The following is a 57,671-nucleotide window of genomic DNA, read 5'->3' on the forward strand; positions in this document are numbered from 1 at the left end:
TTCAAAAAGTTCGCGTACGCATCGACGGAAAAGTTCAACGTGTTTACGTTTCTGCTAGAGCATTAAAATCTGGCAAAATCGAACGTGTTTAATAATAAAAAAAAGAGCCGCTAGGCTCTTTTTTTACTATGACAATAGAAAAAGCACCGGTAATAGGTGCTTTTTTTAATCTTTTTTGAAGGTATTTAACATGGCACGAACAATTCCACCAAGAAATTTAGGTAACTTAATTGTATAAAATCTCATGGTTTCCCTCCTAATCCCCATTACTCCACTTGTTCACTATATGATGTAAGGAGCAAAATTGTTTCTTTAATCAGTGCTTCTTATCACCATTAATATGCCAGAAGTAAATGAAAAAGTACCTTTTTCCTCAACGAGTTCATTACTAATACAAAGTGTTGATCCCCACTCTATTGTTTTATTAGTTAGAGGATACTTAAAACCAAGTAATGTAATCCCTTCCACTATTTCAGTAACTGGCACAAAAGATACATAAGGGAAATTTTTATTGTCTTCAATTATATGTGTACCCACTTTTTTCACGCTTATTTCATTTTTATTGTCTACAATACACATTTCTATCCCTACTTCTAGCCCTCTTAAAAGCATCTGTATATTTGCTAAACCGTGATCCAGCCTTCCACCAGTAGCACCAAAAATACGAATCAATGTCGGATTTTGTTCTAACGCCCAGTTAATCGCAATTTCTAAATCTGTTTGGTCTTTTTCACGAGGCACAATATGTAAGTCATTTGTTTGCTGACCCATCCATACTAATTCCTCTTCAGTAACTGAATCATAATCTCCAAACGCAACAGCTGGAGTAATCCCTCCTTTTAATAAACGATATACACCTCTATCAACTGCCGCCCACACTACTTTCTCATTTTCATATCGAGAAAAATCTGCACAATATTCCGCAGGTCCGCCCGCTAAAATATGAATAATCATGTTTCCTTCCCCTTCTATTGTAAAAAGGCAATCTGCCATTCGGTAGATTGCCTTTTTACATATTTTTTCTCTACCCTTTATAAATAGTGAAAACTTACTACACTAGAAGTTTCACTAGGATAAAGACTCGTTCATTCATTATCCACGAATGACACGAATTGCTTCACCGCGGTCTTTTTGATTGTATACTGCTGATCCAGCTACAAGTACATTTGCTCCTGCTTCAACACAAAGCCTTGCTGTTTCAGCGTTCACACCACCATCAACTTCAATTTCTACTTCTAGATTACGCTCTTTAACCATCTCTGCAACTTGTTTAATTTTCGGTAATACAGAATGGATAAATTTCTGTCCACCAAATCCTGGGTTTACTGTCATAAGTAATACCATATCTATATCTTCTAATACATGCTCAATCGTTGAAACTGGCGTATGCGGATTTAATACAACTCCCGCTTTAATGCCATGAGATTTAATTAACTGAATTGTACGATGCAGATGAGGGCACGTCTCTACATGAACAGTAATGATATCCGCTCCCGCTTTTGCGAAAGTCGGGATATAGTTATCAGGATTTTCAATCATTAAATGTACATCTAATGGTAACGATGTGATCGGACGGATAGCTTCTACAATTAATGGTCCAATCGTAATATTTGGTACGAAATGTCCATCCATTACATCGACGTGAATGTAATCCGCTCCGCCTTTTTCTACATCTTTAATCTCTTCCCCTAATTTTGAAAAATCTGCTGATAAGATTGATGGTGCAATTTTAATCATAACTAATACCTCGGCTTTCTCTCTCTAATTTCTTCTACGAATTGTTTGTAATTCTTATAACGATATTCTGTAATTTTTCCTTCTTCAACCGCAGTCTTCACGGCACATTTCGGTTCAGAAAGATGTGTACACCCTCTAAATTTACAGTATTGGCTCGCTTCTTTCAACTCTGGAAAACAATATGTAAGATCTTCTACCTCTATATCTATGAAATCAAGTGAACTAAAACCAGGTGTATCTGCAACTAGTCCGCTTCCAACCGCAATTAATTCCACGTGTCTTGTCGTATGTTTCCCGCGTCCTAAATGCGAGGAAATATCATTCGTTTTCAGTTCTAAATCCGGGCGTAAAACGTTAAGCATAGAAGATTTCCCAACACCAGATTGCCCTGCAACAACAGAAACACAACCTTCTAAGAATGGTTTTAAAATATCAATACTTTCCGATGTGTTTATAGAAGTAAATAATACATCATATCCCATCTCACGATAGTCATTCGCATAAGATTCAACAGTCTCTCTCATTTTTTCATCCACTAAATCCATCTTACTAATGCAAATAATTGGCTTAATGTTATGATATTCAATCAGCACTAAAAATCGATCTAACAGTCCCGGATTAAAATCTGGTTCTACTGCAGAGAAAACGAGAATTGCTTGATCCACATTAGCAATAGGAGGCCTAACAAGTTCATTTTTCCGATCAAATACTTCAAGCACGTATCCTTCACTTGGATTATCTGCTTGAAAAACAACTTGGTCTCCTACTAGTGGTGTAATTTTATTTTTTCTGAACACACCACGCCCGCGGCATTGTGTAATCCCTTCTTCATGCTGCACATAATAAAACCCACTTAGAGCCTTTACAATTTTACCTTCTGGCATATAATTCTCCTTTATTTTGTATAAAGTGAAACTGTAATTAATATTGAATGATTTAAAATTCTTTACATACTTATTTCAAAACCCGTCATATATACAAGTTAATATATTTAATCTACCATCAAATTTAATATATTATTTATCACAGTATCACTTTTATAGCTTTTTGAATCATATATTTTTGCCTGTTATACAGTCCACTATATGTAGACAGCATAACAGGCAAGAGTAATACATTCCATCCCCTCTAGAAAGAAAATAGAAGTCATTATTATTGAGTTGGGTATGGTACTTCTTTGTCGATAATGGTTACACCATCTCGTACAATTTTATAATGTCCTTTTGTACCTTCTTGAATTACAAATTCTAAAGAAATAGTTGCCGACTCTGAAATTGTTCTAGTTTCAATTGGTCTATCCATTTTTTGTTGCATGTCTTCTTTATAAATTTCAATTGTTTGCGGTTTTTTCTCACCTATTATAGAAGGCTCATACGGAATAGAAATATTATCCACTTTCACTGTTTTCGTTACTTTCGGCTTAGGACCCTCTGAGATAACAATCGTCACTTTATCTCCTTCTTTTAACGGCGTTCCTGGTTTTGGAGATTGCGAAATTACAAGTCCTTTATCAACAGTATCGGAATACTCTCGTTTTATATCTGGAGTTAGTTTTCTCTCATTCAAATAACCATTTACGCTATTTTCAGTCCATCCTGAAAAATCACCTGGTCTAATTTGATACGGACCTTTACTTACCCAAACTTTCAGTTCTTGTTCCGCCTCTACTACCATTTGATCCGGCGTAGGAATTTGCTCTACGATTTCACCTTTTGGCCTATCATTTTCAATATAATTTATTGTAACTTGTTTATATTTTTCTTCTAATTCAGCCCTTATACTCTCAAAATCTTTTCCTGTAAGATCACTCATCTTACTTTTCTTTTTTCCACCTGATTGATAGATAGTAATTTTAGAGTTTTCCTTCACGACTCTTCCTGCCATTGGCTCTGTTTTTATCACATCACCGGTTTCAACATCATCTGTATATACAATATTAGGTTCCGTAACCTCAAAACCCTTTTCAACCAATGTATTTACTGCTGTCGTATATTTCATACCAGCTACATCAGGGACTTTTACATCTTTTGGAATAAAAAACCCTGGAATAACAGTAAGCGCTAACGTTATTCCAATCGCTAAAAGTAAAAATGTCGTAATTAAAACTTTGAGCCATTTATTACTTCGTTTTTTCTTCTTATTTAATTCCGTTTCTTCTTTTCTTGTCTGTTCATCCACTTTACTTCCTTTTAAAACAATTGTTTCATCAGTTACATTTCCGAATAATTGCTCTTGTTGAATAATGGGAATCGCTTTTGTCGCTTCCATATCTTCCGGTATGTAAAATGGCTGCTCATTTATCCTCTCTGGATATAACGCAGTTTCAATATCTCGTTTCATCGCATTGGCAGATTGATATCGATGAAACGGATCTTTCGCAGTTGCCTTTAATATAATATTTTCGACACTTTGCGGAATATTTTCATTCCATCTTTTGGGAGACGGAATTTCACTTTGTAAATGTTTTAAAGCTATAGCAACAGCAGATTCGCCAGAAAACGGTTGTCTTCCTGTTAACAACTCAAACATAACGATTCCTAGGGAATAAATATCTGATTGTTTATTCGCTATCCCGCCACGTGCTTGTTCTGGTGATAAGTAATGCACCGAACCGAGTACCGAATTTGTATGTGTAATTGTTGTTGCACTTGTAGCTGTCGCAATTCCAAAATCTGTTACTTTTATTACTCCATCAGCTCGAATTAAAATATTGTGCGGTTTAATATCACGGTGCACAATTTCAAAATGATGGGCGTGTGCCATGGCGGATGTTAACTGCTCCATAATATCAAGAGCTTCTCCTATAGGTAACATCCCTCGCTCAATTATGTATTGCTTCAATGTTTGTCCTGGTACATACTCCATTACAAGATAATATATACCATCTTCTTCTCCGACATCATACATATTCACAATATTTGGATGCGACAACGTTGTAACAGACTGCGCTTCTCGATGGAAACGTTTAATAAACTCTTCGTTATTTGAATAGTCGAGTCTTAATATTTTTACCGCTACATCTCGGCCAAGTATATCATCATGAGCTAAATACACATTGGCCATTCCACCGCCACCAATCATTTTCAGTAGCTTATAACGGTCATTTAAGCGTTTTCCAATCAGCACGTTGCACTTCACCTACTTTCGTTTGTCGAACCCGCATAATCAATAAGAACAAGGGTGATATTATCTTCCCCGCCACGATCATTCGCCAATTGAATGAGACGTTGTCCCTTAGTTTCAAGCTGTTCATTTAGCTGTAAAATTTGTTGCATATCAGCAATAGAAACTTTGTTAGATAAGCCATCAGAGCAAAGAAGTAACTGATCATCTTCCTCAAGCACCAATGTTTTCACATCTAATCCGACTTTTTCTTCTGTTCCTAATGCCCTTAACAAAACATTCTTTTTCGGGTGATATTCTGCGTCTTCTTTTGAAATTTCACCATGTCTCACAAGTTCATTTACAAGGGAGTGATCTTCCGTTACAAGCGAGATTTCCCCCTCTGATACCATATAACAACGACTATCTCCTATATGACCTATTGTCACAAAGTTTGGCGTACAAATCGCTATTATAAGTGTTGTTCCCATACCATTACATTCTACATGTTGTTTAGAGTACTCATATATACGCTCATTAATAATCCCAACACTCGTATGTAACCACTCTTCTACTTTTTTTGGTTCATTCATATTATGCGTTTGCTTCCAATAATCATGGAATAATTGAATGGTCATCGAGCTAGCTACATCACCAGCTCGATGACCTCCCATTCCATCTGCTACTACCGCTAAAATATTTCCATCTAAATTGTGAAAAACTCCTGCACTATCTTCATTATGTTGACGAACTTTTCCTTTATCCGATAGAAACACGGCTTTCATCTCGTCACCTCGTCTCTTCTTTACGCTCCTTCGCACGTAACTGACCGCAGGCTGCATCAATATCATGACCTTGTTCACGGCGAATTGTTACATTCACTCCACGATCTTTTAACGTTTTTTCAAATAAGAAAATTTGTTCACGTGGCGTACGTACATAATCACGTTCAGGTACGTAGTTTACCGGAATTAAGTTTACATGACATTTTACACCTTTTAAAAGCGCAGCAAGTTCTTCAGCTTGCTCAACTTGGTCATTTTCTCCTCCAAATAAGCCATATTCAAACGTAATACGACGCCCTGTTTTATTTACATAGTATTTAACAGCTTCCATTAAGTCTGGTAGCTTATAAGCACGGTTAATCGGCATTAATTTTGAACGTAACTCTGTATTGGCAGAATGCAATGAAATCGCAAAATTAATTTGCATATCTTCTTCAGCGAACTTATAAATTTTTGGAACAATTCCACTTGTTGAAACTGTCATATGTCTTGCGCCAATATGAATTCCTTTTTCATGGTTTATAATGCGTAAGAATGACATTAAGTTGTCGTAATTATCAAACGGCTCTCCAATTCCCATAACAACAAGCGAACTTACACGTTCTTCTGTTTCATCAAGTGCACGTTGCACTTCTACTACTTGCGCTACAATCTCTCCAGCCTCTAAGTTTCGTTTTAACCCACCAAGTGTAGATGCACAGAACGTACAACCAATACGGCATCCGACCTGTGTTGTTACACAAATAGAATTTCCATATTCATGGCGCATTAACACTGTTTCAATAGAATAACCATCGTATAATTGGAATAAGAATTTAATTGTTCCATCAGAAGACGTTTGTTTTACCAATGTATTTAAAGTAGTAATATCAAAGGAATTCGACAATTTATCGCGTAATCCTTTAGAAAGATTCGACATGTCGTCATAATTTTTTACACGTTTTTTATATAGCCAATCAAAGATTTGTCCTGCACGGAACTTTGGTTCTCCTTGTTCCTTTAACCAATCTTGCATTTCATGAAGTTGTAAAGAATAAATTGATGGTTTCTTCGTTTCTAGATTTTTCTTTTGTTTTCTCACAGTCGTTTCCATGATGCTACACCTTCTTCCTTAAACAAGCAATATAAAAGCCATCTGTTGCAAAATAATGCGGTAAAATTCGTACTTGACCTTCATCAATATACGGATTTAGCTTTTCTGGCATGCGATTTTTTATCGTAGTATCCCATTCAAATTCAGGATGCTCTTGTAAAAATTGCTTTATTACTTGTTCATTTTCTATTTTTTCTATTGTGCACGTACTATAAACAAGGCGACCACCTTGTTTTAACAATGGTGCTATTTTTTCTAGTATTGCAAGTTGAATCGTCGATAATCTTTCACTATCGCCTTTATCTTTACCCAACTTTATATCAGGTTTACGTCTAATCACACCAAATCCAGAACATGGTGCATCTACTAATATTTTATCAAATGTTTCATTTGCAAAGTGTTCTTGCACTTTTCTAGCATCTAGTGCTTTTGTTTCAACATTTTCTAGACCAAGTCGCTCTGCTTGTTGTTTAATTAAACGTACTTTGTGTGCATGTAAATCAAGAGACATAACTTGACCTGTTCCTTTTAATCGCTCTGCAATGTGCGTTGTTTTTCCGCCTGGAGCAGCACAACTATCAAGAACTACATCTCCCTCATTCGGTTCTAAAGCGCGCGCTACAAGCATAGAACTTTCATCTTGAATAGAAAGAAAACCTTTTTTGAACGCATCTGTATGCGCTACATTCCCTCTTTCAATTTGAATTGCATCCTCTGATAAATCGCCGCGCTTCGCTTCAATACCTTCACTAGCCAACAACTCAATTGCTTCTTCTACTGTTATTTTATCAACATTTACACGCGCTGTTGGTACTGGGGGTAACATATTCACTTCACACATTTTCTCAGCTGTCTCTAAACCATATTCAGAAGCCCAGTCTTGAACAAGCCACATTGGATGACTTGTTGCAATTGCCAAACGTTCTACTGGATCCTTGATTTCATCTAAAGAAGGTACCCCTTCTCTCTGAATCGAACGTAATACCCCGTTTACCATACCAGCAATCCCTTTATGCCCGCGACGCTTTGCAATCTCAACTGCTTCATGAATAGCCGCTCTTTCGGGCACTCGGTCTAAATAAATCATTTGATATAAAGATAAGCGAAGTAATACTCTTACCCACGCCTCAACCTTCTTTTTTAAAAAAGGCTGTAAATAATAATCTAATGTGTCACGACGTTGAATCGTTCCATATACAATTTCAGTTAACAAACCAATATCTTTTCTATCAATTGCATTTTTTTCAATTAGATTATTTAAAAGTAAGTTACTGTATGCACCACTTTTTTCTACTTGAATTAAGCCATCAAGAGCTAACTCACGAACATTTTGTCTCATGCATTTTCTCCTAACTTCGTTCCAATTTCAGGTTTTGTGCCGCGTAAAAATTGCGAACAACTCATACGTTTTTTACCAGAAGGTTGCAATTCAGTGATTTTAACACCTGTCTCATTACTTGTTGCAACAACAAATCCATCTTCTTCAAGAGCTACTATTGTACCTGGTTCAGCTTTCTCTGTAATAGAGACCTTCTCTCCCCACCATACTTTAATAACTTGTCCTGCCAAAGTCGTATAAGCAACTGGCCATGGATTCAATCCGCGAATGTGATTGTATACTTCTTCACCTGTTTTTGTCCAATCAATTTTCTCTTGCTCACGTTTTATATTATATGCAAACGTTACTTCTTCTTCGTTTTGTTTAATTGGTTCTAACTTACCTTGGATTAATAAAGGTACTGTTTTAGATAGAAGGTGTGCCCCTGCTTCACTTAACTTATCGAATAAAGAGCCTGTCGTTTCACGCTCTTCAATCTCCACTTCTACTTGCGTTAAGATATCACCAGCATCCAACTTCTCTACCATATACATAATTGTAATACCCGTTTTTTCTTTACCTTCCATAATTGCATAATGGATTGGTGCACCACCACGAAGTTCAGGTAGTAAAGACGCGTGGACGTTAATACATCCATACTTCGGTGCTTCTAAAATTTCATTTGGTACAATCTGACCGAAAGCAGCTGTTACAATTAAATCTGGCTCTAATGCCAACACTTGTTCATATTCTTCTTTTTCACGAATTCTTAACGGTTGTAACACCGGAATACCATGTTTTTCTGCTTCAACTTTAACAGGTGTAGGTGTTAATACTTTTTTTCTACCTACCGGACGATCAGGCTGCGTCACCACACCTATTACATCATAGCCATCTTCGATAAGACGACGAAGCACCGGCACTGAAAAGTCCGGTGTTCCCATAAATACTACTTTTATCATTAAAAAACCGCTCCTTTTAATACCTATTCTAATTCGTTTTCCTCATAATACCTTGTCACTTTCGATGTAAATAACACACCGTGTAAATGATCGATTTCATGTTGAATGGCACGTGCTAAAAATCCTTCTGCTTCTAGTAAAAATACTTTACCTCGGCGATTTTGCGCACGTACTTTAATATAATCCGCACGTTCCACTTCACCATAAAGTCCCGGGAAGCTTAGACAACCTTCGGGACCTACTTGTTCACCACGTTTTTCTAGTATCGATGGATTGATTAACTCGATTTTCCCCGTATCATCATCGATATCAACTACCGCTACTTGCAAGCTTACACCTACTTGAGGCGCAGCTAAACCGACTCCGTCCGCAATTAACATTGTTTCATGCATATCTTTCAACAATTTCACTAACTTTTTATCAAAGTTAATTACTCTTTCGCATGGTGTTTCTAACACTTCATTTGGATGCTTTACTATTTCTAAAACTGCCATATTTCCCTCCGCTACATTAACATTGTTGGATTAAAATCAATTGAGATTTGTAGCTCTTTTTGCATTTCTGCTTGATAATGTTCATTTACCATTTTGAGCACGTTCTTTAAGTTTGGTTCCCGTTTGTATTTTATCATGCATTGATAACGATATCTATCTTTTATCCTTGGAATTGCTGAGGCAACCGGTCCTAACACCATCGTTTGCTGCGTGCAGTGCGCCCGTAAATGACCGACAATTTTTTCCGTCACTTGCACTGCCTTTAATAATTCTGGATGAGATACTGTTACAAGTACAACATAGTAATAAGGTGGATATTGTCTTGTTCGTCTCATTTGCATTTCTTGATCAAAAAACACATCATAATGTTGGTTCTTTGCTAACTCTATACTGTAATGTTCTGGCGTATACGTTTGAATTATAACTTCCCCTGGCAATTCATGTCTGCCTGCTCGCCCACTTACTTGCGTCAATAACTGATACGTCTTTTCACTCGCTCGAAAATCAGGTAAGTGAAGCATCGTATCTGCAGTTAAAACCCCAACAAGCGTTACTTTAGGAAAATCTAATCCTTTCGCAATCATTTGTGTTCCAAGTAGTATATCTGCTTTTTCTTCCCCGAATGCCTTTAATAATTTTTCATGCATTCCTTTGCGACTTGTCGTATCTACATCCATTCGAATGACTCGTGCCTCTGGAAATAGTTTTGTAATTTCTTCTTCTACCTTTTGTGTACCTGTACCAAAGAAACGAATATATGTACTTTGACAAGCAGGACACTCAGTCGGCATATTCTCTTCGTGACTGCAATAATGACATTTTAAACGATGGTTCATTTTATGATATGTCAGCGAGATATCACAATGCGGACATTGTACAACATACCCGCAATCACGGCACATAACAAATGTAGAATGACCTCTTCTATTTAAAAAGAGCACCATCTGTTCTTTCTTTTCTAATCGATCTGCTATTTTTTCATGCAATGCCTTCGAAAACATGGAACGATTCCCGTCACGAAGTTCCTCACGCATATCAACAATCTCTACTGTTGGTAAAGCTTGTTCGTTCATACGTTTTTCCATCGTTAGTAATTCATACACACCTTTTTTCGCTCTTGCAAACGATTCAAGTGTCGGTGTTGCACTACCAAGAACGATAGGACATTTATGATATTGTCCCCTCCACACAGCTACATCCCTTGCATGATACCTCGGATTATCTTCTTGCTTATAGCTCGATTCATGCTCCTCATCAATAATAATAATCCCTAAATTTTCAAAAGGAGCAAATACAGCTGAGCGTGCACCAACTACAACCTTCACTTCTTTTCTTAAAATCTTACGCCATTCATCATATTTTTCTCCAACAGACAGCGCACTATGAAGAACCGCAACTTGCGAGCCAAATCTACCTTTAAAACGATCTACCATTTGAGGCGTTAGCGCAATTTCAGGAACAAGCACAATAGCTTCTTTCCCTTTCGCGAGCACCGCTGCTATAGATTGTAAATATACTTCTGTTTTTCCGCTTCCCGTAACACCATATAGTAAAAATGGATTGTAAGTTTCATTTGTAATTGATGATAAAATCGGTGTAATAACTTGCTTTTGTTCCTCCGTAAGCGGGAATGGTTTCGTTTGTTCAAAATCATCATCGTCATATGGATTCCGATATACTTCCACATACTTTTCTGAGATGAGCCTTTTTTTAACAAGTGCTTTAATTGGAGCATCTGTTATTTGCAACTCTTCTGTTATCACTTTCAACGGCACACTTTTATAATTTTCCACAAAATAATAGAGTACATCTTGTTGTTTTTTACTTTTCAATTCAAATGCTGCTAATTCTAATTTATCTTCTGGCAACTCCGGTTGAACGACTCTTTGTTTCTTCTTTTGCACTTTATCTTTTACCTGATAAACAACTTCAATCGTACCATTTTTAATTTCTTGTTGAATCGTGCGGTATAGATGTGGCTGCGTCTCAATAACTTCCCAATCTATCGCTTCTTTATCCTGAAATAAAAACAGTAGTTCAGGTGCTACTTCTTCTTGTTTACGAAGTTGTAGACGCTTTTTATACGTCGCTTTTATCGCCGTTGGAAGCATGACTTGAAAGGCTGAAATCATATAACATAACGTTTCGCTTGTAAGCCAATATCCAAGTTTTAATAATTCCTCGTTTAAAACTGGTGTTACATCTAATATTTCATGGATTGTCTTTAATTTCTTACTTTCTACTTCAGCCGAATCTTTGATCCCAATAATAAAGCCTTGCAATTTCCTTGGGCCAAATGGAACTACTACACGCATGCCTGTCTGGACAATATCTTCCCACTTTTTAGGGATAATATAATCAAATGGTCGATCTGTCTGACGTGCAGGTACATCAACAATTACACTTGCAAATTTCATAGACGATCATCTTCTAACATCATTTCAATTTGCTTTAATATTTCACGAGCAACCTCTTTTTTCGTTAAAAGTGGCAACTCTATAACTTCTCCATCTTTTCTATACATTGTTACAATGTTCGTATCTGTACCAAATCCAGCTCCTTGCGCCTTTACATCGTTCGCAACAATCATATTCGCATTTTTCTCACGTAATTTTTTTGTTGCGTATTCCTCTACGTTTGTCGTTTCAGCCGCAAAACCGATAAGTAACTGTTTGTCCTTCATCTCACCTAACGTTTTTAAAATATCTACTGTTCTCTCGAGTTCGATTACAGCATCACCATTTTTCTTTTTCATTTTATTATCATGAACATACTTCGGGCGATAATCTGCAACTGCTGCTGTTTTAATGACAACATCTACGTTTTGATACTGTTGCAGAACTACTTCTAACATATCTTGTGCAGATTCCACTTGTACCGTATTTACATGTAATGGCGGGTTTAATGCTGTCGGTCCCGAAACAAGTATGACATCAGCACCTAATTTCGCTGCCACTTCCGCAATTGCATATCCCATTTTCCCAGAAGAAAAATTGGTCATAAAACGCACTGGATCAATCTTTTCACGAGTTGGGCCAGCAGTTATTAATATTTTTTTTCCTTGCAATGGTTTTTGTTCTGAAAAAGCCTCTTCTAACCGTGCAATAATTGCTTCCGGTTCTTCTAGTCTTCCCTTCGCTACATAACCACACGCTAAAAAACCTTCTCCAGGCTCAATAAATGTATATCCTAACGTTTTTAACGTCATCATATTTTTTTGTACAATTTTGTTTTCATACATATGCACATTCATAGCAGGTACAATCCACACTGGGGCTGTAGTAGCTAACAAAGTAGTTGTAATCATATCGTCTGCAATACCACCAGCTAACTTCCCAATACAATTGGCAGTAGCAGGTGCAACAAGTACTATATCTGCCCAATCTGCTAAATCGATATGTGCAATAACAGCTGAGTCTTTCTCATCGAATGTATCTGTATATACGTCATGGCGAGAAAGTGCTTGAAATGTAAGAGGCGTAACAAACTTCATTGCCGACTCACTCATCATTACTTTTACAATAGCACCAGCTTGTGTCAATTTACTAGTTAACGCAGCCGCTTTAAAGACCGCAATGCCTCCTGTTACACATAGAAGTATCTTTTTCCCTTTTAGCATATGGCTCGTCCTCTTTCTTTTTCAAACTTATAATACTGAAACAGAATTCCCAGCTCGTCAGTACCAATATTTCTTCCCTATCGTAAAAAAATAACAACCTACTTGTAAATAGGTTGTTACCGTTACATAGAAAATTATAAAGTCTATGTTTTAATTTGTCGAAAAGAATGTCTTAATCGATGATTTTGTCTTCGCTTGGTACATATTTTAATACTTCTGCATCGATTTCTTCTAGTGATTTACCTACACATTTATGAGAAACAGGTTGCTCGATAACACAGTTATCAGCAAGTTGCATTTCACGCGCACGTTTTGCAGCTACTGTTACAAGTGTATATTTAGAATCGATTTTTGTTAATAATGAATCAATTGATGGATTTAACATAATTATAGACCCTCCGTCATTTCTTTATAATATTTTGCTACCCTTTCGCGGCGGCAATGTTCGCCAACCACAATTGCTTTAATTCTATCACAAGCTAATTCAACTTGATCGTTTTCTACTACATAGTCGTAAGCGTCCATCATCTCGATTTCTTCTTTCGCTACAGTTAAACGATTTTCAATAACATCTTCAGTCTCTGTACCACGTCCGACAATACGGCTCTTTAGTTCAGATAAACTTGGGGGTGCTAAGAAAATAAATACACCTTCTGGAAAAGCCTTCTTAACTTGAATTGCTCCTTGCACTTCAATTTCTAAGAATACATCTTTTCCTTCTTGTAATGTTTTTTCAACATAGTCAATCGGTGTTCCGTAATAATTACCTACGAACTCAGCCCACTCAAGTAATCTTTCATTACGAATCATTTCCTCGAATTCTTCTCTTTCTTTAAAGAAATAATCCACACCATCTACTTCACCTTCACGCGGCTTACGTGTTGTTACTGAAATAGAGTACTGAAAACGTGTATCCTCATGGCTAAACAGCTCTTTACGAACCGTTCCTTTTCCAACCCCAGAAGGCCCTGAAAGAACGATGAGCAATCCTCTTCTACTTCTCATAAATATGTAAAACCTACCCTTCCTCACTTAAATCTTCTTTATTATTCAAACGATGTGCAATCGTCTCTGGTTGAATTGGACTTAATACAACATGCCCATCATCCATAACAATAACCGCCCTTGTTTTTCTCCCATACGTAGCATCAAGTAAAGCATTATGTTCGCGTGCTTCCTGTACTGTTCGTTTAATAGGAGCTGACTCCGGACTTACAATAGCAATAATTCGATGAGCAGATACAATATTTCCGTATCCAATATTTAAAAACCGCATGGCCATAGTTTGCGCCTCCTAGTAAGTCTATCCGATTTCTCCACCACGTATAACTTTATATATTTTTTGAAAGCTACTCAATATTTTGTACTTGTTCACGAATTTTTTCAAGGTTATTTTTCATTTCTACAACATATTTTGAAATTGTTAAGTCATTTGCCTTAGAACCAATCGTATTAATTTCTCTATGCATCTCTTGCACGATGAAATCCATTTTCCTTCCAACAGGCTCTTCAATCTGCAGTGTTTCACGAAATTGCTCTAAATGACTTTGCAAACGAACTAACTCTTCGTGAATATCACAACGCTCTGCAAAGATTGCGACTTCTGTTAACAATCTTTGTTCATCTAGTTCTTGATTATGTAATTCTTTCAAGCGATTTTCTAATCGTTCACGATATTTTTGTGTAACAATCGGTGCATGCGGGATAATTGCATTTACACAATTGTGAATCTCTTGTAAACGATACGCTATATCTTTATGTAATCGTTCTCCTTCGCCATCTCTCATCGTTTTTAACATATGAGCAGCTTGGCGAACAGCCTCATATAAACTGTTCTCAAATTGTTCATTTACATTTTCTACTTCTTCAATCGCTGTTACTTCTGGCATTGCCATTAATTGCTGAAGTGTAATAGAATCTTGTAATTGAAATTTTCCTTTTATATCTTCCATAATCGATTGGTACTGCTCAAGAAGCGACCAATTCACACTTAATTTTCTTTCAACAAGCCCTTCACCCGTTATACTAATAGACACTTCAATGCGTCCACGCCGAACTTGCTGTGCAATTATTTTACGAATTTTGTCTTCAAATACCATCATTTGCTTCGGAAGTCGAATACTCATCTCTAGAAAACGGTGGTTCACCGATTTCATTTCTACTGTAATTTGAAAAGTATCATTTTCTACTTTCGATCTTCCAAATCCTGTCATACTACAAATCATTTTTTATCACATCCAAGCCATGAAATAACTCAATGAAAAAGGTAATAGAGACAAGGCTCTACTACCTTCTGTAAATTATATCACATTTTCATATCATTGACTATTTCAAGTTTAATCCCTTCTTATATAATACTGGCTTTTCCTTCTTCCCCTTTTTCCCTGTTAATAAAGAACCTACTAACAAGAAAGTCGGAATTGATGACAAACCTCCAATTAACAACCAATCTCTCGCTTGTATTGGCATTGTACTAAAGATCGGTTGTAGCGGTGGGTAATATATAACCACTAACATTAACAGTAAAGAAATGATAACCGCTCCTACTAAATACACGTTCCCAAACGGATTACGGTGGAAGATTGAATGTTCACTTCGGCAATCAAATACATGAATAAGTTGCGCAAGCACCAACGTCGCAAACGCCACAGTTTGTGCATATTTCAGTTCATTTGGATGTTGATTATATGCAATAATAAACGCCACTAACGTCACTGCTCCAATTAGAAAACCACGGCTTATAATTTTCCATGCAAGCCCTCTAGCAAATACCCCTTCTTTCGGATGACGCGGCGTTCTCTTCATCACGTCTCCTTCCGCCTTATCCAATCCTAATGCCATCGCTGGTAAACCGTCAGTTACTAAGTTCACCCATAAAATTTGAATGGGAACCATCGGCAGCGGTAATGCAAGTAGCATTGCAAATAACATGACTAAAATTTCTCCTACGTTCGATGCTAATAAATAACGAATAAACTTACGTATATTCTCGTATATATTTCTACCTTCTTTAATTGCTGATTTAATCGTAGCAAAATTATCATCTAGCAAAACAAGAGAAGAAGCTTCTTTCGCAACATCTGTTCCTGTAATTCCCATCGCTATCCCAATATCCGCTGTTTTTATAGCCGGAGCATCGTTTACTCCATCACCTGTCATCGCTACTATATGCCCTTTATTTTGCAACGCCTTAACAATTTTCAATTTATGTTCAGGTGATACTCGAGCAAATACATACGTATCTTCTACAACACTTTCTAGTTCCTCTACATCCATATTCGCGAGTTCTACTCCTTCAACAACACGTCCACCAGGTGGTAAAACCCCTAATTGTTCCGCAATTGCCATTGCTGTCACTTTATGATCTCCTGTAATCATCACTGTTCGAATACCAGCTTCTCTGCACTCTTTTACAGCCTGTTCTACCTCTGGTCTTGGCGGATCAATCATTCCCTGTATCCCGACCAACATAAAATCTTTTTCAACGTCTCTTTCATGTTCAATAGAATCTGTTGCTTTTAATGGCTTAAATGCAACTGCAATTGTTCGAAGTGCTTGACTACCTAAACTATGAATAGCCGCCTGTACTTCTTTTCTATACAATTCACTTAACGGTTGCTGCTTATCCCCCCATAAAATCGTTTGACTCATTTGCAAGAGGACATCTGGTGCCCCCTTCGTAACAAGAAACTTTTTCCCCTCTCGATCTCGCACAATAACACTCATCATTTTTCGAGTTGAATCGAATGGAAATTCACGAATAATTTCAAATTTCCCTTTCAGTGCCTCACGCGTTATCCCCGCTTTCATTGCTGCAGCTACAAGTGCTCCCTCAGTTGGATCTCCATCTAATACATACGCCTTTTTCTTTTGAATAATATTTGCGTTATTACATAGTGAACCAAATGTGAGTAGTTGATACAGTGCTTTTGTTTTAGCTGGATCGAATTCTTTTTCACCTTTCAAAAAAGAGCCCTTAGGTTCATATCCTTGACCTGTCACTTTCCATAATTCTCCACCTGACCACATATGTGTTACCATCATTTTGTTTTGCGTCATTGTTCCTGTTTTATCAGAGCATATAACAGAAGCGCATCCTAACGTTTCTACCGCTGGTAACTTCCTTACAATTGCTCTCTTTTTAATCATACGCTGTACACCAAGCGATAAAGCTACTGTAACGATTGCTGGTAATCCTTCAGGAATAGCAGCAACAGCTAGCGACACACCTGCTAAAAACATATGATACACTTCATTCCCTTGATACACACCGGCTAATACAACAAGCGCTGTCAAAATAAGAGCCACAATAATTAATATTTTTCCGAGTTGCTCTAATCTTCTTTGCAGTGGTGTTTCCATTTGCTCTGCATTTTGTAACATATTTGCAATTTGGCCCATCGCTGTATTCATACCAGTTGCTACAACGACCCCTGTTCCAGCTCCTCGTGTAATCATCGTACCCATAAAAGCCATATTTTTTTGATCACCAATTGAAACATCTTGCCCCTGCAGAGCTTCTACCTTCTTCTGCACCGGTACTGACTCTCCTGTCAAAGCTGATTCTTCGATATATAAACTTGATGCCTCAACAAGACGTACATCCGCCCCAATACGATCACCACTAGAAAATTTAATGACATCACCTAAAACAAGTGCTTTAGACGGTGCTTTTACCCACTTTCCATTCCGCATTACAGTAACTTGCGGGGCGGCTAACTCTTTTAAAGCTTCCAGTGACTTTTCAGCCTTTCTTTCTTGAAAAAAGCCAAGAATACCATTGATAATAACAATCGCAACAATCGCAATAGAATCAATGTATTCACCTAAAAAAGCCGAAACTATTGTTGCACCAAATAAAACAAGTACCATAAAATCTTTAAACTGCGCCAAAAATACCATCAGTGCAGAAGGCCTTTTGGCTTCATCTAATTCATTTGTACCAAATTTTTTTATTCGCCCTTCTGCTTCCTTCTCTGTAAGTCCAACCTTCACATTCGTATTCGTTCTTTCTTCCACTTCGTGTGCGCGCATTCCATACCAGTTCATCCCGCTATCGACCTCCTGATTCCAGACATACTCTATTGAAAGCTTATTCAGCCTCGTCCAAAAAAATGCTATAATTAACTTTTAGTTAGAAAGGAGTGTTCATTTATGGCATTCGATGGATTATTTACAAGAGCAATTACACATGAAATTGCAAATTCTCTTTACACAGGAAGAATTTCCAAAATATATCAACCTTCAAAATACGAGATTTTATTACATATTCGAGCAAACGGAAAAAATCAAAAACTAATTCTTTCCGCTCATCCGACATATGCACGTTTACACTTAACAAATCAAAATTACGATTCACCTGCACTTCCGCCAATGTTTTGTATGCTTCTTCGTAAGCATTTAGAAGGTGGGTTCATTGAAAAAATTGAACAAATTGATTTAGAGCGTATTATTCAAATTACAGTTCGTAGCAGAAATGAAATTGGTGACGAATCGCTAAAAACATTAGTAATTGAAATAATGGGACGACATAGTAACATCATTTTAGTAGACACAAAAACAAACAATATTTTAGATAGCTTAAAACACGTTTCTTTAGCGGTAAACCGACATCGAACTGTATATGCTGGAGCGGAGTATATTGCACCACCAGCACAACATAAAATTAATCCACTTCAGATTGAAACAAATGATGAATTTATTAGACCGCTAGACTTTCTATCTGGAAACATGGATAAACAGCTTGTCGGCACCTTTACGGGAATTTCGCCGTTATTCGCAAAAGAAGTCGTGAAAAAAGCGGGTATGGTAAATGAAAAAGCATTAGCGGACGCATTTTTCTCCATACAAAAACCATTACTAACTCATACATATTCACCAACAATGACTACTTCAAATGGGAAAGAATTCTTTTATCTTTTCCCTCTTGCACACTTACAAGGAAAAGACAAGACATTCTCATCTGTTAGTGAATTGCTAGACCGTTTCTTTTTCGGAAAAGCAGAGCGCGACCGAGTAAAACAACAAGCTTATGATTTAGAGCGCTTTATGCAAAACGAAAAAAATAAAAATGAGAAAAAACTCATTAAACTAGAAAAAACATTACAAGATGCCGGAAAAGCAGATAAATATCAACTATTTGGAGAACTACTTACAGCCAACATGTACGCTTTGAAAAAAGGGGATAAAGATATTGAAGTCGTTAACTATTACGACGAAAATGGCGGAACTGTAAAAATTACATTAGATCCTTTAAAAACACCATCTGACAATGCGCAACGCTATTTCCAAAAGTACCAAAAAGCGAAAAATTCAGTTGTTGTTGTAGAAGAACAAATCGAAAAAACAAATGAAGAAATTCTTTATTTTGATAGCTTACTTCAACAAATGGAAGCTGCTTCTTCAAAAGATATTGAAGAAATTCGTGAGGAATTAGCTGAAGAAGGTTATATGCGCAATCGTAAAACGAAAAACGCAAAGAAAAAGCCTACCAAACCAGTATTAGATAAATATTTAGCAAGTGATGGTACAGAGATTTTCGTTGGTAAAAACAATAAACAAAATGATTATTTAACAACGAAGTTTGCCCGTCGTGATGAAATTTGGTTACATACGAAAGATATCCCGGGGTCTCATGTTGTCATTCGTTCTCTTGAACCTACCGAAGAAACTCTGTTAGAAGCTGCTAAAATTGCTGCCTATTTTAGTAAAGCAAAAGATTCTAGTTCTGTTCCTATAGATTTCACCAAAATACGCCATGTCAAAAAACCGAGTGGTGCAAAACTTGGTTTTGTTACGTACGACAATCAGCAAACCGTATATGTAACACCTGATGCTGATACTGTAATGAAATTAAAAGCGTAAATAAAAAATGCGTTGCTTATAAGCAACGCATTTTTTACATTCGTTCACACTAGTTCATATACCCATTTACTAATTCATAACATCTTGCTTTTGTCATCTTGTATTTCTCTTCTGAAGCTTCTATACGCCTCATCGTTCCGTTATTTGTATCAGTACCAATTGCTTTAACTTTACTTTCTTTTTCTTTAACCCACGCAATTTGTTTCGTTTTTAACGACTGGAACGCATCAGGTGATATCGTACTTTTTAATGTACTGTAAATTTCATTTAGTTTATTATCCCACAGTTCATAATTTCCTTCTATTTCATTTACTATATCGTTTGTGGACATGGCATTTGTATGTTTTTCTTGTTTATCTATAGCAGCTAATTCGCTTAAAACATTTGCTCTATCTATCTTTGAAGAAGATTCTTTTTGCGATTGTTTCTCTTCTTTTGAGCCTGTATACGCACCCGAATCCTTTCTCTGTACTTGTTCTGTTTCTTGAATATTTCTTTCTTTCGTTACCTTTTCATACCTATTTTTATCTACATTGTATGAAATAAGAGATGTTTTCGCATTTACAGTAATTAATCCGTTACTATCTTTGAATATGTATTTCTTATCGCCACTATTTTCTTCACTTACAAATGACACATTCTTATCGTCTGGCATTTTTAAAATTCTATTTGCTTCTTCTTTTGTAAGTTTTAAATCTTCAGGAAAAACGAATGACCATTTATCCATTAACCATTCCCCTTCTTTATACACCAAATGAAATTCCCAATCTTGGGCCGCATGACCTATTTCATCTTCTAAACTTAATGTATGTACCGTTAAATTTTCTTTATCTTGTGAAGAAGAAAATCTTATTTCAGTTTGAAAATAATTTGGGAAGGGTAACATATCAGTCTCTCTCGATCTATTAAAGTTATCAAGCAATTCAGGAAGCTGATTCTCTACAAACTTTTCTGAAACTAATCCCTTAACTCCTTTTTTAGCTGTCTCTAAATCCCCAGGATTATTTCGGCTCCATCCATTTTCTTTTTCCATCTCACTAAACGCATTTGCTATTCCATCTACACTCTTTCTTACAATCTTTTTCGCTTCTTTTTCTGTCACTTCTGGCGCTTCATCAAGCTGTTCAATCGTTTCATTTACTTGAACTTTGTGTTCACTTGTTTCACACCCCGTTATAACAAGCATACTAGCGGCCAAACAAAATGACATTACTTTACTTAATTTCTTCATATACTCACAATCCCTATTCCTTCATATTCGTTACGTTTCCCTATCTCTGAGAGAAATCCAACAATTACCTATTATATCAATAACAGTTGTTTATTTGTATATTAAATTTTATGTTATATCAGAATAAAACAAAGGACATACTTTCAAAATATATATACTAAAAAATCTTTTCTCCTTTTCTTCCATATTGTCAAAAAAATTGACAGTGCTCTTTCGAATTTGTATAAATTTTTTGACAACTTGTGAAGAAAGTGACATTTCGGTCAATATTTTTCTTATTCTCCCACTGATAATTGAAATAATCTGTATTTCACGAGCAGCCCATCACCCACAAATGGCAGGCTAAATTCCCTACCTAAAATATATGCAATTTCTGTTATCTTTTCTCTAAAAATATTTTTTGGCACGCTATTTGCTTTATTCAATACTGTGAATAGGGGGAATTAACATGACTTTGAAAATTAATAAAATCCAAAATCAACTACAAAACTATGAAATTGACGGATTACTTATTACAAAAAAAGAAAATCGTCAATATGCAACCGGCTTTACAGGTAGCGCTGGCGTCGTCTTAATCTCTGCGGATAACGCTGTTTTTATAACTGATTTTCGCTATGTAGATCAAGCGAAATCACAAATAAAAGATGCTGAAATTATTATGCATAAAGGAAATTTAGAAAAAGAAGTTGCACATCAAATATCGAAATTAAACATTCAAAAACTCGGAATTGAAGAAAATAACATGACATTACAACAATATAAAAACTTACAAAAATACGTACATGCGGAAATGGTTCAAGTGTGCGAAATCATCGAAAATATTCGTATTATTAAAGACACGCCTGAAATAGAAACAATGAAAATCGCTGCTAATATTGCTGATAAAGCTTTTCGACACATCCTTACGTTTCTAAAACCAGGAATAAGTGAAAATGATGTACGAGATGAGTTAGAATTTTTCATGCGAAAAAAAGGGGCTACATCTTCTTCATTCCAAATCATTGTAGCTTCTGGCGTTCGTTCTTCACTTCCTCATGGAGTTGCATCAAATAAAATAATCGAACGAGGCGACATCGTTACATTAGATTTCGGTGCACTTTACGATGGATATTGTTCCGATATAACTCGTACTGTAGCAATCGGCGAACCACCAGAAGAATTCAAAAAGATATACAATGTTGTACGAGAAGCCCTAAAACGTGGAACTGAAGCAATTAAGCCTGGAGAAACTGCGAAAAGTATCGATGATATAACGAGAGATTACATCACTGAACATGGATACGGTCAATATTTTGGACACTCTACTGGTCATGGTCTTGGGTTAGAAATACATGAACCTCTTCGCCTATCCCAAGAAAGTAAAGCCACTTTAGAAGAAGGTATGGTTGTTACAGTGGAACCAGGCATTTATATACCAAACTGGGGCGGTTGTAGGATTGAAGATGATATTGTCATCACAAAAGACGGCTATGAAGTTATTACAAAATCAAATCGGGAACTAATTGTGATTCCTTGTTAAAATCATGACCTTTTTAAAAGGAGTTTTTCTCTGCACATAGAATTCTTTCTCTGGAGTCATCGTTTAAAGAGGGGGCATTTAAATTGAATTTTGTAATTGATAAAATAGATGGTTTACATCCTGAATTTTCCAAACTTGTTTCCATGATGAATTACGCTCGCTATACAACAATGCAGGCAGTGGAAGCTTTAACAATGGAAGAACTTGATTATTTATATGATGAGGAAGCAAATTCAATTGGCATGCTTTTGTACCATATGGCCGCTATTGAATTTTACTACCAGATTCATACTTTTGAAGACCGTGAACCAACGGAGGCTGAATTAGAACAGTGGTTACCTGCTATTGAGTTAGGATCTCTTGGACGCGAGAAAATAAAAGAAAACCCTATAGAATTTTACATAAACACATTACAAGAAGTACGTTCCAAAACGATCGAGACTTTTCAATCGTTACCTGATGAATGGCTATTTAAAACGACAGAATTTTGGTATGACAAACCAGCGAATAACTATTTTAAGTGGTTTCACGTATTTGAAGATGAAATCAATCATCGTGGACAAATTCGTTTAGTTAAAAAGATGCAAACAGCTCATTCAGTAAAATGAGAAAATGCCACCTTATTCGGTGGCATTTTCTTTTATTCATTAACGAATAACTTTGCGTTTACTTTTTTAGCAACTACCGCTATCGATATTAAAATACATATTAAGTATAGCAATTTCGCAATAAACAACCACCCTTGAAACATTATAATTCCATCTATTATCTCATTTCCTTTCAATAACAAAAATGGAATCGTGCTAATTATAATGACAAACTCGATGCTGAAAACAATTTTCTTTTTTCGGCTATATGCTTTCCATTCATTCCAGCGATACATAGGTGCAAAAATCAATACTCCTATACATAATATAACTGGTACCCATTCACTTTTAAGAAATTGCCCTGAAATAACTGATAATAGTAAACAAACGAGCACACCATAATACCCTATCTTCTCTCTCATTCGTCCCCCCCATTCTACTTCTTCTTTAATATGTAACTTACTATACTTATAACAATTCTTAGAAAAATAACAACTACAATTACAATATAGAGACCTTTTGCTGAAGACATCCATTCTTGAAAAATAGACATTTTCTCCATTTGTTTCTGCCCTTCTATTAAAAGGAACCCTACGAAAAATGAGCAAACAACAGTGACACCTATCATAATTCCAATACTTTTCTTGCTATATTGTTTCATATCATCCCAGTTATATAACAGTACAAAAACAAACCCGAAAACAGGTATGATACTTATCCATTCATTGTTTGTAAACAGATTTAAAATGATTAATAGACTACAAGATATGATAAATCCCCAAAATCCAATTTTTTTGTGCATAAGCCCTCCTTTAATTCCATTTTTAGGATTAATTGTATTGTAACATCCATTTTCTCTTCTTACCATTTCAGTACATGAAATTTCACTTTTTTTCTTTTTCCTATACTCACATACTTTCACCGCTTTCATACAATAAACTACACGAATGCCTAAAGGATGTGAATGTTATGGGAGTTGAATTAACGCTATTACATGCTCTCTATATTCTTTGTTTACTCACTATTATTACTTTTTTTATTCTCAGGAAAGATACGACGATTATTTGTATCGTTTTTATCTTTTTATTAGCATTAACTGCTACAAGTTCTATCCCTCTTGCCATTAGCGGTATTTTTCAAAGTTTCATTTATGCCATTACTGAGCTATTACCAACTATATTAATCATCTCCATTATCGTATCAATGAGCAATTTACTCGTTCATACTGGCATAAATGATACGATGATTTCACCATTTACAAAAATGATTCGTACCCCTACCCTCGCCTACTGGATTATCGGACTTTTAATGATGACAATTTCTTTCTTCTTTTGGCCTTCTCCAGCTGTCGCCTTAATGGGAGCTATTTTATTACCCGTCGCTGTACGCGTCGGTCTTCCGCCAATTGGAGTTGCCATTGCTATGAACTTATTCGGACACGGCATCGCCTTATCTGGTGACTTCGTTATTCAAGGTGCACCGAAATTAACTGCAGATGCTGCTGGTCTTCCTGTTTCCAGCGTTGTTTCTGCTAGTGTTCCCCTCGTTATCGTTATGGGGATTGTAACAACTTCCGTCGCATTTTTCTTCTTGCGTAAAGAATTTCATACAGGCTTATCTATACAAGAATCTATTCCATCAACTGAGTCTTCTAAAACGCTCACTTCATTATCTTCTCGGACAAAAAAATGGCTCGCTATCTGTATTCCGATCGTATATGCCATCGATATCCTTTGCATGATTCAATTTAAACTACAAGGAAGCGATGCAACTGCACTTATCGGCGGGACGACTGTTATTATGATTATCATTATTTCCCTCATCGCCTACAAAGGAAATGGGCTGAATAAAACGACCGATTATTTTATAGAAGGGCTCCAATTTGGATTTAAAATCTTTGGTCCAGTTATTCCAATTGCTGCACTCTTTTATTTAGGGGATAGCGGTTTTGTAAAAATTATTGGAGACTATTTACCGAAAGGTTCACATGGAATCATTAACGACTTAGGCATCGCCTTATCTCAAAATGTTCCTTTAAACCAATATGTATCGGCAGGAACATTAACTATCGTTGGTGTTATAACAGGATTAGATGGATCTGGATTTTCAGGTATATCGCTTGCTGGTTCGATTGCTAACCTTTTTGGAACAGCACTTGGACATGGAACAGCTACATTAACAGCACTCGGGCAAATCGCAGCAATCTGGACGGGAGGCGGAACATTAATTCCTTGGGCGCTTATTCCTGCCGCTGCCATTTGTAAAGTTGATCCATTTGAACTTGCACGCCGAAATTTTTTACCTGTTGTGATTGGCTTAATTGTCACCACGATCGTTGCGATGTTTATTTTATAACGTAAGTAAGTGTTCTCTTGCTTACGTTTTTTATTGTGAAATCCATCATTTATTACTGACCTCCAAAAGGGATTATGGATATATTAGCGAAATTATATTAAGAGAGTATTTACTTCAAAACGTTTACGAGAAACAGATTACTTCCATTAGAAAAGGGGACATAACTATGAATGAATTGATTTTCGTCTTATTAATTTGTCCATTACTTATCTTTATCATTTCTGTTATTGGAACACGCAAGACGAAAACGTATTACGTAATGCCGATTGTAACGTTTGCTAGTTTTTTAATAATAGGTGTTATCGCCTTTACTCCTAAATTTTTCTTTTGGGTTGGCATGTACAGCATCTTCTCGTTTATCGTTTCTTATATGACTCTATTGTTTGTAAGAGGATATGAGATTGCAGAAAGCAATAGGTAGTTATTAGTAGGGAGATTTTCTTTGATATCGATGGAACTCTTTACTTGATTATGACTCCGCTGAGAGAAATGGTATTTTACATTTCTTCCAGAGCTGGAATGCATGGTATTTAGTTAAACCGGAACGACTCACTGCTAAAATACGATGTGCTCACATACGTTCTTTACGTGAATTTTTAACAATTATATAAAAAAAAGACCGCGTTCCCCCGCGGTCTTTTTTTTCGTGTTACGCTGTGATCCAAGCTTCGTTTGCTGGATTTTTACGCCACTCTTGTAATTTTTTCGTTTCAGCTTGTCCGATCATACCTTTTTCTGCTGCAACTTCAGTTAATGCACTGTAGTCGCTTAAAGAGTATGATGCTACGTTCGCTGATTCTAGTTTTTCTTTTCCTGCTTCTAGCTCGTATGTGAAGATTGATACGATTCCTAATACTTCACAGCCAGCTTCGCGAAGTGCTTCTACACAAGTAATTGCACTACCGCCAGTTGAAATTAAGTCTTCTACTACTACTACTTTTTGACCTTTTTCAGCTTTTCCTTCGATTTGGTTCCCTTTACCGTGACCTTTTGCTTTACTACGTACGTAGCACATTGGTAAATCCATACGGTCGCTTACCCATGCAGCGTGCGCAATACCAGCAGTTGCTGTTCCTGCAATAACTTCTACAGTTGGGAAGTGCTCTTTAATTAACTCTTCTAATCCAGCTGCAATTGCTTGACGTACTTTTGGATAAGATAAAGTTAAACGATTATCACAATAAATTGGTGATTTCATACCAGAAGACCAAGTGAATGGATCATTCGGTTGTAAAAATACTGCTCCAATTTCTAATAAATGCGATGCGATTTCTTTTTTCATACTGTTACACCTTCCCACTGTTGTTTTACTGTTTTATACGCTTCAAGCGGATTTTCTGCTTTTGTAATACTACGTCCAACTACGATGTAGCTTGAGCCAAGTTCCCTCGCACGTTTCGGTGTTGCTACTCGCACCTGGTCATTTACATCATCGCTTGCAAGACGAATCCCCGGTGTTACTGTTACAAATTCATTTCCGCATACTTCACGTAATTTTGGAACTTCAAGTGTTGAACAAACAACTCCATCAAGTCCACTTTCTTTCGTTAATTTTGCATAATGAGCAACCGCTTCTTCTAACGTTTTCTCAATGCCGATCTCTTTTTTCATCATAGCTTCCGAAGTGCTTGTTAGTTGTGTAACTGCAATACAAATCGGTCTCTCTTTTCCTTCTTGCTTACCTTCCTCTAATCCCTCAATCGCAGCTTTCATCATGCTACTTCCCCCAGCAGCATGAACATTTACCATATCAACATCTAGACTAGCTAGGCTACGCATAGCACTTTTTACTGTATTCGGAATATCATGAAGTTTTAAATCTAGGAAGATCTTATGTCCCTTTTCTTTTAAGTACGTAATAATCGCAGGGCCTTCTTTGTAGAATAACTCCATACCTACTTTGACAAATAACTCTTCCCCTTCAAAGTGGTATAAAAATTGCTCTACTTCTTGTTTCCCTGGAAAATCTAGTGCAACGATTAACGACTGTGACATGTTTGCTTCCAGCTCCTTCCTTGACATTCCGAAATGTGATCAAATCCTAGTTCATCTAATAGTGCTGGTAACTCTTCAATAATTGTCGGACATACGAACGGATCGATAAAGTTCGCTGTACCTACTGCAACTGCGCTTGCGCCAGCGTAGAAGAATTCAATTACATCTTCAGCTGTTTCAATACCACCCATTCCGATAATTGGAATGTTAACCGCTTGACTTACTTCATGTACCATACGAATTGCTACTGGCTTAATCGCAGGTCCTGATAGTCCGCCTGTACGGTTTGCTAAAATTGGTTTAGCTGTTTTTAAATCTAGACGCATACCAAGCAATGTATTAATCATCGTTAAACCGTCTGCACCCGCATTTTCAATCGCTTTCGCAATTTCCACTATATTTGCCACGTTCGGTGACAATTTCACATATACAGGTACTTCAGAAACCTCTTTTACTCGCTTCGTTAAATCAGCAGCAATTTCAGGATTTGTACCAAAGGCGATACCACCTGTTTTTACGTTTGGACAAGAAATGTTTAACTCTAGTGCATGAACATTAGGCGCTTTAGAAATTTCCTTTGCAACCGCTACGTAATCCTCAGCTTGTGAGCCTGCAACGTTCGCAATAATCGGAAGGTCAAATTGCTCGAGAAAAGGTAATTCGGAATTCATTACTTTTTCTAGCCCTGGGTTTTGAAGTCCGATGGCATTTAACATGCCGCCTGGTGTTTCAGCAACACGAGGCGTCGGATTTCCATAACGTGGTTGTTCTGTCGTCGCTTTAATCATGATTGATCCTAGTACACTTAAATCGTAAAACTGTGCATATTCACGACCAAATCCGAAGCATCCAGATGCCGGTATAATTGGATTTTTTAATGATAATCCTGGTAATTCAACTTGCAATCTGTTCATAGTACAACCTCCCCGATTGGAAATACTGGTCCGTCGCTACACACCTTCTTGTAAGAATGTCCACTTGGATCTTCTTGTAAGTGGCATACACATGCGAAACAAGCTCCAATACCACAGCCCATACGTTCTTCTAATGAAATATAGGCTTTTTTCTCTTTGTAACGTCCTTCTAATGCACGAAGCATCGCTAACGGGCCACATGAATAAAGAATGTCAAAGTCAATTCCGTAATTATCAATTACATCTGTGACAAACCCTTTTGTACCGTGTGTACCGTCTACTGTCGCAACATACGTATCACCAAGTTCTGCAAATTTTTCTTCATAGAAAACAACATCTTTCGTTTGAAAACCTAAGATGTGAATCACACGTACACCTTTTGCAACGAGGCGCTGTGATAATTCATAAAGTGGTGGTACACCAATTCCCCCGCCTACTAATAAAGCTGTTTGTCCAGCTTCTGCTTCTTCTACAGGAAAGCCGTGTCCTAATGGTCCTAGAACGTCTACCATTTCACCTTGTTTTCTAGTTGCTAATGTTTTTGTCCCTTGTCCTTCCGCACGATATAGCATTGTAAATTCGTTCTTCTCTTGATCTACATTACAAATACTAATCGGGCGGCGCAGAAGGGGCGCAATGCCCTCTGCTACCTTAATGTGTACAAACTGCCCTGGTTCGTGCATTTGCTGTACTAAATTTCCTTGAAGCACTAATTCGTAAATGTTTTTTGCGATTTCTTTTTGGTTAACGACAATCATATTTTGCTTTTGCATCATGCATGTACCACCTCGTGACGCTTTGTTTGCGTAATTTCTTTCATTGAATGAGCTGAGAATGTCATAGATTCTAATACTCGTAAGATTGCTCTTGTTGTATCAAGTGATGTTAAGCAAGCCACACCATTTTCTACTGATTCACGGCGAATGCGGAAACCATCACGCGCTGGTTGTTTACCTTTTGTTAATGTATTGATTACAAACTGTGCTTTTCCTTGACGGATAATATCTAGTAAGTTGTATTCTTCAGAATCAATTTTGTTTACAACTTGTACTGGAATATTTTGCTCTGCTAACGATTGTGCTGTTCCAGCTGTTGCTAATAAGTTATAGCCGATTTCGTGGAAACGTTTTGCAATTTCCATTGCTTCTTCTTTATCTTTATCCGCTACAGTAATGATTACTGATCCGTGTGTTGGAATGTTAATTCCAGAAGCAACTAACCCTTTGTATAATGCTTTTTCAAGTGTTAAGTCTTTCCCCATTACTTCCCCTGTTGATTTCATTTCAGGTCCTAATGTTGTATCAACTGAACGTAGCTTCGCAAATGAGAATACCGGTGCTTTTACATACACTTCTTTCTCTTCTGGGTGATAACCAGTTCCATATCCTTGTTCTACAAGATCTTGACCTAAAATAACTTTCGTTGCAACATTCGCCATCGGTACACCTGTAATTTTACTTAAGAATGGTACTGTACGGCTCGCACGTGGATTTACTTCAATTACATACACTTCATCTTTGAATACTACAAACTGAATGTTTAGTAATCCAACAATGTTTAAACCTTTTCCAAGTGCAATTGTATGTTCAATAATTTGTTCTTTCAGTTTTGCAGATAAGCTTTGTGGTGGATATACTCCGATTGAGTCACCAGAGTGAACTCCAGCGCGTTCAATATGTTCCATAATACCTGGAATGAATACATTCTCACCGTCTGAAATTGCATCTACTTCAATTTCTTTACCAACCATGTAACGATCGATTAATACTGGATGATCTGCGTGAACTTTAACCGCATTTTTCATGTAGTGCAGCAGTTCTTCTTGACGATATACGATTTCCATCGCGCGTCCACCTAGTACGTAAGATGGTCTTACTAATACTGGGTAACCAATTTTGTCAGCGATTGCTACCGCTTGTTCTACAGTCGTTGCTGTTTTACCAACTGGTTGCGGGATACCAAGCTGTGTTAGAGCTGCTTCAAACTTATCACGATCTTCTGCACGGTCTAAATCTTCAAGTGATGTTCCTAAGATTTTCACACCGTGAGCCTCTAATTTAGCAGCTAAGTTAATTGCCGTTTGTCCACCGAATTGGACGATAACACCTTCTGGTTTTTCTAAATCGATAATATGCATTACATCTTCGATTGTTAATGGTTCAAAGTATAATTTGTCAGAAATACTGAAGTCTGTTGAAACTGTTTCTGGATTGTTATTAACAATAATTGCCTCATATCCAGCTTCTTTAATTGCCCATACAGAGTGAACTGTTGCATAGTCAAACTCAACACCTTGACCGATACGGATTGGACCAGATCCTAGAACTACTACACTCTTACGATCAGTTCTAACCGATTCATTCTCGTCACCATATGTGCTGTAGTAGTATGGCGTTGCAGATTCAAACTCTGCCGCACAAGTATCTACCATTTTATAAACAGGAGTTATATTGCTTTCTTTACGCATATCGTAAATTTCACGCTCTGTTTTGTTCCAAGCATTGGCGATGTAATGGTCACTGAAGCCCATTTCTTTCGCTGATTGTAACACTTCCATATTTCCTACATTCGCTTTTACTTCGCGTTCCATGTTTACGATGTTTTCAACTTTTTGTAAGAAGAAGAAGTCCATTTCACACCATTCGTTGATTTCTTCTTTCGTTACACCTTGACGGATCGCTTCTGCTACAATAAACAGTCGCTCATCATCAGCTTTTATAATGCGTTTTTTCATTGTCTCTTTATCAAGCTCTTTTAAATGCTCTAATTCTAAGTGATAAACGCCAAGTTCTAAAGAACGAACCGCTTTTAATAACGATTGCTCTAAGTTACGTCCGATTGACATAACTTCACCAGTTGCCTTCATTTGTGTACCCAGTGTTCTGTTTGCTGATTCAAACTTATCAAATGGCCAGCGCGGAATTTTTGAAACAACATAGTCTAATGCTGGTTCGAAACAAGCATATGTTTTTTGTGTTACTGGATTTATAATTTCATCTAATGTTAAACCGACTGCAATTTTTGCCGCTAGCTTCGCAATTGGATATCCCGTTGCTTTAGATGCTAGTGCAGATGAACGACTTACACGCGGGTTTACTTCGATTACATAGTATTGGAAGCTATGTGGATCAAGTGCAAGCTGAACGTTACATCCACCTTCAATTCCTAATGCGCGAATAATTCGTAATGAAGTGTTTCGTAACATTTGATATTCACGGTCGCTTAATGTTTGGCTCGGTGCTACTACGATAGAATCACCTGTGTGAACCCCAACTGGATCAATGTTTTCCATGTTACATACTACAATCGCGTTATCATTCGAATCACGCATTACTTCATATTCAATTTCCTTACAACCAGCAATGCTCTTTTCTAATAAACATTGTGTTACTGGACTATGTTTTAATCCACCTGATACGATTTCGATTAGTTCTTCTTCATTACTACAGATTCCGCCACCTGTTCCTCCCATTGTAAATGCTGGGCGAACAATAACTGGATAACCAATTTCTTTTACAAATTCATGTGCTTCTTCTAGCGTATGAATAATCGTGCTAGATGGAATTGGTTCATTTAAATCCTGCATTAATGTACGGAATAAATCGCGATCCTCAGCTTGCTCGATTGCTGATAATTTTGTTCCTAAAATTTCAACTCCGCATTCTTCAAGTATGCCTGATTTCGCAAGTTCAACCGCCATATTTAAGCCTGTTTGACCACCTAATGTTGGTAAGATTGCATCTGGACGTTCTTTACGAATGATACGGCTTACGAATTCTAGTGTTAATGGTTCTATATATACTTTATCTGCTGTTGCAGTATCTGTCATAATTGTTGCTGGGTTAGAGTTAACAAGGATTACTTTGTAACCTTCTTCTCTAAGAGATTGACAAGCTTGTGTACCAGAGTAGTCAAACTCTGCTGCTTGCCCAATTACAATTGGTCCTGATCCGATTACTAAAATTGTGTTAATGTCTAGGCGTTTTGGCATAACTCTTCCCCTTCTTTCTTGAAGTTTTCAATCATTGCTAAGAAATCTTCGAATAAATCGTTTGCATCTTCTGGTCCTGCTGAAGCTTCTGGATGGTATTGCACTGTAAATGCTGGGAATTTCGTATGACGAAGACCTTCTACTGTTCCATCATTTAAAGCAACGTGTGTAATTTCAAGTTCTGTATTTCCAACTGATTCTTCTTCTACTGCGTAACCATGGTTTTGAGATGTAATTGCTACTTTTCCAGTTGCAAGATTTTTTACTGGATGATTTAAACCACGGTGACCGAATTTTAACTTACTTGTATTCGCACCAGATGCTAGCGCAAACAATTGATGTCCTAGGCAAATTCCGAATAAAGGAACTTTACCGATAATGTCTTTTAACATTTCAATTGCTTCTGGTACATCTTTTGGATCCCCAGGTCCGTTACTTAACATAATTCCATCTGGGCTAAGACGTAAAATCTCTTCTGCTGTTGTATTGTAAGGTACAACAATTACATCACAATCACGCTTATTTAATTCTCGTAAAATACCATGTTTCATTCCGAAGTCTACAAGTACAACTCGGTGTCCACGGCCTGGACTTGGGTATGGATCTTTCGTTGATACGCGTTTCACATGATCTGTAAAGACCGTTGCTTTCAATTGGCTAACGATGTATTCTACATCTGCATCCATGTTACATAGACGTCCACGTAATGTACCGTATTGACGAATTTTTCTCGTTAATTTTCTTGTATCAATTCCTGCTAATCCTGGGATATTTCTTTCCTTTAAGTAATCATTTAACGAAATTTCATTACGGAAGTTTGATGGGTGATCACAAATTTCGTTTACGATTAAACCATTTACAGATGGGTGAATCGATTCAAAATCGTCACGGTTGATGCCGTAGTTTCCGATTAATGGGTACGTGAATGTTACGATTTGACCGCAATATGATGGATCAGATAATGTTTCTTGATATCCAGTCATTCCTGTTGTAAATACAACCTCACCTGACTTTTCGATTTCTCCTCCGAAACCTTTTCCAATTAATACTGTTCCATCTTCTAAGATAAGTTGTCTTTTCATACTAATGCACTCTCCTTTTGCCATGCGATCTTACCGCCAACGATTGTCATTACCGGCCATCCTTGGCATTTCCAACCTGCGAATGGTGTATTTTTTCCTTTAGATAAGAATGTTGTTGGGTCAATCTCTTCTTCTTGTTCTAAATCAATGATTGTAATATCAGCTGTTCTACCTTCTTTCAGGCGACCTGCTTCTAAGCCGAATGTATCAGCTGGCTTTTCTGTTAAGAATTGAATTAACTGCTCTAATGTAATAATTCCTTTTTTCACAAGGTTTGTGTATAGAAGTGGGAATGCTGTTTCAAAACCAGTAATTCCAAATGGTGCTCTTTCAATTCCTTGTGCTTTCTCTTCCGCTGTATGCGGTGCATGATCAGTTGCGATCATATCGATTGTTCCATCTAATAAACCTTCAATTAGTGCTGCGTGATCTTCTTTTCCACGAAGCGGTGGGTTCATTTTAAAGTTAGGATCAGCTGATGGGATATCATCTTCACATAACACTAGGTGATGAGGTGTTACTTCTGCTGTTACTTTAATTCCAGCGCGTTTCGCATCACGGATTACACGTACAGATCCTTTCGTACTTACGTGACATACGTGATAGTGACAATCTGCCGCTTCAGCAAGCAGTATATCCCTTGCAATATGTACAGATTCACATACTGATGGGATACCGTTTAATCCGTGTTTCTCAGAAAACTTCCCTTCATGTACACAACCTTTATTAATAAGAGTATTCTCTTCACAGTGCGCAACTACTGCCATATTTAATTTCGCTGCACGCTTCATAGCAGCTAGCATCATGCTAGCATCTTGTACGCCTACACCGTCATCAGTGAAAGCAAATGCTCCAAGCTCTTTTAATGTTTCGAAATCTGTCATTTCAGAACCCGCTTGGCGTACTGTAATTGCTCCGTATGGTAGTACGTTGACATGCGCTTTTTCTTTAATACGATTTTGCAAGTCTTCCATATGTTCTCTGCAATCTGGTACTGGGCGTGTATTTGGCATTGCACAAATTGTAGTGAATCCACCTTTTGCCGCTGCTAGTGTACCTGTTTCAATTGTTTCTTTATGTTCACCACCTGGTTCACGAAGATGTACGTGTACATCTACTAATCCAGGTGCGATTAACTTTCCGTTCACATCGATTACTTCAGCATTATCTGCCGTAATATTTTCTGCTACCTTAGCGATTTTACCGTCTTGTACGAGAAGATCTGTTGCTACGATTTTTCCTTCTTCATTCATATAACGACCATTTTTAAACAAGTAATTCATGTTTCATTCCTCCTAATACATTTGGTAAGGCGCGTTTTAGTACAGCCATTCTTACGTAAACTCCATTTTCCATTTGTTTAAATATGCGTGAACGCTCACACTCAACAAGTTCACTTGCAATTTCAACATCACGGTTTACAGGAGCTGGATGCATAATAATGCTTCCTTCTTTCATACGCTTTTCTCTTTCCACTGTTAATCCGTGTTTCTCATGATACTCTTTCATAATGTCTGTTTCATAATGATCATGACGCTCATGTTGTACACGAAGTAACATCATTACATCCACTTCTGGAACAAGTTCATCTAATGGTTTGTATGTTCCAAATGTGTTGTCTTCATCTTTCCACTCTTCTGGACTTGCAAAGTAAATTGTTGCACCTAGTTTCGTTAATGCTTCTGCATTAGAACGTGCTACTCGGCTATGACGAACATCTCCTACTATTGCAATCTTCAATCCTTCAAATCTTCCAAACTCTTGTTTAATTGTAAGAAGGTCGAGTAGGCACTGCGTTGGGTGGTTTCCACATCCATCTCCAGCGTTTAAGATTGGGATATTCACCTGATCTTTTAATTCATCGAAGTAGCGATCTTGTTCATGGCGGATGACCACTGCTTTTGTTCCGATTGATTCTAGTGTTCTTATCGTATCGTATAAAGTTTCTCCTTTTTGTACGCTAGATGCATCAGCTGAAAAGTCTAAAACATCAAGTCCTAATCTCTTCTCAGCAACTTCAAAGCTAAATCTCGTTCTCGTACTATTCTCAAAGAACAAGTTCGCAACAAAAATTTGCTCTGTCGTTTTGCTCTCTTTTCCATTCGCGAAATCTTCTGCGTCTTTTAGGATTTCTGAAATTTCTACTTCCGATAATTCACTCATCGTTAACAAATGGCTCATCGTCATCCCTCATCTTTCTGATTTTTATGTTACCACTTTTGTATTTTTATAACAACCTTTGCATAAAAATACCCTAGTCGTGTGAGACTAGGGTGCATGAAAGAAGCCACCCTTTCCGGTCTCACAGGACTGAATTAAAAGGTTATTATTATGAAGCAATCTGCTTAGATTGTTTTATTTGTTTCGTTTCCGGTAGTAGTAGATTTAACAGTACACCTACAATTGCTGCTAGTGCCATTCCTTCTACTTGGAACGATTCTCCTACATGAAGTACCGCTCCACCAATACCGATTACTAGTATTACTGATGCAATCATTAAGTTGCGTTTGTCACTTAGGTCTGTTTTATCATCTACCATCATGCGTAATCCGCTTGATGCGATTACACCGAATAGTAAGATTGATACTCCGCCCATAACCGGTGTTGGGATCGAATGAATCAGTGCAGAAATCTTACCGATAAATCCGAACATGATTGCGAACACTGCTGAACCGATGAATAAGTATACACTGTATGCTCTCGTAATTGCTAGCACACCGATGTTTTCACCGTACGTTGTATTCGGTGGTCCACCGATTAGTGATGCGATTAATGTTGCTATACCATCACCGAATATCGAGCGATGTAAGCCTGGTTTTTCAATTAAATCTCTTTTAATAACATTTCCAAGTACAATTTGATGTCCGATATGCTCTGAAATTGTTACTAGTGCAACTGGTACCATCAAGAGTACAATCTTCCACGAAAACTCCGGAGTGTATGTTACAAACGGTACTGTGAAATCTGGTACAACAAACCATTTTGCCTCAGCTACCGGCTTTAAGTCTACTAGCCCTTGGAAGTAAGCGAAGATATACCCGCCGACGATACCAAGCAGTACTGGTATTATACTGAAAAATCCTCTTCCGAATATAGAGCAGATAATTGTAATTGCTAATGTTACTAATGCTACTGAAAAGTGTGTCATGCTATACTTACCATCTGCACCGTTCATCGCCATATTAACTGCTGTATGTGCTAAAGCTAGACCGATTACCATTACGACTGGACCAACTACGATTGGCGGAAGTAATTTCATAATCCACTCTGATCCTGATTTCTTAATTCCGAGTGAGATTAAGATGTACACAAGTCCTGCAAACAAACCTCCGAGCATTGCTGCTCCAGGTCCACCTGCTGTTTTCGCTGTTATAATCGGTGCGATAAAGGCGAATGATGATCCTAGATAGGCAGGTACTTGACCTTTTGTTATAAGAAGAAACGCTAGCGTTCCTAATCCACTTGATATTAATGCTACTGACGGATTCAATCCTGTTAAAAATGGAACAAGCACTGTTGATCCAAACATCGCGAACAAATGTTGTATACTTAAAAATAACCATTTTCCCGGTTTCGGTACTTCATTAACGTCTAACACTGGCTTTTGTTCCATTGTTACATCCTCCTTCAGTTTAAATCTTTGCAATAAAAAAACTCTCTGTGCCTGTGCACAAAGAGTCCTACACTTTCGTATGCCAAATTTGACATATGAAAGCCAAGACCCTTTGGCAGCCTCACAGGACTACATTTAAAAGGGCTTTACTTATCGTATATGCTTACTCGATCTTGTTGATCTGTCTCTTGCAAATCAACTTCGATACGCTCTTCACTTGATGTTGGAATGTTCTTTCCTACATAATCAGCGCGAATTGGTAGTTCACGATGACCTCTATCAACAAGAACCGCCAGTTGGATTTGTGATGGTCTACCTAAATCCATAAGAGCATCCATTGCTGCTCGAACTGTTCTTCCTGTATATAATACATCATCCACAAGGATAACTTTTTTCTTCGTAATATCTACAGGGATATCAGAACCTTTTACAAGTGGTTCTTCATTTTTCGATTGTAGTGTTAGGTCATCACGATATAACGTAATATCTAACTCTCCAACTTCCATTTCTTTTCCTTCAATTTGACCAATTCGTTCTGCCAAACGTTGTGCAATAAAAATTCCACGAGTTTTAATTCCGACAAGAACACAATTATCGACACCTTTATTTCGTTCCACGATTTCATGACTAATTCGTGTTAAAGCGCGGCGAATCATTTGGTCATCTAAAACGACAGCTTTCTCTTGCATGCTCTACACCTCCAAGCTTTTTTTCTTGCGTGAGAGTAATGGTATAAAAAAAGTCCTCTCAGCGTGTGCGAGAGGACTTTTGAAAAAAGGGTACAACATACCCTAAGTATTTCAAACCGTTACCTTCTCAACCTCACGGGGCTGTGTTAAAGGATCATTATTTAACTGTTGTCAGTATCTCAGTTTTCTTATGATTTGTCAATACTATTTCCGTAAAATATTTAATGCGTCTTCAAACACTTCTGGAATCGGTGCCTCAAACTGAATATATTCACCAGTACGAGGATGGTCAAACCCTAAAATGCCTGCGTGAAGTGCTTGTCCATTCATGTCTAATGTTTTCTTCGGACCATACTTCGGATCTCCTGCAAGTGGATAGCCAATATATTTCATATGAACACGAATTTGGTGCGTACGTCCCGTTTCTAAGCGACATTCTACAAGTGTAAAATCTTTAAAACGTTCTAGCACTTGGAAGTGCGTAACAGCATTCTTACCATTTTCATCAACTGTCATGCTTTGACGTTCTTTCTTATCGCGACCAATTGGCGCATCGATCGTTCCTTTATCATGCGGAATCACACCGTGTACAATCGCTTTGTAACGTCTTGTTACTGTTTTTGCTACAAGTTGATTTACAAGTGACTCATGCGCTATATCATTTTTGGCAACCATTAATAGTCCCGATGTATCTTTATCAATACGATGCACAATACCAGGACGCATTACACCGTTAATACCTGACAGATCTGTACAATGGTGCATAAGTCCGTTTACAAGCGTACCGCTTGTATGCCCTGGAGCTGGATGTACAACCATACCACGTGGCTTATTTACAACGAGTACATCTGCATCTTCATAATAAATTTCTAAGCTTATATCTTCTGCTTGGATATCTAACTCTTCTGGATCAGGAATCGTTACTGTAATTTCATCGTTTTCTTTAACTTTATAATTCACTTTTACCGACTTTCCATTAACTGTAACGACATTATCTTTAATCCATTGTTGTACTTGTGAACGTGACCATTCACTGTTTATTTCTGCAACGAATTTATCAATTCGCTCACTTTTTTGTTCTTCTGCAACTGTTACTTGTACTACTTCACTCATTCAATTACTCCTTCGTTTTCTTTCCTTCTAATAATGTTTGAATAATAATTAATACAACACCAATACATAATGCTGAATCAGCTATATTGAATACTGGATAGTTGTACGAGAAAATATACACGTGAATGAAATCCACTACTTCTTGTCTAAATACACGATCAATGAAATTACCAATTGCTCCGCCTAATATTAGACCTAATGAAATCCCTAGAAGTTTGTCTGTTTTCGCATATTTTTTCATATAAATTACGATAAATGCTACAAAAACGACTGTAATAATGTAGAAGAACCACATTTTATTTTCTAAAATCCCCCAGGCAGCTCCTCTATTTCGATGTGATGTTATGTATAATACATTATCGATAATCGGAATGCTCGTACCCAATTCCATGTTCTTTACAATTAGCCATTTCGATATTTGATCGATGGCAATGACAAATAACGCTATTACATAATATATCATTTTCATTTCCCCCACAAAGACAGTGTACCTCAAAATTTTAGCATAGCTGCAACCTTTTCACAATGAACCTTTATAGAAGAATAAAATAAATTAAAAAAAGGTAATATAATATCGTTGTGCGCATTCATACATTTACTTTTTCATAGAAGAATTCATGAATGGTACGGGCAGTCGGCATCGTCTTCATTTGTTTTACCGAAATTGCTCTCCCCGTTTCTTCACAAATACCATACATATCTATTTCCATTTTAAATAATGCACGTTCTACATCTTTTAAGTCCTCTTTTATATCATGTAATAGGAGTTTTTTCTTTATCTCTTCTTTAATTTCATATCCAAGCTCTTCGCTAAACTCTGTATCATATTTGTGCATGACCTCTTTAGCTAGCCTCTCTTGTAGCTCTTTTCGCATCAATTGCAATTCTTCTTTGATTTCCATATATATTTCATTCACGTGTACATTCCTCCCAGCTGCAATGTACGATTAGTGTGTCCGAAATTTCCATGCTTACCTCACACACATTTTTCCTTCATAGGAAAGAGCGTGAAAGTTATTTTAATATATCATCAACAAAAAAACTGACTGCACTTTCGCACAGTCAGTTTGTTATTATTTTACATAGTTTTCTTTAACAACTGTTGCACAACGCTCACATAATGTTTCATGTTCAGCATCTTTACCAATTGTTTCTGAAACTACCCAACAACGTTCACATGTTTCACCAGTTGCTTGAGTAACAACAACCGCTGTATGCTCATACTTCGGCGCATCTGCTGGCGCTTCTTCCATCATGCCACCAAGTTTATACTCAGAAACGATGAATAATTGCTTTAAGTCTTCGCTAATAGACTCTAACATAACTTTCATTTCTACAGTCGGATATAGCGTAATACTTGCATTTAATGACTTACCGATTACTTTCTCATTACGAGCTACTTCTAACGCTTTTAATACATCATCACGCAGCGTCATAAATGCATCCCATTTTGTTTTTAATGCTTCCGCACCATCTATTTCTGCAGCTTCTGGCATATTAGTTAATTGTACACTTTCTTCTGTTACACCTGGAATGTATGGCCATACTTCATCAGCTGTATGCGGTAAGATTGGTGTTACAAGTTTCGTCAATGCAACAAGAACATCATATAATACAGTTTGAATCGCACGACGATCTTCATGGTTTGCACCTTCAATGTATAAAATGTCTTTTGCAAAGTCTAAGTAGAATGAACTTAAATCAATTGTACAGAAGTTATGAATTGCATGATATACAGCAGCAAAGTCATATGTCTCATATGCTTCTTTTACTTTTGTAATTAAGTCATTTAATTTCACTAACATGTAACGATCTACTTCACGAAGTTCAGCTACTGCTACTGTATTTTCACTTGGCTTAAAGTCGTCTAAGTTCCCTAATAAGAAACGGAATGTGTTACGAATTTTACGATACACTTCTGCTACTTGTTTTAAAATATCATCTGAAATACGTACGTCAGATTGATAGTCAACAGAAGATACCCATAAGCGTAGAATGTCTCCGCCTAATTGATCCATAATTTTCTTCGGTACGACGATGTTTCCAATCGATTTACTCATTTTACGTCCTTCACCATCTAATACGAAACCATGGCTTAGTACGCCTTTATATGGTGCTTTACCTGTTACAGCAACTGCTGTTGATAATGAAGAGTTAAACCAACCACGATATTGGTCAGATCCTTCTAAATATAAATCTGCTGGACGTTGTAAGTCATCGCGCTCTTCTAATACCGCTTGGTGAGAAGAACCTGAGTCGAACCATACATCCATGATGTCTGTTTCTTTACGGAATTCACCATTTGGGCTACCTGTATGTGTAAATCCTTCTGGTAATAGATCTTTCGCTTCACGCTCGAACCATACGTTAGAACCGTGTTCACGGAATAAATCTGCTACATGGTTAATTGTTTCATCTGTAATAATTGGATCACCATTCTCAGCATAGAATACAGGAATTGGCACACCCCATGCACGCTGACGAGAAATACACCAGTCACCACGGTCACGAACCATGTTATGAAGACGAGTTTCTCCCCATGCTGGTACCCATTTTGTTTCCGCAACAGCTTCTAATAATTCTTTACGGAACGCTTCAATAGATGCAAACCACTGTGCTGTCGCACGGAAAATAATTGGTTTTTTCGTTCTCCAATCATGTGGGTATGAATGCGTAATGAATGTTAGTTTCAGTAACGCGCCTACTTCTTCTAATTTTTCTGTAATTGGCTTGTTAGCTTTATCATAGAATAAGCCTTCAAATCCAGGTGCTTCATTTGTTAATACACCTTTATCATCAACTGGGCAAAGTACTTCTAATCCATACTTTTTACCAACAACGAAGTCATCTTCCCCGTGTCCTGGTGCTGTATGAACACAACCTGTACCTGCATCTGTTGTTACGTGATCTCCTAGCATAACTAATGAATCACGATCGTAGAATGGATGTTTTGCAACTGTATACTCAAGTTCGCTACCTTTTACCGTTTTCACAACTTCAGCATTTTCCCACTCTAACGTTTTTGCAACTGTCTCAAATAGTTCAGAAGCAATAATATATTTTTCATCATTTACTTTTACAATAGCGTATTCAAGTTCTGGGTGAACAGAAATACCTAAGTTTGCAGGCAACGTCCAAGGTGTTGTTGTCCAGATAATGAATTTCTCATCACCTTCTAATACGTTCTTTCCGTCTTTTACAGGGAATGCTACGTAAATAGATGCTGATTTTTTATCTTGGTATTCAATTTCAGCTTCTGCTAAAGCTGATTCACTCGTTGGAGACCAGTAAACTGGTTTTTGCCCTTTATAGATATAACCTTTTTTCGCCATATCACCAAACACTTTAATTTGTTGCGCTTCATAAGCTGGCTCTAAAGTAATATATGGGTTATCCCAATCAGCACGTACACCTAAACGCTTAAATTGTTCACGTTGACGTTCTACTTGTTCATATGCATACTCTGCACATAACTTACGGAACTCAGCAACTGTCATTTCTTTACGCTTTACACCTTTATTTGTTAAAGCTTGCTCAATTGGTAAACCGTGTGTATCCCAACCTGGTACATATGGTGCACAGTAACCAGTCATTGATTTATAACGAACAATAAAGTCTTTTAACACTTTATTTAACGCATGTCCCATATGAATGTCACCATTCGCATATGGAGGTCCATCATGCAGTACAAATAAAGGACGACCTTTCGTATGTTCTTGTACCTTTTCATAAATATTCATTTCAGCCCACTGTTCTTGCATTGCAGGCTCACGTTTTGGTAAATTCCCACGCATTGGGAACTCTGTTTTTGGCATTAGTAATGTATTTTTGTACTCCATGCTCAATTCCTCCTTACATGTATAAAAGAAACACTTAAAAAACGGAATAAAAAAGAGACTTTCTCATCCCAAAAAGGGACGAGAAAGTCTCCCGCGGTACCACCCTAGTAGATCCTATACGTATGTATACAATCCTCTTTATATTCTTAACGCGAATATACGCCTACGCTTACTCTATTTGTTCAGCGTGGAACTCCAGGGTGATATTCCCATCATCTCCTTATCCTGAGCTTACACCATCCTCAGTTCGCTATATAAGGTATGAAAAAGGTACTTATCCCTATCTTCGTTTTTCTTAATAAATATGTTGTTTAAAATTATATGTAATAATGAGAAAAACGTCAAGCTTACACTGTTTCTTCTTTTTTCAACAGTTCATCTACTTCGTCTTCTAACTCAATTAGTTTATCCCAATCATCGTTGTTTAACATTTCAAGCTGTGTTTCTAGTAACATACGGAAACGAGTGCGGAATACTTTCGCTTGTTTCTTTAGCTCTTCAATATCAAAAGCAACTTTTCTTGATTTTACTAACGCTTCGTTAATAATACGGTCTGCATTCTTTTCAGCTTCACGTACGATTAATTTTGCTTCTTTTTGCGCATTACGTTTTACTTCTTCCGCTGCTTCTTGTGCAACGACGATAGATTTGTTTAACGTATCTTCAATATTAGAGAAATGATCTAACTTCCCTTCTAATTGCGCAACTTTTTCTTCTAAAGCTTTTTTCTCACGAATGACTAATTCATAATCTTTGATAATTTGATCAAGAAACTCATTTACTTGATCTTCATCATAGCCACGGAATCCGCGACCAAATTCTTTGTTATGAATATCTAATGGTGTTAACGGCACAACGCCACCTCCAAGTAGTTATCTAAATTTCCTCTTTCAATTATATCTTTTCTTCGACAAAATAGGAGGATTTCCTTCTAAAAAACCAATCATTTTAGTATACCATACAAAATTCTCCATTTGTCGCGCTTTGTTCTACCTTCTACAGAAAACAATTTACTTCGTCCATATCCTCTCACTGAAAAAACATCTCCTGGATAACATTCATAAGAAGTTTGCTCCACTGTTTTCCAATTCACTTTTACTAAACCATTTTTTATGAAAGGTTGTACTTTTTGTCTGGATATATGTAGCATTTCAGCTAACATAACATCTAAACGAAGTGAAGAAACCGTTCCAGATTTCTCTCCCCATGTTTCTTGCATCTGTAGAATTCTTTCTCCTTGCACTGGTGATAAGGAGACTTTTACTTTCCCTATAGATTGTAAGTTCATCTCAATATAAGATACAACTTCTTTCGCAACTACAATTTGGGCACGATCTTCTTGAAGCAAAATATCACCACATTTTTCTCTCGTTAAACCAAGAGACATAAATGTACCTAATATTTGCCTATGTTCTAGCGTATAAAACTTGGAAGGATAGTCAATTTCCAATACTTCTACTTGAAATTCCTCTTCATTCACTTCTAGATAATCTGGATAAATGAGTGCTCTTTTACGCTCTGCATGAGGCGTTGCACCATCAAACTGTACAGCAACATCCCCTTGACCTATCACCATAGTGACAATTTGTTGTTGTCTTGGATCAAGGAAGTCTGTTAACTTCACTTGATGGTACTCCCCTGCTCGCTTCCACTCTAACACCTTATCCACAAAGACCTCTTCATCGGGTCTGAAATGTTCATAGATGCTCATGTATTTAACCTCTTACTATAAGAAATAGCGGAATATACTTACTAAACCATTCGTAGCAAGCTTTAACGTGAAAATCGCAACGAGTGGAGAGATATCAATCATACCAAGCGGCGGAATAAATCTGCGAAATGGTTCTAAATATGGTTCACAAATACGCGCAAGAATATCTCCGAAAGTTGATTCCTTTGCACCAGGGAACCATGATAGGAGAATGTAAATAATAAGTGCCCACGAGTAGATCTCGATAGCATAAACTAAAAGCCTTAAAACTGTTTCCATGGCGTATTACCACCTCTTTATATTTGTGTCTTCTTCTTCACCGAATAACTCTGAAATTGCACCAACAATATCTACATTTTCAGGCGTACACATAAATGTTTTCGGTCCTATTTTTTGAATGTCCCCGCCTATAGCGTATACAGTACCACTTAAAAAGTCAACGATACGTACAGCTTGATCAGTAGACATTCGTTGTAAGTTAATCACAACAGCTCGTCTACCTTTTAAATGGTCCGAAATCCCTTGTGCTTCCGAATATGTGCGTGGTTCTAATAAAACAACTTTTGAAGATTGCTTTGCCGTTTCAATGCTCACAACATTTTGTTTCGGTTGCGCTTTTGGAAACGTAACATCTTGTTGTTCTGGCGGATCTTGCTGTTTCTTCATGTCTGTTTGCTCCTTTTCATAACTATATTGAGCTGCTTCTTTTTCTTCCGGTGTATCAAAAAAGAAGTATTTTACTTTTGACCAACTCATAATAAGATTCTCCTTCCTTTTACGCTTTCCCTACTAAAATCGTCCCCAAACGAATATATGTAGCACCTTCTTCAATGGCGATCGTGTAATCATTAGACATTCCCATTGATAATTCTTTACATGGCGCATGTAATAATTCTAGCTCCTGCACCTCTGTTTGTAGCGTACGTAACTCCTTAAAACAACGTCTGATTTCGTCCTCTTCTTCTGTAAACGGAGCCATTGTCATTAGTCCAACCACTTCAATGTTATCCAATTCTTGCAAACTTTGAATAAAAGAAACGGTTTCTTCTATTGCCAATCCTTGCTTTGATTCTTCAGATGATGTTTTCACTTGAATAAAACATTTCACTTTCTTATCAGCACGTTTTTGAATTTCTTTTGCAAGCGAAAGACGATCTAACGAATGTAAATAATCAATTTCATTAATGATTTCTTTTACTTTTCTCGTTTGTAATGATCCAATAAAATGCCAATTCACTTTTGAGCCGAAATGTTCGTACTTCTGTAAGAAACCTTCATTTCTATTTTCACCTAAATCGCTAATTCCAGCTTCAACTACTTCGTTTGTTTTTTCAATTCCTACCGTTTTTGTAACCGCAATGAGTTTAATATCTTGCAACGAACGTCCCGCTCGTACGCAAGATTGTTTAATTGCTTCGTTTACAGTTGTTAAATTTTTTTGTACTGTCACTTGCTTTCTTCCTCCTTAAAACCTATGAAACTCAACATTCTCCCTGTCTTACCTTGATCACGACGATGAGAGAAAAATAGTTGTTCTTCACAGCTTGTACAAAGAGATGACATTACAATATTCTCTTCTTTTATGCCTGCTTGTACACATAATATACGATTAATTTCTTTTAAATTAATTGCGTACTGCCCGTCAGAAATTTTTTTATAAGGGACAGGACCGTTTACTACTTGCTCTGCTGCTGTTAACACTCGGTCATCAACAACGTAACAACAAGATCCAATTGATGGCCCAATTGCAACATGAATTTCATCACTTGAAATCCCTTCTGCATTCCATTTTTGAATCATTTCCTTTGCGATCTCTTTTACAGTCCCTTTCCATCCAGCATGCGCAAGTCCTATCATACCATGTGATGGTGCATAAAAATAGAGTGGAACACAATCCGCGTAACATGATGTTAGAAGAACATCATTATTAGTCGTATAAATGCCATCTGTTTTTGAAATGCCGTCTTCATATGAATAGACGCCACTTCCTTTTTCCTGTTGTCCTACTTTTTCAACACGATGATCATGCACTTGTTCAGAGCAAATCCAGTTTTCTAATGGTTTTTGTAATTTATTTGCTAAAATGCGTCTGTTTGCATGAACGTTCTCCACGATATCATTCACATGTAATCCTAAATTCATCGCATGAAAGGAGCCCGTACTTACCCCACCATCTTTTGTCGTAAATCCAGCTGTAATGTTTCCAAGTTCTTTCCACGCTTGTAAATACAGTATACCGTCCACATATTTAAATGGTTGTCTCATAAAGTGACTCCTTTTAATTAAAATAACATAAAAAAGCATGGTACTTCCTGTCTATTTTACCATACTTTTATTTTTTCATAATGCCAACAGAAAAAAAAGAGGAATTTGTAATATTCTTTATGAAATTGTCGGTGTTTGTATTGATTCTGTTACAGAATTAACAGGATTTACTCTAACAAGTATGACATCTTCCCCAATTTTCATAATTTCCTCCCAAGGAATTACAATTTCTACATCCTTCCCAAAAATCCCTAACATACGTGCCTGTTTGGAAATAATAATAGACTCGATCTTCCCTGTGTTCATATCAATTTCAATATCTCCAATATTCCCAAGCCTTTTTCCATCTGAAACATTTATTATATCTTTCATCTGCAACTCTGAGATTCTTATCACTTTCATCCTCTCCCTTATATATGACGAATTGAAAAAACACTTTTTCTCAAATTACCAGGAAGCACCCTCTACTAATCCCATATTATTTTCATTATATGAACACAGCTGCCCTACTATGAGCGAAGACAAACTATATTACATATAAAAAGGCTTCACCATAAATGGTGAAACCTTATCCTTGAATCGTTTTATTCATTTGTTTAATAGCTGATTTCTCTAAACGTGACACTTGTGCTTGAGAAATCCCAATTTCTTCTGCAACTTCCATTTGTGTTTTTCCTTGAAAGAAACGTTTTCGAATAATCATTTTCTCACGATCATTTAAACGCTTCATCCCTTCTTTCAGTGCTAACTCTTCAACCCACTGCTCGTCCTTTTGTTTTTCATCACTTAACTGATCCATAACAAAAATAGGATCTCCCCCATCGTTATAAATCGGCTCAAATAATGAAACTGGATCTTGAATCGCATCTAAAGCAAAAACAATTTCTTCATGAGTCACTTCAAGCACTTTTGCAATATCCATTGCTGTTGGTTCTTTTGAATTTTCTGCAATCAATTTCTCTCTTACTTGTAACGCTTTATACGCAATATCTCGTAATGATCGTGATACGCGAATCGGATTGTTATCACGCAAATATCTGCGTATTTCCCCAATAATCATCGGCACAGCATACGTTGAAAATTTTACATTTTGACCTAAATCAAAGTTATCAATGGATTTCATAAGTCCGATGCAACCAACTTGAAATAAATCGTCAACATATTCTCCTCTGTTATTAAATCTCTGGATGACGCTCAGTACAAGACGTAAGTTTCCATTCACTAATTTCTCTCTTGCGCTTATCTCTCCACTTTGCATTTCACGAAATAATTTACGCATTTCATCATTTTTTAGTACGGGAAGTTTAGCTGTATCAACACCGCAAATTTCTACTTTGTTTCTCGTCAAAGTGTTCCCTCCTATCGGGAGTTGCTGTACAGTGTAAAGTATTTCCTTTGAAGGGGATTTTATGCATGCGGTTTTCTCTTCAATTTTCATTTTCGTCGTCTTTTCTCATACAACGTAAGAGAAGAAGACCAGCCTAGATAACGGCTGGTCTTCTTCTTTACACCATTTTATTAAATTCTTTTCGTAATCTTTTTATGATTCTTTTTTCTAAACGCGAAATGTATGACTGTGAAATCCCAAGCATATCCGCCACATCTTTTTGTGTCTTTTCCTCTTCTCCAGCAAGCCCAAACCGAAGTTCCATAATTTGTTTTTCACGATCATTTAATTGATGCAATGCTTTCATTAGAAGATGACGATCTACAGTAGCTTCTAAATCTTTTGTAATAATATCATCATCTGTACCTAATACATCTGATAGCAAAAGTTCATTCCCATCCCAATCGATGTTAAGTGGTTCGTCAAAAGAAACCTCTGAACGATTTTTATTATTCCGGCGCAAATGCATTAAAATTTCATTTTCTATACAACGTGAGGCATATGTTGCTAATTTTATTTTCTTTTCCGGATTAAATGTATTCACTGCTTTAATAAGGCCGATTGTTCCTATACTAATTAAATCTTCAATATTTATCCCTGTATTTTCAAACTTTCTTGCTATATATACAACTAACCGTAAGTTTCGCTCAATCAGTAACGATCTTGCTGCCTGATCTCCTTTTGGCAATTTATTCAAAAGAACTTCCTCTTCTTCTTTCGTTAACGGTGGTGGCAACGCTTCACTTCCACCAATGTAATAAATTTCATCGGTCTTAATTCCTAATTTCAGCAATACTTTATACCAAAGGTATACTAAATAAAATTTTAATTTCATCATATTATCCCGCCTCCCATTATTAAGCAATTACCATTTTTTGCGAAATCAACATTTTCGGATGCACAATACATTGATACTCTCCATTGGTTGACAACTGTTGTGTATTTAATCCAATCAACACTTTGCTGACTACAATAGAACTACCTTCATGATAAATTTGCACACTGTCTGGCTTAATTGCCCATAAAAATTGATTCTCTACTCCTACTGCTCTGAAAGGAATTAAGCGTAATTTTGTCGCCCACCCTGAATCATTTTCTGGTATTTTAGGAATCTCTGTTTTGGAATAAATTTGTTCTGTTAACCAAGCTGGAAAACAATGTTCTAATGATGAAATATGCATAATCATAACGGGTGTTTTTGTTAACGGGTCGTAAAGTTGGTTCCCACTATCAATTAAACCTGCGAGTTCTAGTTCCTCTTCAGCTAATTGAATTTTCAATTTCACAATTTGATCATAGTGTATTTTTGTAACCTCTACGCTTTCAATACGCTTTTTAGAAAAATAATAAATTACTGGAAAACCAAAAACAACAAACAACCAGCTAATTGGATCACCGTAAGAAATTGATTGAGATTGAACCAATCCATTTACCATTTCATTCGTTTGCAAAAAGAAATGAGTTCCAATTAACCCTCCGCCAACCATAAAGGTTACAAAGTAAAAAGTAAAAACAGTTTGTGTATAGTTTCTAAACGTTGTAAACCCAAATGCTGTATACACAATAAGTAACGAGTACAGTAGTTTCATAATTGGATGTGTCATCATAGAAGCAAAAGGAGTAAAGGCAAAAATAACAATGGTTGAACCTATAAATGCCCCTAACACAAGCCTCCATCTTTTGATCTTCTTTTTTAACACGGTTGCTGTTAATAAAAGTAAAAGAAAATCAATGCAGGCGTTTAACAACCAAACAACGTCGGCGTAAACAACCAAACAATTCACCTCTTTTTTTAAGTTGAGACTAGTATAATGCATATCCAATAGGAAAGTGTGTCAATTTGCGGAGGTGTTTTTTTGTTATTTTGTGCTTTCTAGACAAAATCTGTCGGTAAAAAATAAAAGTATATGTTTCATAGAATACTATACTTTTTACTTACATATAAATCGAAATATATAAAATAAAAAAAGACCTGCTTAGCAGATCTTTTCCCTGTATAAAACAAAAAAGGAGCATGAAAGCTCCTTTTCTTTTATCGTCTACGACGGTTACGTAAGAATGCTGGAATATCGATGTCATCTGAATCTGTATGACGCTCATGCACAACCGGCTCTTCACGTTTCATTTCACGCTTAACTTCACGTTGTTTGGAAGGTTGAGCTACTTGCTGTTGCTGTTGTTGCGTGTGATTCGCAGTCGGACGGATAATTGGTTTTGGTGGCTGCGTCGAAGCACTATCATCAAAACCAGTTGCAATTACAGTTACAACGATATCATCTTTTAATCCTTCATTAATAACAGAACCGAAGATCATATTTACTTCTGGATCTGAAGCTGAAGCTACAATGTCTGCCGCTTCTTGTACTTCATATAAGCTTAAGTTAGCTCCACCCGTAATGTTCATGATAACACCTTGAGCTCCATCAATAGAAGTTTCTAATAATGGACTAGAAATCGCTTTTTTCGCAGCTTCAGCAGCACGATTTTCTCCATTACCAGAACCAATACCCATTAAAGCAGAACCTCTATTAGACATAATTGTTTTTACGTCTGCGAAGTCTAAGTTAATTAAACCTGGTGTTGCAATTAAATCAGAAATACCTTGAACACCTTGACGTAATACGTTATCCGCTTCACGGAATGCTTCTAACATCGGCGTATTTTTATCAACAATCTCTAATAAGCGATCATTTGGAATTACAATAAGTGTATCTACATTTTCTTTAAATGCCGCAATACCAGATGCTGCTTGTGTTGCACGCTTGCGTCCTTCAAATGTAAATGGACGTGTTACAACACCAACTGTTAATGCACCTAATTCTTTTGCAACTTGAGCAACAACTGGAGCTGCACCAGTTCCAGTTCCGCCGCCCATACCAGCAGTTACGAAGACCATATCTGCACCACGAAGTGCTTCTTGGATCTGTTCTTTACTTTCTTCTGCAGCTTTTTTCCCTACTTCAGGGTTTGCACCTGCACCAAGTCCACGTGTTAATTTTCCACCAATTTGCATTTTTGTTTCAGCTTTTGATAGATTTAATGCTTGTGCATCAGTATTCACAGCGATAAAGTCTACACCTTGTACACCGTGTTCAATCATACGGTTTACAGCATTGTTTCCGCCACCGCCGACACCGATAACTTTTATATTCGCTAATTGATCTTGAGTAGTATCAAACTCTAACATGTCGAAATCCCCCTAGAACCTCATTTTTCGTGTCCAATTTTAATCCCATAAATAACGGAATACACGTTTTACTTTTGACATCATACGGTCATCATTTTGATTATTATTGTTTTGATTACGAGTTTTTTGTTTCGCAGGTTGCTGTTGTACCGGCGTTGGTGCTGGTGCTGGTACTGGTTCAAAATGTTCTTGCTTTTCCTGCACATTTTTCCCACGTAATTTAGCTTTTTGATAAGAATGTTTAATTAATCCTACTCCACTTGTATATTGGGGCTCACGCACACCAATATAATCAGGAGTCGCTATACGAACATTTTCATGTAAAATATCATATGCAAGATCAAGAACACCCGGCATAGAAGCAATTCCACCAGTTAGTACATAACCAGAAGCTACTTGCTTTACTCCTAACTTACGCACTTCATCTTGAACAAACATTAAAATTTCCTCTACACGAGCCTCTATTATATCCGATAATTCCAACTGAGAATATTGTTCTGTTTGGTCGCTTCCCATAATAGGAACCGTAAACATCTCTTCTTCAGATGCTGTATCATAAAAAGCATGTCCATATTTCAACTTAATTTGATCTGCATTGTCTGTTGAAGTTTTCAACCCAATCGCAATATCCTTCGTTATATGGTCTCCGCCTAACGGTAATACGCTTGTCGCTTGTAACTCTCCATCTTTAAAAATAGATAAAGTTGTAGATCCTCCCCCCATATCAACAAGGGCTACTCCTCTATGTTTTTCATCTGAAGATATCGCAACTGTTGCAGCCGCTAAAGGTTGAAGACAAATATCAACTATTTCAAGACCTGCTTTTTCTACACAACGAAGTAGGTTATGTAGTAAAGTTCTCGAGCCTGTTATAAGTGTACCTTCCATTTCTAATCTTACACCGATCATCCCGCGTGGATCGTTAATCTCGTCAAGACCGTCTACGATGAACTGTCGAGGTACCACATCAATAAACTCACGTTCTGGAGCAATTGACACAACTTGTGCTGCATCTAGAACGCGTAAGACATCTTCATTCCCGATTTCACGATCTTCATTTGAAACAGCGACTACTCCGTGACAAGGAAGTAGCTGTACCTGGTTTGCATTGACACCTACTACAACTTGCTCAATGTGGATTCCCACCATGCGCTCAGCTTGTTCAATTGCTTTTTTAATTGATCGAACAGTCTCGTCTATATCAACTATCGATCCCTTCTTTAAACCATTTGATTTTACATTTCCAACACCAATAATGTTTAAGCTGTCATTAACCATTTCACCAATGATGACTTTAACATTGGATGTACCGATGTCAAGACTAACATATATTTCATTGCTGTTCATTCTTTGGCACCTCCTTCTTTATTTATACCATACAACTCAATATATGGAACAACAATCGCAACTTTACTATTTATAAGAAAAATATTCAACGTCTTTATACGTTTCCCTTTTTTAACCCTATATTTTTCTTATTTTTATTTAACATTCATTTAAGAATATCGCAGTAAACTGTGAATAACTGCTTATCTTGAAATAATTCTATTTCAAGTGTAAAGATTACCGCCAAGTATAAGTCTACACTAAGATGTACTCATAGAAAAGTGAAACTTGTACCAATCCTAGTATGAATCTAAGAATTTTTACATCTTTTTCATCAAATGAACCATTCTTGTAAATTCAGATGCACCAAGTAGAACATTCGTTTTGTTTTTTCTACAATAACGTAGTGAAAACTATCTTTCTATTCTTTTTTTTCTTCCGCTCCTAATTCTTTCGTATATGCCCCTACTTCTAAATCAATTAATACCTTTTTACCCGGCTCAATTGTTTTTAAGATAAGCGGATAAGCTTCCATACGCTTTGCGAAATTTTGAATCGTAGTGCTCACTTCGTACCCTTCGTTCATATATAAAGTAAGATGATCTTCATTTGCATTCGTCGGTGAATAACGAATTTCAGAAATAGATCTTAAAATAGTTGGTGTTAATTTTTCAAGCTCGGCAATTAACTCCTTCATTTTCTCCTCTTTAAAAGGTTCGAAAATTGGCGCTGCAACAGGAAGTTTTCCGTTCGGAAGTACCTCAAGTGTTTTCCCGTTCTCTAATAACGGTTGTAATTTCCCATCTTTGTTTATATAACCAATCGTTAAATATTCTTCAATATGAACATCAATTTTATTTGGAAAACGTTTTTTTACATTTACCGCTTTAATTTCTTTTCGTTTCGTTAGGTTTTCTTCTGCTTTATGTGCTGTCACTCGGAAATAACTTGTATCATACGTCACACCTGATTCCTTCATCACTTGTTCATCTGTCATATAATGATTTCCAAACACACTTATCTTTTTGATATTGCTTAGCGGAGACCGAAAGTAAATTAAAAAGAGCACTAATAAAAATAAAATTGATATGTATAAAATCAACCGATGATTAACATTTTTCTTGTTTTTTTTCTGTTGATTTTTTAACTTTGGTACACGATCCTGTAGTTTAATCACTTTACTATTTTTCATGTACGATCCCCCTACGTAACATAAAGAACGGCATGTTCCTCATGCCGTTCTTATCTTCTTATTATAACATAAATGATAATGAGCGGAACGAATAACCGTTATCTTCCAATGATTTCTACTTCTGTATGCATTTCTACGCCAAATTTATCCTTGATTGTTTGTTTTATTAATGCAATTAACGATAAGACATCTTGCGAACTGGCTCCCCCAGTATTAATAATAAAATTCCCATGCATTTCAGAAATTTGAGCTCCGCCTATTTGATAACCACGAAGCCCCGCCTTTTCTATTAAGTCTCCTGCAAAGTATGGAATTGGATTCCGAAATATACTTCCTGCACAAGGATGATTCCACGGCTGTGTTTCACGGCGGTAATCTTTATTCTTTTGCATGACGCTTACGATTCCCTCACGCTCTCCTACCTGCAATTGAAACTCAGCTTCCAAAACAATACCAGGATGTTTCGTTTGCAATACAGAAGTACGATAGGAAAACTCCATTTCTTCATGCGTTAACCAATCAATTGTTCCATTTTCAAACAAAATAAGAGCTTTTGATAATATGTTTGATATATCCGATTTATGTGCTCCTGCATTCATATACACTGCACCACCAACACTTCCTGGAATACCACTGGCAAATTCCAGGCCGGATAACCCTTGACGACTAAGTAAAGTTGATAATTTAATAAGGGGATACCCGCCACCAACTCTTACTCTATGTTTTTCGACTTCTAAGTGGTCTAATCCTTCTCCTAAACGAATAACGACACCTTCTATACCTAGGTCAGATACAAGAAGGTTCGAACCGCGACCAATTACAGTCCACTTTGTTTTATATTTTTTTACTAACTGCAACGTTTTTTCAATACCGGCAACATGCTTTGGCACAATTAAAATATCAGCTGGTCCACCTATTTTCATAGTGGTATAACGCGCTAACGCTTCATTCACTAACACGCGACCAACATTTGCTTCTATAAGCTCATTTACTAATTGCTCCATAAACAATCTCCCCCATACTAAGTATCCTTATTACAGTAGTATGCAGGGCGTTCACCTAACGTTATTTTTTTACAAGCTTATTCATTACTTCATACAGCTTATTTGCTGCATCTGGAATACCTAATTGCCCCGCAGCCAGCTTCATATTTTGTAATGTTTGTTCATCTAATAAAATCTCATCAATATCACGAATAAGCGTTTCTGCTGTTAAATCTTTTTCAAGCAACATTTTTGCTGCTCCTTTATCGACAACAGAGCGTGCATTCTTTTCCTGATGGTTATTTGTTACGTAAGGACTCGGAATTAACACACTTGGCTTACCTAACGCGGTTAATTCTGCAAGTGTTGTTGCCCCCGCTCTTGAAACAACAAGATCTACACCTGTAAGTACCTCTGGCATATTATGAATGAAAGGTTTAATAATAACATTATTCGGATTCCCTTTTTGCTTCACTGCTTCCATCACTTTGTCATAATGAACTTCACCTGTTACATACAATATTTCGTAACTTTTATTTCCAAACTGTTCAATTGCCTCTACGAAAGCATCGTTAATCGGTCTAGCTCCACGACTTCCACCAAAAATAAGTACGGATTTTTTAGGAAGAGATAAACCTACTGAACGTTTTCCTTTCATTCCATTCTGATCCATTACTTCTGATGCTCGTGGATTTCCTGTCATAACCACTTTTGACTGTGGAAAATGTTCTGCAGCCGCTTCAAAACAAACCGCAACTTTATCAACATAGCGGCTTAAAAATTTATTCGTTACACCAGGTACACTATTTTGTTCATGTACAATGGTTGGAATACCTAATTTTGCTGCAGCATATACAACTGGGCCACATACATATCCACCCGTTCCAATCACAATATCCGGATTAAAACGACGAATATATCGTTTACTATCTTGTACACCCTTTAGGAAACGCATCACCGTTTTCACGTTATCTAACGATATTTTACGCTTAAATCCACTTATAACAATAGATTGAAACGGTATACCTGCTTTTGGAACAATTGTGCTCTCTAATCCGCTCTCCGTACCAATATATAAAAACCTTGCTTCCGGATTTAATTTTTTTATTTCCCTTATTAAAGCAAGAGCCGGATAAATATGACCTCCAGTACCCCCACCACTTACTAATACACGCACTACTAATTCCTCCGCTTCTCTTTTCTTATTTCAGTCGTATTTATTTCTATATACATCATGTTTCTTCGCGCACATACGAAAAACCCTGTCTTATAAAACAGGGTTTAGTAGCGAGAATGGCGACTTATATTTAATAATACACCTACTGCCATTAACATTAATGTCAAACTTGATCCACCATAACTTAAAAACGGTAAAGTAATACCCGTAACAGGCATCAATCCTGTTACAACACCAACATTAATCATTACTTGAATCGCAATCATCGCCACAATACCTACTGCTAAAAACGTACCATATAAATCAGGCGCTCCTAAAGCTATACGAATCCCACGCCATAATAACAGACTAAATAATAATAACACAAATGAACCACCAATAAAACCTAATTCCTCAGATAAGATTGCAAATATAAAGTCTGTTTGTGGTTCAGGTAAATAAAGAAACTTTTGTCTACTTTGTCCAAGTCCGAGCCCGAATAATCCACCTGGTCCAATTGCGAGTAACGATTGAATAATTTGAAATCCACTTCCAAGCGGATCTGACCACGGATCTAAATATGATGTAATACGTTTCATTCGATACGGTGCTGATGCAATCAGCCCTACAAATCCTGCTACACCAAGCAAACCAAACATTGCAAAGTGAAAGACCCTTGCCCCCGAGATAAATATCATAATAATACATGTCCCAACCATTACCGTTCCTGTGCCAAGATCTGGCTGTAACATAATCATCCCAAAAGCAAGAAATACAAAACTAAGAGCTGGTAGTAAACCACGTTTAAAAGAGGTAATTAATTTTTGTCGTTCCGCTAAAAATTTTGCTAAGAAAATAATCATCGCAAACTTCATAAATTCTGATGGTTGAATGGAAAATGCCCCGATTCCAATCCAACTTCGCGCTCCTCCTCGAACAAGCCCTACCCCAGGAATAAGAACAAGAATAAGAAGAATGAAGCAAACTAGCAAAATTACTTTTGAATACGTACGCCACACCCAATAATCAATTTTCATAATTAAAAACATAGCCACTACACCAATACTTGCAAATAGCAATTGCCTTTTTGCAAAAAAGAATGAGTCCCCCATTTTATAAGAGGCCCAAACCGCACTCGCACTATACACCATAACCATTCCGATTGTTAACAACGCAAGTGTAACGATGATGAGAATAAAATCAGGCGTTTTCTTCATTACCCATAAACACCACCTCTTTAGGCAGAAACTTTTGCCCTATGTAACAAAACATCAGTAGGTGTTAGCCTACTGATGTTTTGATTTACTTTATATAAGTTTATGCACAGCTTGTATAAAAATGTCTCCTCTTTCTTCAAATGTTTTAAATTGATCCCAGCTTGCACATGCTGGAGAAAGAAGAATTACATCGCCATCTGTAGAATGAGCATAAGCTTTCACTACAGCTTCATCTAAAGTATCGACACTTTCAATTGTATCTAATCCCGCTTTTTCTGCAGCTCTTACTAATTTTGGAGCTGTTTGTCCAAATGTCACAATTGCTTTTACATTTTTGAAATACGG

At 36.9% G+C, this 57,671-nt stretch carries 57 protein-coding genes, 1 pseudogene and 1 other annotated feature (2 of these 59 running past the window's edge); of the genes and pseudogenes, 7 read left to right on the forward strand and 51 right to left on the reverse strand.

Annotation, left to right across the window (positions count from 1 at the left end; translation table 11 throughout):
• A protein-coding gene (gene rpmB, locus KZZ19_RS18760; RefSeq protein ID WP_000124776.1) for a 50S ribosomal protein L28 crosses the window boundary here: on the forward strand, nucleotides 1-92 show its end. Its footprint begins 97 nt before the window's first position; the window shows 92 of its 189 coding nt (coding positions 98-189); its start codon lies off the left edge, out of view; it ends in the stop codon at nucleotides 90-92.
• Nucleotides 93-165: 73 nt separating this feature from the next.
• Here the strand turns inward: rpmB and spoVM are convergent, their stop codons facing one another.
• The 17 genes from spoVM to KZZ19_RS18845 form a co-directional block, all read right to left on the reverse strand.
• A complete protein-coding gene (gene spoVM / locus KZZ19_RS18765) occupies nucleotides 166-246 on the reverse strand; it encodes a stage V sporulation protein SpoVM (protein ID WP_001213599.1) in 81 nt (26 codons plus the stop codon).
• Nucleotides 247-312: 66 nt separating this feature from the next.
• Nucleotides 313-993: a thiamine diphosphokinase gene (locus KZZ19_RS18770; RefSeq protein WP_140392533.1), complete on the reverse strand. Its 681-nt coding sequence runs from the start codon at nucleotides 991-993 to the stop codon at nucleotides 313-315.
• Between the two features lie 99 nt (nucleotides 994-1,092).
• Nucleotides 1,093-1,737 carry a ribulose-phosphate 3-epimerase gene (gene rpe, locus KZZ19_RS18775; protein WP_076539726.1) on the reverse strand — a complete coding sequence of 215 codons (645 nt, stop codon included), beginning with the start codon at nucleotides 1,735-1,737 and terminating at the stop codon, nucleotides 1,093-1,095.
• 2 nt (nucleotides 1,738-1,739) lie between these two features.
• Nucleotides 1,740-2,621 carry a ribosome small subunit-dependent GTPase A gene (gene rsgA / locus KZZ19_RS18780; RefSeq protein WP_237979346.1) on the reverse strand — a complete coding sequence of 294 codons (882 nt, stop codon included), beginning with the start codon at nucleotides 2,619-2,621 and terminating at the stop codon, nucleotides 1,740-1,742.
• Nucleotides 2,622-2,889: 268 nt separating this feature from the next.
• The gene (gene prkC, locus KZZ19_RS18785; protein ID WP_237979347.1) at nucleotides 2,890-4,863 is read right to left on the reverse strand and encodes a serine/threonine protein kinase PrkC; all 1,974 of its coding nucleotides are present in this window, start codon (nucleotides 4,861-4,863) and stop codon (nucleotides 2,890-2,892) included.
• An 8-nt stretch (nucleotides 4,864-4,871) separates the two neighbouring features.
• Nucleotides 4,872-5,624 (reverse strand): Stp1/IreP family PP2C-type Ser/Thr phosphatase, encoded by a 753-nt coding sequence (locus KZZ19_RS18790; protein ID WP_000648694.1) that lies wholly within the window; start codon nucleotides 5,622-5,624, stop codon nucleotides 4,872-4,874.
• 4 nt (nucleotides 5,625-5,628) lie between these two features.
• Nucleotides 5,629-6,717: a 23S rRNA (adenine(2503)-C(2))-methyltransferase RlmN gene (rlmN, locus tag KZZ19_RS18795; protein WP_000450538.1), complete on the reverse strand. Its 1,089-nt coding sequence runs from the start codon at nucleotides 6,715-6,717 to the stop codon at nucleotides 5,629-5,631.
• A gap of 4 nt (nucleotides 6,718-6,721) precedes the next feature.
• Nucleotides 6,722-8,056 (reverse strand): 16S rRNA (cytosine(967)-C(5))-methyltransferase RsmB, encoded by a 1,335-nt coding sequence (rsmB, locus tag KZZ19_RS18800; RefSeq protein ID WP_237979348.1) that lies wholly within the window; start codon nucleotides 8,054-8,056, stop codon nucleotides 6,722-6,724.
• On the reverse strand, nucleotides 8,053-8,997 hold the full coding sequence (gene fmt, locus KZZ19_RS18805) for a methionyl-tRNA formyltransferase (protein WP_237979349.1): 945 nt from the start codon (nucleotides 8,995-8,997) through the stop codon (nucleotides 8,053-8,055). Before fmt ends, rsmB begins: the two co-directional genes overlap by 4 nt.
• Before the next feature lie 23 nt (nucleotides 8,998-9,020).
• The gene (gene def, locus KZZ19_RS18810; protein WP_061678221.1) at nucleotides 9,021-9,491 is read right to left on the reverse strand and encodes a peptide deformylase; all 471 of its coding nucleotides are present in this window, start codon (nucleotides 9,489-9,491) and stop codon (nucleotides 9,021-9,023) included.
• 11 nt (nucleotides 9,492-9,502) lie between these two features.
• Nucleotides 9,503-11,908, reverse strand: coding sequence for a primosomal protein N' (gene priA / locus KZZ19_RS18815; protein WP_237979350.1), 2,406 nt, complete (start codon nucleotides 11,906-11,908; stop codon nucleotides 9,503-9,505).
• On the reverse strand, nucleotides 11,905-13,110 hold the full coding sequence (coaBC, locus tag KZZ19_RS18820; protein ID WP_237979351.1) for a bifunctional phosphopantothenoylcysteine decarboxylase/phosphopantothenate--cysteine ligase CoaBC: 1,206 nt from the start codon (nucleotides 13,108-13,110) through the stop codon (nucleotides 11,905-11,907). Before coaBC ends, priA begins: the two co-directional genes overlap by 4 nt.
• A 172-nt stretch (nucleotides 13,111-13,282) precedes the next feature.
• Nucleotides 13,283-13,495, reverse strand: coding sequence for a DNA-directed RNA polymerase subunit omega (rpoZ, locus tag KZZ19_RS18825; RefSeq protein ID WP_000933964.1), 213 nt, complete (start codon nucleotides 13,493-13,495; stop codon nucleotides 13,283-13,285).
• Nucleotides 13,496-13,497: 2 nt separating this feature from the next.
• Nucleotides 13,498-14,115 (reverse strand): guanylate kinase, encoded by a 618-nt coding sequence (gene gmk / locus KZZ19_RS18830; protein WP_001257742.1) that lies wholly within the window; start codon nucleotides 14,113-14,115, stop codon nucleotides 13,498-13,500.
• A 13-nt stretch (nucleotides 14,116-14,128) separates the two neighbouring features.
• A complete protein-coding gene (gene remA, locus KZZ19_RS18835; RefSeq protein WP_001251456.1) occupies nucleotides 14,129-14,392 on the reverse strand; it encodes an extracellular matrix/biofilm regulator RemA in 264 nt (87 codons plus the stop codon).
• Nucleotides 14,393-14,459: 67 nt separating this feature from the next.
• Nucleotides 14,460-15,335 (reverse strand): YicC/YloC family endoribonuclease, encoded by an 876-nt coding sequence (locus KZZ19_RS18840; RefSeq protein ID WP_237979352.1) that lies wholly within the window; start codon nucleotides 15,333-15,335, stop codon nucleotides 14,460-14,462.
• A gap of 100 nt (nucleotides 15,336-15,435) precedes the next feature.
• Entirely contained in the window at nucleotides 15,436-18,159 is a 2,724-nt protein-coding gene (locus KZZ19_RS18845; RefSeq protein ID WP_237979353.1) for a calcium-translocating P-type ATPase, SERCA-type, read from the reverse strand.
• Between the two features lie 105 nt (nucleotides 18,160-18,264).
• Here KZZ19_RS18845 and KZZ19_RS18850 point away from each other — a divergent pair, with 105 nt between their 5' ends.
• Nucleotides 18,265-19,974 carry an Rqc2 family fibronectin-binding protein gene (locus KZZ19_RS18850; RefSeq protein WP_088097512.1) on the forward strand — a complete coding sequence of 570 codons (1,710 nt, stop codon included), beginning with the start codon at nucleotides 18,265-18,267 and terminating at the stop codon, nucleotides 19,972-19,974.
• 49 nt (nucleotides 19,975-20,023) lie between these two features.
• Here the strand turns inward: KZZ19_RS18850 and KZZ19_RS18855 are convergent, their stop codons facing one another.
• Complete coding sequence (locus tag KZZ19_RS18855; protein WP_237979355.1) at nucleotides 20,024-21,205, reverse strand: lysozyme inhibitor LprI family protein; 1,182 nt, start codon at nucleotides 21,203-21,205, stop codon at nucleotides 20,024-20,026.
• Between the two features lie 448 nt (nucleotides 21,206-21,653).
• Between KZZ19_RS18855 and KZZ19_RS18860 the strand changes: the two genes are divergently transcribed.
• Entirely contained in the window at nucleotides 21,654-22,724 is a 1,071-nt protein-coding gene (locus KZZ19_RS18860) for a M24 family metallopeptidase (RefSeq protein ID WP_237979357.1), read from the forward strand.
• Nucleotides 22,725-22,807: 83 nt separating this feature from the next.
• On the forward strand, nucleotides 22,808-23,332 hold the full coding sequence (locus KZZ19_RS18865) for a DinB family protein (RefSeq protein WP_237979359.1): 525 nt from the start codon (nucleotides 22,808-22,810) through the stop codon (nucleotides 23,330-23,332).
• Nucleotides 23,333-23,364: 32 nt separating this feature from the next.
• On the opposite strand, the gene KZZ19_RS18870 is transcribed toward KZZ19_RS18865, so the two are convergent.
• Together KZZ19_RS18870 and KZZ19_RS18875 are read right to left on the reverse strand one after the other, a co-directional pair.
• Complete coding sequence (locus tag KZZ19_RS18870; RefSeq protein ID WP_237979361.1) at nucleotides 23,365-23,733, reverse strand: YoqO family protein; 369 nt, start codon at nucleotides 23,731-23,733, stop codon at nucleotides 23,365-23,367.
• A 14-nt stretch (nucleotides 23,734-23,747) separates the two neighbouring features.
• Nucleotides 23,748-24,179, reverse strand: coding sequence for a YoqO family protein (locus tag KZZ19_RS18875; RefSeq protein ID WP_170930158.1), 432 nt, complete (start codon nucleotides 24,177-24,179; stop codon nucleotides 23,748-23,750).
• Nucleotides 24,180-24,280: 101 nt separating this feature from the next.
• Here KZZ19_RS18875 and KZZ19_RS18880 point away from each other — a divergent pair, with 101 nt between their 5' ends.
• The 3 genes and pseudogenes from KZZ19_RS18880 to KZZ19_RS18890 all read left to right on the forward strand — a co-directional run.
• Nucleotides 24,281-25,666 (forward strand): hypothetical protein, encoded by a 1,386-nt coding sequence (locus KZZ19_RS18880; RefSeq protein ID WP_088097517.1) that lies wholly within the window; start codon nucleotides 24,281-24,283, stop codon nucleotides 25,664-25,666.
• A 166-nt stretch (nucleotides 25,667-25,832) separates the two neighbouring features.
• Nucleotides 25,833-26,087 carry a YbeF family protein gene (locus KZZ19_RS18885; protein WP_088097518.1) on the forward strand — a complete coding sequence of 85 codons (255 nt, stop codon included), beginning with the start codon at nucleotides 25,833-25,835 and terminating at the stop codon, nucleotides 26,085-26,087.
• A 14-nt stretch (nucleotides 26,088-26,101) separates the two neighbouring features.
• Nucleotides 26,102-26,187: pseudogene (locus KZZ19_RS18890) on the forward strand (HAD family hydrolase); the annotation flags it as partial.
• 128 nt (nucleotides 26,188-26,315) lie between these two features.
• Here KZZ19_RS18890 and pyrE read toward each other — a convergent pair.
• The 31 genes from pyrE to murD all read right to left on the reverse strand — a co-directional run.
• On the reverse strand, nucleotides 26,316-26,948 hold the full coding sequence (pyrE, locus tag KZZ19_RS18895; protein ID WP_063260442.1) for an orotate phosphoribosyltransferase: 633 nt from the start codon (nucleotides 26,946-26,948) through the stop codon (nucleotides 26,316-26,318).
• On the reverse strand, nucleotides 26,945-27,661 hold the full coding sequence (gene pyrF / locus KZZ19_RS18900; RefSeq protein WP_237979362.1) for an orotidine-5'-phosphate decarboxylase: 717 nt from the start codon (nucleotides 27,659-27,661) through the stop codon (nucleotides 26,945-26,947). The genes pyrE and pyrF overlap by 4 nt, the downstream gene beginning before the upstream one ends.
• Complete coding sequence (gene pyrD, locus KZZ19_RS18905) at nucleotides 27,646-28,575, reverse strand: dihydroorotate oxidase B catalytic subunit (RefSeq protein WP_001081053.1); 930 nt, start codon at nucleotides 28,573-28,575, stop codon at nucleotides 27,646-27,648. Before pyrD ends, pyrF begins: the two co-directional genes overlap by 16 nt.
• Nucleotides 28,572-29,351, reverse strand: coding sequence for a dihydroorotate oxidase B electron transfer subunit (gene pyrK, locus KZZ19_RS18910; RefSeq protein WP_237979364.1), 780 nt, complete (start codon nucleotides 29,349-29,351; stop codon nucleotides 28,572-28,574). Before pyrK ends, pyrD begins: the two co-directional genes overlap by 4 nt.
• Nucleotides 29,348-32,566, reverse strand: coding sequence for a carbamoyl-phosphate synthase large subunit (gene carB, locus KZZ19_RS18915; RefSeq protein ID WP_088097521.1), 3,219 nt, complete (start codon nucleotides 32,564-32,566; stop codon nucleotides 29,348-29,350). The genes pyrK and carB overlap by 4 nt, the downstream gene beginning before the upstream one ends.
• A complete protein-coding gene (locus KZZ19_RS18920) occupies nucleotides 32,551-33,648 on the reverse strand; it encodes a carbamoyl phosphate synthase small subunit (protein ID WP_088097522.1) in 1,098 nt (365 codons plus the stop codon). The genes carB and KZZ19_RS18920 overlap by 16 nt, the downstream gene beginning before the upstream one ends.
• Nucleotides 33,645-34,931 carry a dihydroorotase gene (pyrC, locus tag KZZ19_RS18925; protein ID WP_001108374.1) on the reverse strand — a complete coding sequence of 429 codons (1,287 nt, stop codon included), beginning with the start codon at nucleotides 34,929-34,931 and terminating at the stop codon, nucleotides 33,645-33,647. Before pyrC ends, KZZ19_RS18920 begins: the two co-directional genes overlap by 4 nt.
• Nucleotides 34,915-35,829, reverse strand: coding sequence for an aspartate carbamoyltransferase (gene pyrB, locus KZZ19_RS18930; protein ID WP_088097523.1), 915 nt, complete (start codon nucleotides 35,827-35,829; stop codon nucleotides 34,915-34,917). The genes pyrC and pyrB overlap by 17 nt, the downstream gene beginning before the upstream one ends.
• 148 nt (nucleotides 35,830-35,977) lie before the next feature.
• Nucleotides 35,978-37,261 carry a uracil permease gene (uraA, locus tag KZZ19_RS18935; RefSeq protein WP_044737666.1) on the reverse strand — a complete coding sequence of 428 codons (1,284 nt, stop codon included), beginning with the start codon at nucleotides 37,259-37,261 and terminating at the stop codon, nucleotides 35,978-35,980.
• A gap of 146 nt (nucleotides 37,262-37,407) precedes the next feature.
• Nucleotides 37,408-37,950 (reverse strand): bifunctional pyrimidine operon transcriptional regulator/uracil phosphoribosyltransferase, encoded by a 543-nt coding sequence (gene pyrR, locus KZZ19_RS18940; protein ID WP_001156490.1) that lies wholly within the window; start codon nucleotides 37,948-37,950, stop codon nucleotides 37,408-37,410.
• Between the two features lie 204 nt (nucleotides 37,951-38,154).
• Nucleotides 38,155-39,063 carry an RluA family pseudouridine synthase gene (locus tag KZZ19_RS18945; protein WP_237979366.1) on the reverse strand — a complete coding sequence of 303 codons (909 nt, stop codon included), beginning with the start codon at nucleotides 39,061-39,063 and terminating at the stop codon, nucleotides 38,155-38,157.
• Between the two features lie 4 nt (nucleotides 39,064-39,067).
• Nucleotides 39,068-39,526 carry a lipoprotein signal peptidase LspA gene (gene lspA, locus KZZ19_RS18950; RefSeq protein WP_000642179.1) on the reverse strand — a complete coding sequence of 153 codons (459 nt, stop codon included), beginning with the start codon at nucleotides 39,524-39,526 and terminating at the stop codon, nucleotides 39,068-39,070.
• Between the two features lie 124 nt (nucleotides 39,527-39,650).
• Nucleotides 39,651-39,980 carry a molecular chaperone DnaK gene (locus tag KZZ19_RS18955; protein ID WP_088097526.1) on the reverse strand — a complete coding sequence of 110 codons (330 nt, stop codon included), beginning with the start codon at nucleotides 39,978-39,980 and terminating at the stop codon, nucleotides 39,651-39,653.
• Nucleotides 39,981-40,136: 156 nt separating this feature from the next.
• On the reverse strand, nucleotides 40,137-42,902 hold the full coding sequence (ileS2, locus tag KZZ19_RS18960; protein ID WP_088097527.1) for an isoleucine--tRNA ligase: 2,766 nt from the start codon (nucleotides 42,900-42,902) through the stop codon (nucleotides 40,137-40,139).
• Nucleotides 42,903-42,973: 71 nt separating this feature from the next.
• Nucleotides 42,974-43,198: a binding site (T-box leader), on the reverse strand.
• A 51-nt stretch (nucleotides 43,199-43,249) separates the two neighbouring features.
• Nucleotides 43,250-43,756 carry a septum site-determining protein DivIVA gene (gene divIVA / locus KZZ19_RS18965; RefSeq protein ID WP_001131611.1) on the reverse strand — a complete coding sequence of 169 codons (507 nt, stop codon included), beginning with the start codon at nucleotides 43,754-43,756 and terminating at the stop codon, nucleotides 43,250-43,252.
• 89 nt (nucleotides 43,757-43,845) lie between these two features.
• A complete protein-coding gene (locus KZZ19_RS18970) occupies nucleotides 43,846-44,613 on the reverse strand; it encodes an RNA-binding protein (protein WP_088097528.1) in 768 nt (255 codons plus the stop codon).
• 15 nt (nucleotides 44,614-44,628) lie between these two features.
• On the reverse strand, nucleotides 44,629-44,892 hold the full coding sequence (locus tag KZZ19_RS18975) for a YggT family protein (protein ID WP_088097529.1): 264 nt from the start codon (nucleotides 44,890-44,892) through the stop codon (nucleotides 44,629-44,631).
• 6 nt (nucleotides 44,893-44,898) lie between these two features.
• Nucleotides 44,899-45,369, reverse strand: coding sequence for a cell division protein SepF (locus tag KZZ19_RS18980; RefSeq protein ID WP_064474974.1), 471 nt, complete (start codon nucleotides 45,367-45,369; stop codon nucleotides 44,899-44,901).
• A 19-nt stretch (nucleotides 45,370-45,388) separates the two neighbouring features.
• Complete coding sequence (locus KZZ19_RS18985; RefSeq protein ID WP_088097530.1) at nucleotides 45,389-46,063, reverse strand: YggS family pyridoxal phosphate-dependent enzyme; 675 nt, start codon at nucleotides 46,061-46,063, stop codon at nucleotides 45,389-45,391.
• Nucleotides 46,060-46,878 (reverse strand): peptidoglycan editing factor PgeF, encoded by an 819-nt coding sequence (pgeF, locus tag KZZ19_RS18990; RefSeq protein ID WP_088097531.1) that lies wholly within the window; start codon nucleotides 46,876-46,878, stop codon nucleotides 46,060-46,062. Before pgeF ends, KZZ19_RS18985 begins: the two co-directional genes overlap by 4 nt.
• 117 nt (nucleotides 46,879-46,995) lie before the next feature.
• Nucleotides 46,996-47,280 carry a YlmC/YmxH family sporulation protein gene (locus KZZ19_RS18995; RefSeq protein ID WP_088097532.1) on the reverse strand — a complete coding sequence of 95 codons (285 nt, stop codon included), beginning with the start codon at nucleotides 47,278-47,280 and terminating at the stop codon, nucleotides 46,996-46,998.
• Between the two features lie 166 nt (nucleotides 47,281-47,446).
• Nucleotides 47,447-48,226 carry an RNA polymerase sporulation sigma factor SigG gene (sigG, locus tag KZZ19_RS19000; RefSeq protein ID WP_000197753.1) on the reverse strand — a complete coding sequence of 260 codons (780 nt, stop codon included), beginning with the start codon at nucleotides 48,224-48,226 and terminating at the stop codon, nucleotides 47,447-47,449.
• A gap of 157 nt (nucleotides 48,227-48,383) precedes the next feature.
• Nucleotides 48,384-49,103 (reverse strand): RNA polymerase sporulation sigma factor SigE, encoded by a 720-nt coding sequence (gene sigE / locus KZZ19_RS19005; RefSeq protein ID WP_000976947.1) that lies wholly within the window; start codon nucleotides 49,101-49,103, stop codon nucleotides 48,384-48,386.
• Between the two features lie 19 nt (nucleotides 49,104-49,122).
• On the reverse strand, nucleotides 49,123-50,040 hold the full coding sequence (spoIIGA, locus tag KZZ19_RS19010) for a sigma-E processing peptidase SpoIIGA (RefSeq protein ID WP_237979367.1): 918 nt from the start codon (nucleotides 50,038-50,040) through the stop codon (nucleotides 49,123-49,125).
• 257 nt (nucleotides 50,041-50,297) lie between these two features.
• Nucleotides 50,298-51,452 carry a cell division protein FtsZ gene (gene ftsZ / locus KZZ19_RS19015; protein WP_000888983.1) on the reverse strand — a complete coding sequence of 385 codons (1,155 nt, stop codon included), beginning with the start codon at nucleotides 51,450-51,452 and terminating at the stop codon, nucleotides 50,298-50,300.
• Between the two features lie 39 nt (nucleotides 51,453-51,491).
• Nucleotides 51,492-52,799, reverse strand: coding sequence for a cell division protein FtsA (gene ftsA / locus KZZ19_RS19020; RefSeq protein WP_088097534.1), 1,308 nt, complete (start codon nucleotides 52,797-52,799; stop codon nucleotides 51,492-51,494).
• Nucleotides 52,800-53,199: 400 nt separating this feature from the next.
• Nucleotides 53,200-53,970, reverse strand: coding sequence for a cell division protein DivIB (gene divIB / locus KZZ19_RS19025; protein ID WP_088097535.1), 771 nt, complete (start codon nucleotides 53,968-53,970; stop codon nucleotides 53,200-53,202).
• A gap of 98 nt (nucleotides 53,971-54,068) precedes the next feature.
• Complete coding sequence (gene murB, locus KZZ19_RS19030; protein WP_098341868.1) at nucleotides 54,069-54,974, reverse strand: UDP-N-acetylmuramate dehydrogenase; 906 nt, start codon at nucleotides 54,972-54,974, stop codon at nucleotides 54,069-54,071.
• A 61-nt stretch (nucleotides 54,975-55,035) separates the two neighbouring features.
• Nucleotides 55,036-56,130, reverse strand: coding sequence for an undecaprenyldiphospho-muramoylpentapeptide beta-N-acetylglucosaminyltransferase (gene murG / locus KZZ19_RS19035; protein WP_237979368.1), 1,095 nt, complete (start codon nucleotides 56,128-56,130; stop codon nucleotides 55,036-55,038).
• A gap of 104 nt (nucleotides 56,131-56,234) precedes the next feature.
• On the reverse strand, nucleotides 56,235-57,326 hold the full coding sequence (gene spoVE / locus KZZ19_RS19040; RefSeq protein WP_000753516.1) for a stage V sporulation protein E: 1,092 nt from the start codon (nucleotides 57,324-57,326) through the stop codon (nucleotides 56,235-56,237).
• A gap of 90 nt (nucleotides 57,327-57,416) precedes the next feature.
• A protein-coding gene (gene murD / locus KZZ19_RS19045; RefSeq protein ID WP_088097538.1) for a UDP-N-acetylmuramoyl-L-alanine--D-glutamate ligase crosses the window boundary here: on the reverse strand, nucleotides 57,417-57,671 show its 3' portion. Its footprint extends 1,098 nt past the window's final position; only the last 255 of its 1,353 coding nucleotides appear in the window; its start codon lies beyond the right edge, outside the window — the gene reads right to left on this strand; its stop codon occupies nucleotides 57,417-57,419.

The organism is Bacillus thuringiensis (assembly GCF_022095615.2).
GTDB lineage: Bacteria > Bacillota > Bacilli > Bacillales > Bacillaceae_G > Bacillus_A > Bacillus_A cereus_AG.

What these genes read in the sequence shown, in the direction of transcription:
- pyrB (WP_088097523.1), bottom strand. Translation starts at nt 35,829, where the DNA reads ATGAGCCATTTGTTAACGATGAGTGAATTATCGGAAGTAGAAATTTCA.
- spoVM (WP_001213599.1), bottom strand. Translation starts at nt 246, where the DNA reads ATGAGATTTTATACAATTAAGTTACCTAAATTTCTTGGTGGAATTGTT.
- KZZ19_RS18850 (WP_088097512.1), top strand. Translation starts at nt 18,265, where the DNA reads ATGGCATTCGATGGATTATTTACAAGAGCAATTACACATGAAATTGCA.
- KZZ19_RS18995 (WP_088097532.1), bottom strand. Translation starts at nt 47,280, where the DNA reads ATGAAAGTGATAAGAATCTCAGAGTTGCAGATGAAAGATATAATAAAT.
- KZZ19_RS18855 (WP_237979355.1), bottom strand. Translation starts at nt 21,205, where the DNA reads ATGAAGAAATTAAGTAAAGTAATGTCATTTTGTTTGGCCGCTAGTATG.
- KZZ19_RS18845 (WP_237979353.1), bottom strand. Translation starts at nt 18,159, where the DNA reads ATGAACTGGTATGGAATGCGCGCACACGAAGTGGAAGAAAGAACGAAT.
- remA (WP_001251456.1), bottom strand. Translation starts at nt 14,392, where the DNA reads ATGGCCATGCGGTTTTTAAATATTGGATACGGAAATATTGTATCTGCT.
- KZZ19_RS18860 (WP_237979357.1), top strand. Translation starts at nt 21,654, where the DNA reads ATGACTTTGAAAATTAATAAAATCCAAAATCAACTACAAAACTATGAA.
- KZZ19_RS18945 (WP_237979366.1), bottom strand. Translation starts at nt 39,063, where the DNA reads ATGAGTGAAGTAGTACAAGTAACAGTTGCAGAAGAACAAAAAAGTGAG.
- def (WP_061678221.1), bottom strand. Translation starts at nt 9,491, where the DNA reads ATGGCAGTTTTAGAAATAGTAAAGCATCCAAATGAAGTGTTAGAAACA.
- pyrR (WP_001156490.1), bottom strand. Translation starts at nt 37,950, where the DNA reads ATGCAAGAGAAAGCTGTCGTTTTAGATGACCAAATGATTCGCCGCGCT.
- pyrF (WP_237979362.1), bottom strand. Translation starts at nt 27,661, where the DNA reads ATGTCACAGTCGTTAATCGTTGCACTAGATTTTCCAGGGAAACAAGAA.
- priA (WP_237979350.1), bottom strand. Translation starts at nt 11,908, where the DNA reads ATGAAATTTGCAAGTGTAATTGTTGATGTACCTGCACGTCAGACAGAT.
- KZZ19_RS18790 (WP_000648694.1), bottom strand. Translation starts at nt 5,624, where the DNA reads ATGAAAGCCGTGTTTCTATCGGATAAAGGAAAAGTTCGTCAACATAAT.
- lspA (WP_000642179.1), bottom strand. Translation starts at nt 39,526, where the DNA reads ATGATATATTATGTAATAGCGTTATTTGTCATTGCCATCGATCAAATA.
- KZZ19_RS18970 (WP_088097528.1), bottom strand. Translation starts at nt 44,613, where the DNA reads ATGAGCATCTATGAACATTTCAGACCCGATGAAGAGGTCTTTGTGGAT.
- rpoZ (WP_000933964.1), bottom strand. Translation starts at nt 13,495, where the DNA reads ATGTTAAATCCATCAATTGATTCATTATTAACAAAAATCGATTCTAAA.
- KZZ19_RS18870 (WP_237979361.1), bottom strand. Translation starts at nt 23,733, where the DNA reads ATGAGAGAGAAGATAGGGTATTATGGTGTGCTCGTTTGTTTACTATTA.
- KZZ19_RS18920 (WP_088097522.1), bottom strand. Translation starts at nt 33,648, where the DNA reads ATGAAAAGACAACTTATCTTAGAAGATGGAACAGTATTAATTGGAAAA.
- ftsZ (WP_000888983.1), bottom strand. Translation starts at nt 51,452, where the DNA reads ATGTTAGAGTTTGATACTACTCAAGATCAATTAGCGAATATAAAAGTT.
- carB (WP_088097521.1), bottom strand. Translation starts at nt 32,566, where the DNA reads ATGCCAAAACGCCTAGACATTAACACAATTTTAGTAATCGGATCAGGA.
- KZZ19_RS18885 (WP_088097518.1), top strand. Translation starts at nt 25,833, where the DNA reads ATGAATGAATTGATTTTCGTCTTATTAATTTGTCCATTACTTATCTTT.
- pyrE (WP_063260442.1), bottom strand. Translation starts at nt 26,948, where the DNA reads ATGAAAAAAGAAATCGCATCGCATTTATTAGAAATTGGAGCAGTATTT.
- KZZ19_RS18880 (WP_088097517.1), top strand. Translation starts at nt 24,281, where the DNA reads ATGGGAGTTGAATTAACGCTATTACATGCTCTCTATATTCTTTGTTTA.
- rpe (WP_076539726.1), bottom strand. Translation starts at nt 1,737, where the DNA reads ATGATTAAAATTGCACCATCAATCTTATCAGCAGATTTTTCAAAATTA.
- ftsA (WP_088097534.1), bottom strand. Translation starts at nt 52,799, where the DNA reads ATGAACAGCAATGAAATATATGTTAGTCTTGACATCGGTACATCCAAT.
- ileS2 (WP_088097527.1), bottom strand. Translation starts at nt 42,902, where the DNA reads ATGGAGTACAAAAATACATTACTAATGCCAAAAACAGAGTTCCCAATG.
- gmk (WP_001257742.1), bottom strand. Translation starts at nt 14,115, where the DNA reads ATGAGAAGTAGAAGAGGATTGCTCATCGTTCTTTCAGGGCCTTCTGGG.
- divIB (WP_088097535.1), bottom strand. Translation starts at nt 53,970, where the DNA reads ATGAAAAATAGTAAAGTGATTAAACTACAGGATCGTGTACCAAAGTTA.
- pyrC (WP_001108374.1), bottom strand. Translation starts at nt 34,931, where the DNA reads ATGAATTACTTGTTTAAAAATGGTCGTTATATGAATGAAGAAGGAAAA.
- pyrD (WP_001081053.1), bottom strand. Translation starts at nt 28,575, where the DNA reads ATGAACAGATTGCAAGTTGAATTACCAGGATTATCATTAAAAAATCCA.
- KZZ19_RS18980 (WP_064474974.1), bottom strand. Translation starts at nt 45,369, where the DNA reads ATGAGTTGGTCAAAAGTAAAATACTTCTTTTTTGATACACCGGAAGAA.
- spoVE (WP_000753516.1), bottom strand. Translation starts at nt 57,326, where the DNA reads ATGAAGAAAACGCCTGATTTTATTCTCATCATCGTTACACTTGCGTTG.
- KZZ19_RS18840 (WP_237979352.1), bottom strand. Translation starts at nt 15,335, where the DNA reads ATGATTTGTAGTATGACAGGATTTGGAAGATCGAAAGTAGAAAATGAT.
- coaBC (WP_237979351.1), bottom strand. Translation starts at nt 13,110, where the DNA reads ATGCTAAAAGGGAAAAAGATACTTCTATGTGTAACAGGAGGCATTGCG.
- rsmB (WP_237979348.1), bottom strand. Translation starts at nt 8,056, where the DNA reads ATGAGACAAAATGTTCGTGAGTTAGCTCTTGATGGCTTAATTCAAGTA.
- uraA (WP_044737666.1), bottom strand. Translation starts at nt 37,261, where the DNA reads ATGGAACAAAAGCCAGTGTTAGACGTTAATGAAGTACCGAAACCGGGA.
- sigE (WP_000976947.1), bottom strand. Translation starts at nt 49,103, where the DNA reads ATGATGAAATTAAAATTTTATTTAGTATACCTTTGGTATAAAGTATTG.
- KZZ19_RS18875 (WP_170930158.1), bottom strand. Translation starts at nt 24,179, where the DNA reads ATGGTAAGAAGAGAAAATGGATGTTACAATACAATTAATCCTAAAAAT.
- pyrK (WP_237979364.1), bottom strand. Translation starts at nt 29,351, where the DNA reads ATGATGCAAAAGCAAAATATGATTGTCGTTAACCAAAAAGAAATCGCA.
- rsgA (WP_237979346.1), bottom strand. Translation starts at nt 2,621, where the DNA reads ATGCCAGAAGGTAAAATTGTAAAGGCTCTAAGTGGGTTTTATTATGTG.
- pgeF (WP_088097531.1), bottom strand. Translation starts at nt 46,878, where the DNA reads ATGAGACAACCATTTAAATATGTGGACGGTATACTGTATTTACAAGCG.
- KZZ19_RS18975 (WP_088097529.1), bottom strand. Translation starts at nt 44,892, where the DNA reads ATGGAAACAGTTTTAAGGCTTTTAGTTTATGCTATCGAGATCTACTCG.
- murB (WP_098341868.1), bottom strand. Translation starts at nt 54,974, where the DNA reads ATGGAGCAATTAGTAAATGAGCTTATAGAAGCAAATGTTGGTCGCGTG.
- rlmN (WP_000450538.1), bottom strand. Translation starts at nt 6,717, where the DNA reads ATGGAAACGACTGTGAGAAAACAAAAGAAAAATCTAGAAACGAAGAAA.
- fmt (WP_237979349.1), bottom strand. Translation starts at nt 8,997, where the DNA reads ATGATAAAAGTAGTATTTATGGGAACACCGGACTTTTCAGTGCCGGTG.
- KZZ19_RS18770 (WP_140392533.1), bottom strand. Translation starts at nt 993, where the DNA reads ATGGCAGATTGCCTTTTTACAATAGAAGGGGAAGGAAACATGATTATT.